Annotated in this window: 47 protein-coding genes and 2 tRNA genes (1 of these 49 running past the window's edge); 12 read left to right on the top strand and 37 right to left on the bottom strand. The window is 64.2% G+C overall.

The window, feature by feature from the left end:
* From phnN to phnC, 12 genes are all read right to left on the bottom strand, one after another.
* On the bottom strand, positions 1 to 158 hold the start of the coding sequence (gene phnN / locus R3355_RS07600; RefSeq protein ID WP_318960715.1) for a phosphonate metabolism protein/1,5-bisphosphokinase (PRPP-forming) PhnN. It extends 496 nt beyond the left edge of the window; the window shows 158 of its 654 coding nt (coding positions 1-158); its start codon is at positions 156 to 158; the stop codon falls past the left edge of the window.
* The gene (locus tag R3355_RS07595; RefSeq protein WP_318960714.1) at positions 158 to 1,303 is read right to left on the bottom strand and encodes an alpha-D-ribose 1-methylphosphonate 5-triphosphate diphosphatase; all 1,146 of its coding nucleotides are present in this window, start codon (positions 1,301 to 1,303) and stop codon (positions 158 to 160) included. The genes phnN and R3355_RS07595 overlap by 1 nt, the downstream gene beginning before the upstream one ends.
* Entirely contained in the window at positions 1,293 to 2,018 is a 726-nt protein-coding gene (gene phnL, locus R3355_RS07590; RefSeq protein WP_318960713.1) for a phosphonate C-P lyase system protein PhnL, read from the bottom strand. The genes R3355_RS07595 and phnL overlap by 11 nt, the downstream gene beginning before the upstream one ends.
* Before the next feature lie 142 nt (positions 2,019 to 2,160).
* The gene (gene phnK, locus R3355_RS07585; protein ID WP_318960712.1) at positions 2,161 to 2,970 is read right to left on the bottom strand and encodes a phosphonate C-P lyase system protein PhnK; all 810 of its coding nucleotides are present in this window, start codon (positions 2,968 to 2,970) and stop codon (positions 2,161 to 2,163) included.
* Positions 2,967 to 3,860, bottom strand: coding sequence for an alpha-D-ribose 1-methylphosphonate 5-phosphate C-P-lyase PhnJ (locus R3355_RS07580; protein WP_318960711.1), 894 nt, complete (start codon positions 3,858 to 3,860; stop codon positions 2,967 to 2,969). The genes phnK and R3355_RS07580 overlap by 4 nt, the downstream gene beginning before the upstream one ends.
* Positions 3,857 to 4,960, bottom strand: a complete 1,104-nt coding sequence (locus tag R3355_RS07575) for a carbon-phosphorus lyase complex subunit PhnI (RefSeq protein WP_318960710.1) — start codon at positions 4,958 to 4,960, stop codon at positions 3,857 to 3,859. Before R3355_RS07575 ends, R3355_RS07580 begins: the two co-directional genes overlap by 4 nt.
* Positions 4,960 to 5,571, bottom strand: a complete 612-nt coding sequence (phnH, locus tag R3355_RS07570) for a phosphonate C-P lyase system protein PhnH (RefSeq protein WP_318951096.1) — start codon at positions 5,569 to 5,571, stop codon at positions 4,960 to 4,962. Before phnH ends, R3355_RS07575 begins: the two co-directional genes overlap by 1 nt.
* A complete protein-coding gene (phnG, locus tag R3355_RS07565) occupies positions 5,571 to 6,047 on the bottom strand; it encodes a phosphonate C-P lyase system protein PhnG (RefSeq protein WP_413243489.1) in 477 nt (158 codons plus the stop codon). The genes phnH and phnG overlap by 1 nt, the downstream gene beginning before the upstream one ends.
* 13 nt (positions 6,048 to 6,060) lie before the next feature.
* Positions 6,061 to 6,765: a phosphonate metabolism transcriptional regulator PhnF gene (gene phnF, locus R3355_RS07560; RefSeq protein ID WP_318951097.1), complete on the bottom strand. Its 705-nt coding sequence runs from the start codon at positions 6,763 to 6,765 to the stop codon at positions 6,061 to 6,063.
* A gap of 36 nt (positions 6,766 to 6,801) precedes the next feature.
* Complete coding sequence (phnE, locus tag R3355_RS07555) at positions 6,802 to 7,596, bottom strand: phosphonate ABC transporter, permease protein PhnE (protein ID WP_318960709.1); 795 nt, start codon at positions 7,594 to 7,596, stop codon at positions 6,802 to 6,804.
* Between the two features lie 66 nt (positions 7,597 to 7,662).
* Positions 7,663 to 8,667, bottom strand: coding sequence for a phosphonate ABC transporter substrate-binding protein (gene phnD, locus R3355_RS07550; protein ID WP_318960708.1), 1,005 nt, complete (start codon positions 8,665 to 8,667; stop codon positions 7,663 to 7,665).
* A gap of 50 nt (positions 8,668 to 8,717) precedes the next feature.
* On the bottom strand, positions 8,718 to 9,554 hold the full coding sequence (phnC, locus tag R3355_RS07545; RefSeq protein WP_318960707.1) for a phosphonate ABC transporter ATP-binding protein: 837 nt from the start codon (positions 9,552 to 9,554) through the stop codon (positions 8,718 to 8,720).
* 553 nt (positions 9,555 to 10,107) lie between these two features.
* Here phnC and R3355_RS07540 point away from each other — a divergent pair.
* Entirely contained in the window at positions 10,108 to 10,434 is a 327-nt protein-coding gene (locus R3355_RS07540; RefSeq protein WP_318960877.1) for an Arc family DNA-binding protein, read from the top strand.
* A 92-nt stretch (positions 10,435 to 10,526) separates the two neighbouring features.
* Here the strand turns inward: R3355_RS07540 and R3355_RS07535 are convergent, their stop codons facing one another.
* The 4 genes from R3355_RS07535 to mgtE form a co-directional block, all read right to left on the bottom strand.
* Complete coding sequence (locus R3355_RS07535) at positions 10,527 to 11,663, bottom strand: sodium ion-translocating decarboxylase subunit beta (protein ID WP_318960706.1); 1,137 nt, start codon at positions 11,661 to 11,663, stop codon at positions 10,527 to 10,529.
* A gap of 10 nt (positions 11,664 to 11,673) precedes the next feature.
* Positions 11,674 to 13,455 carry a sodium-extruding oxaloacetate decarboxylase subunit alpha gene (gene oadA / locus R3355_RS07530; RefSeq protein WP_318948801.1) on the bottom strand — a complete coding sequence of 594 codons (1,782 nt, stop codon included), beginning with the start codon at positions 13,453 to 13,455 and terminating at the stop codon, positions 11,674 to 11,676.
* A gap of 25 nt (positions 13,456 to 13,480) precedes the next feature.
* Complete coding sequence (locus R3355_RS07525; protein WP_318948802.1) at positions 13,481 to 13,732, bottom strand: OadG family protein; 252 nt, start codon at positions 13,730 to 13,732, stop codon at positions 13,481 to 13,483.
* Between the two features lie 187 nt (positions 13,733 to 13,919).
* A complete protein-coding gene (gene mgtE / locus R3355_RS07520; protein WP_318960705.1) occupies positions 13,920 to 15,362 on the bottom strand; it encodes a magnesium transporter in 1,443 nt (480 codons plus the stop codon).
* Between the two features lie 324 nt (positions 15,363 to 15,686).
* Here mgtE and R3355_RS07515 point away from each other — a divergent pair, with 324 nt between their 5' ends.
* Complete coding sequence (locus R3355_RS07515; RefSeq protein WP_318960704.1) at positions 15,687 to 16,184, top strand: DUF4124 domain-containing protein; 498 nt, start codon at positions 15,687 to 15,689, stop codon at positions 16,182 to 16,184.
* 152 nt (positions 16,185 to 16,336) lie between these two features.
* Here the strand turns inward: R3355_RS07515 and R3355_RS07510 are convergent.
* The 15 genes from R3355_RS07510 to R3355_RS07440 all read right to left on the bottom strand — a co-directional run bounded on the left by R3355_RS07510 (position 16,337) and on the right by R3355_RS07440 (position 33,367).
* Positions 16,337 to 16,413: transfer RNA gene (locus tag R3355_RS07510), tRNA-Arg, on the bottom strand.
* 108 nt (positions 16,414 to 16,521) lie between these two features.
* Positions 16,522 to 16,612: transfer RNA gene (locus R3355_RS07505), tRNA-Ser, on the bottom strand.
* A gap of 62 nt (positions 16,613 to 16,674) precedes the next feature.
* Positions 16,675 to 16,860, bottom strand: coding sequence for a carbon storage regulator CsrA (gene csrA / locus R3355_RS07500; protein WP_010490393.1), 186 nt, complete (start codon positions 16,858 to 16,860; stop codon positions 16,675 to 16,677).
* A 183-nt stretch (positions 16,861 to 17,043) separates the two neighbouring features.
* The gene (locus R3355_RS07495; protein WP_318960703.1) at positions 17,044 to 18,282 is read right to left on the bottom strand and encodes an aspartate kinase; all 1,239 of its coding nucleotides are present in this window, start codon (positions 18,280 to 18,282) and stop codon (positions 17,044 to 17,046) included.
* Between the two features lie 136 nt (positions 18,283 to 18,418).
* On the bottom strand, positions 18,419 to 21,043 hold the full coding sequence (gene alaS / locus R3355_RS07490; protein ID WP_318960702.1) for an alanine--tRNA ligase: 2,625 nt from the start codon (positions 21,041 to 21,043) through the stop codon (positions 18,419 to 18,421).
* 625 nt (positions 21,044 to 21,668) lie between these two features.
* The gene (gene ltaE, locus R3355_RS07485) at positions 21,669 to 22,673 is read right to left on the bottom strand and encodes a low-specificity L-threonine aldolase (RefSeq protein WP_318960701.1); all 1,005 of its coding nucleotides are present in this window, start codon (positions 22,671 to 22,673) and stop codon (positions 21,669 to 21,671) included.
* A 248-nt stretch (positions 22,674 to 22,921) separates the two neighbouring features.
* On the bottom strand, positions 22,922 to 23,938 hold the full coding sequence (gene astE / locus R3355_RS07480; protein WP_318948812.1) for a succinylglutamate desuccinylase: 1,017 nt from the start codon (positions 23,936 to 23,938) through the stop codon (positions 22,922 to 22,924).
* Between the two features lie 10 nt (positions 23,939 to 23,948).
* Positions 23,949 to 24,233 carry a topoisomerase II gene (locus R3355_RS07475; protein ID WP_318948813.1) on the bottom strand — a complete coding sequence of 95 codons (285 nt, stop codon included), beginning with the start codon at positions 24,231 to 24,233 and terminating at the stop codon, positions 23,949 to 23,951.
* 80 nt (positions 24,234 to 24,313) lie between these two features.
* Positions 24,314 to 25,660 carry an N-succinylarginine dihydrolase gene (gene astB, locus R3355_RS07470; protein ID WP_318960700.1) on the bottom strand — a complete coding sequence of 449 codons (1,347 nt, stop codon included), beginning with the start codon at positions 25,658 to 25,660 and terminating at the stop codon, positions 24,314 to 24,316.
* Entirely contained in the window at positions 25,660 to 27,123 is a 1,464-nt protein-coding gene (gene astD, locus R3355_RS07465) for a succinylglutamate-semialdehyde dehydrogenase (RefSeq protein WP_318960699.1), read from the bottom strand. The genes astB and astD overlap by 1 nt, the downstream gene beginning before the upstream one ends.
* A gap of 95 nt (positions 27,124 to 27,218) precedes the next feature.
* Positions 27,219 to 28,235, bottom strand: a complete 1,017-nt coding sequence (gene astA / locus R3355_RS07460) for an arginine N-succinyltransferase (RefSeq protein WP_318960698.1) — start codon at positions 28,233 to 28,235, stop codon at positions 27,219 to 27,221.
* Between the two features lie 11 nt (positions 28,236 to 28,246).
* The gene (aruF, locus tag R3355_RS07455) at positions 28,247 to 29,263 is read right to left on the bottom strand and encodes an arginine/ornithine succinyltransferase subunit alpha (protein WP_318960697.1); all 1,017 of its coding nucleotides are present in this window, start codon (positions 29,261 to 29,263) and stop codon (positions 28,247 to 28,249) included.
* A 182-nt stretch (positions 29,264 to 29,445) separates the two neighbouring features.
* Positions 29,446 to 30,666, bottom strand: a complete 1,221-nt coding sequence (locus R3355_RS07450; RefSeq protein ID WP_318960696.1) for an aspartate aminotransferase family protein — start codon at positions 30,664 to 30,666, stop codon at positions 29,446 to 29,448.
* Between the two features lie 316 nt (positions 30,667 to 30,982).
* Positions 30,983 to 32,185 carry a patatin-like phospholipase family protein gene (locus tag R3355_RS07445; RefSeq protein WP_318960695.1) on the bottom strand — a complete coding sequence of 401 codons (1,203 nt, stop codon included), beginning with the start codon at positions 32,183 to 32,185 and terminating at the stop codon, positions 30,983 to 30,985.
* A gap of 252 nt (positions 32,186 to 32,437) precedes the next feature.
* Positions 32,438 to 33,367, bottom strand: coding sequence for a lipid A biosynthesis lauroyl acyltransferase (locus R3355_RS07440; protein WP_318950753.1), 930 nt, complete (start codon positions 33,365 to 33,367; stop codon positions 32,438 to 32,440).
* 260 nt (positions 33,368 to 33,627) lie between these two features.
* On the opposite strand from R3355_RS07440, the gene minC reads away from it, so the two are divergent.
* From minC to fhuB, 10 genes are all read left to right on the top strand, one after another.
* Positions 33,628 to 34,368, top strand: coding sequence for a septum site-determining protein MinC (gene minC, locus R3355_RS07435; RefSeq protein ID WP_318960694.1), 741 nt, complete (start codon positions 33,628 to 33,630; stop codon positions 34,366 to 34,368).
* A 100-nt stretch (positions 34,369 to 34,468) separates the two neighbouring features.
* On the top strand, positions 34,469 to 35,281 hold the full coding sequence (gene minD, locus R3355_RS07430; protein WP_318950757.1) for a septum site-determining protein MinD: 813 nt from the start codon (positions 34,469 to 34,471) through the stop codon (positions 35,279 to 35,281).
* Positions 35,281 to 35,535, top strand: a complete 255-nt coding sequence (minE, locus tag R3355_RS07425) for a cell division topological specificity factor MinE (RefSeq protein WP_271349308.1) — start codon at positions 35,281 to 35,283, stop codon at positions 35,533 to 35,535. The genes minD and minE overlap by 1 nt, the downstream gene beginning before the upstream one ends.
* Positions 35,536 to 35,634: 99 nt before the next feature.
* A complete protein-coding gene (locus R3355_RS07420; protein WP_318960693.1) occupies positions 35,635 to 36,270 on the top strand; it encodes an RluA family pseudouridine synthase in 636 nt (211 codons plus the stop codon).
* A 291-nt stretch (positions 36,271 to 36,561) separates the two neighbouring features.
* On the top strand, positions 36,562 to 37,014 hold the full coding sequence (locus R3355_RS07415) for an Hsp20/alpha crystallin family protein (protein ID WP_318960692.1): 453 nt from the start codon (positions 36,562 to 36,564) through the stop codon (positions 37,012 to 37,014).
* A gap of 24 nt (positions 37,015 to 37,038) precedes the next feature.
* Positions 37,039 to 37,416, top strand: coding sequence for an Hsp20/alpha crystallin family protein (locus R3355_RS07410; RefSeq protein ID WP_318960690.1), 378 nt, complete (start codon positions 37,039 to 37,041; stop codon positions 37,414 to 37,416).
* A gap of 59 nt (positions 37,417 to 37,475) precedes the next feature.
* Complete coding sequence (locus tag R3355_RS07405; protein WP_318960689.1) at positions 37,476 to 38,003, top strand: Hsp20/alpha crystallin family protein; 528 nt, start codon at positions 37,476 to 37,478, stop codon at positions 38,001 to 38,003.
* Positions 38,004 to 38,439: 436 nt separating this feature from the next.
* The gene (locus R3355_RS07400) at positions 38,440 to 39,201 is read left to right on the top strand and encodes an ATP-binding cassette domain-containing protein (RefSeq protein WP_318960688.1); all 762 of its coding nucleotides are present in this window, start codon (positions 38,440 to 38,442) and stop codon (positions 39,199 to 39,201) included.
* On the top strand, positions 39,201 to 40,061 hold the full coding sequence (locus R3355_RS07395; RefSeq protein ID WP_318960687.1) for an ABC transporter substrate-binding protein: 861 nt from the start codon (positions 39,201 to 39,203) through the stop codon (positions 40,059 to 40,061). Before R3355_RS07400 ends, R3355_RS07395 begins: the two co-directional genes overlap by 1 nt.
* Complete coding sequence (gene fhuB / locus R3355_RS07390) at positions 40,054 to 42,063, top strand: Fe(3+)-hydroxamate ABC transporter permease FhuB (RefSeq protein ID WP_318960686.1); 2,010 nt, start codon at positions 40,054 to 40,056, stop codon at positions 42,061 to 42,063. Before R3355_RS07395 ends, fhuB begins: the two co-directional genes overlap by 8 nt.
* Before the next feature lie 114 nt (positions 42,064 to 42,177).
* On the opposite strand, the gene fhuF is transcribed toward fhuB, so the two are convergent.
* The 6 genes from fhuF to R3355_RS07360 form a co-directional block, all read right to left on the bottom strand.
* Positions 42,178 to 42,924 (bottom strand): siderophore-iron reductase FhuF, encoded by a 747-nt coding sequence (gene fhuF / locus R3355_RS07385; RefSeq protein WP_318960685.1) that lies wholly within the window; start codon positions 42,922 to 42,924, stop codon positions 42,178 to 42,180.
* 13 nt (positions 42,925 to 42,937) lie between these two features.
* Positions 42,938 to 44,248: a lysine N(6)-hydroxylase/L-ornithine N(5)-oxygenase family protein gene (locus R3355_RS07380; protein WP_318960684.1), complete on the bottom strand. Its 1,311-nt coding sequence runs from the start codon at positions 44,246 to 44,248 to the stop codon at positions 42,938 to 42,940.
* A gap of 111 nt (positions 44,249 to 44,359) precedes the next feature.
* Positions 44,360 to 45,376: a GNAT family N-acetyltransferase gene (locus tag R3355_RS07375; RefSeq protein WP_318960683.1), complete on the bottom strand. Its 1,017-nt coding sequence runs from the start codon at positions 45,374 to 45,376 to the stop codon at positions 44,360 to 44,362.
* Positions 45,366 to 47,600, bottom strand: coding sequence for a TonB-dependent siderophore receptor (locus R3355_RS07370; RefSeq protein WP_318960682.1), 2,235 nt, complete (start codon positions 47,598 to 47,600; stop codon positions 45,366 to 45,368). Before R3355_RS07370 ends, R3355_RS07375 begins: the two co-directional genes overlap by 11 nt.
* 120 nt (positions 47,601 to 47,720) lie before the next feature.
* Positions 47,721 to 53,105: a non-ribosomal peptide synthetase gene (locus R3355_RS07365; protein WP_318960681.1), complete on the bottom strand. Its 5,385-nt coding sequence runs from the start codon at positions 53,103 to 53,105 to the stop codon at positions 47,721 to 47,723.
* The coding region (locus R3355_RS07360) for a non-ribosomal peptide synthetase (protein ID WP_318960680.1) at positions 53,102 to 57,671 on the bottom strand (4,570 nt) is incomplete at its 5' end. The genes R3355_RS07365 and R3355_RS07360, both read right to left, overlap by 4 nt.

Here is a 57,671-nt window from a genome sequence, read left to right as displayed (position 1 = left end):
ACACCAATGGCATCCTCGCCAACCGCTTCGGCCGAACGGGTAATCACCCGCCGGGCGATCACACAACCGCGTTCGGCCAGGCGCGCACGCGCGGCATTCAACAGGCTGTCCTTGCCCGAGCCCGAAGGCCCCATCAGATAGATCAACCGGCCGTTCATCAGAATACCCTTTTCGCTTGTCGCCAGACCTGCTGGATCACCGCCTGGCCCGCATGCACCCGTGCCTGCACCAGGTCGGCACGCAGGCCGAGGCGGATTTCGCCGCGATCATCCAGGCCCGCCGCCTGTGCAGGTACGCGGCTGACGCTGGCAATCGCCTGCGGCAGATCATAGCCGTTATCCTGCCCGGCCAGCAGCAAAGCGGCTTGCAACAGGCTGGCCGGGTAATAGTCGCTGGAGAGAATATCCAGCACGCCCTGCCGGGCCAGCTCGGCGGCGGCGATATTGCCCGAGTGCGAGCCGCCGCGAACGATATTCGGTGCGCCCATCAGCACCTTCAGGCCCTGTTCGTGGCTGGCCTTGGCCGCCTCCAGGGTGGTGGGGAATTCGGCGATGGACATGCCGAAGCCCGCCGACTCCTGCACATGGGCCAGGGTCGCGTCGTCATGACTGGCCAGGGACAGGCCGCGGGCGTGACAGTCCTCGACGATCGCCCGGCGATGGCGATCGCTGAACTCGATGGAGTTGGCCTGTTGCTCGCGCACAAAGGCGTCCATCTCCGCCTCGCTGAGGTGGTACTTGCCCATGTAGTACTCGCGGTATTTGTCTTCCCTGGCGAACTGGCGCTGGCCCGGCGAGTGGTCCATCACCGAGACCAGTTGCACCAGCGAGTGCTCGACCAGATCGCGGAACACCGCCAGGGTATCGGGATGGCACAGCTCGCAGCGCAGGTGCAGGCGGTGATCGGCGCGCAGATGCCCGGCCGCAGCGGCCTCGGCGATGGCTTCGAGCATGGCCGGCAGTTGCTGCATGCGCTTGCCGCGCGGGTTGACGTCGCCAATCGCCAGGGCATCGAACACCGTGGTGATGCCGGCCGAGGCGATCTGCGCATCATGGGTCAGCACCGCCGAGGCCGATGGCCAATCCACCCCCGGCCGTGGGCTCATGTACTTTTCCAGGTTGTCGGTGTGCAGCTCGACCAGGCCGGGCAGCAGGTAATCGCCGCCCAGGTTCTGCGCCTGGGGCAAGCCGCTGACGCCCTCCTCCACCTGGGCAATCAGGCCGTCGCGCAGCACCAGGGTGCCGACAAACTCCTGCTCGGCGGTGACGATCCGCGCGTTGCTAAGAATCTGTTCAACCGGCATAGATGTACTCCTGCTGCGCCGCAGCGCTCATGTCCAGGCTCATGTCAAGAAAGCGGTCGGCCACCGCCTCGCGGGCGGCACGGTCGTGGAAGATGCCGATCAGCGCACTGCCTGCTGCCTTGGCTTCATCGATCAGTTCGAGCACCACCTGGCGATTGGCGTCATCCAGCGAGGCGGTGGGTTCGTCCAGCAGCATCAGCGGCCAGGCGACCATAAAGCCGCGGGCGATATTCACCCGCTGCTGCTCGCCGCCGGAGAAGGTGCCGGGGGCCAGCTGCCACAGGGCTTGGGGGATATTCAGACGACTGAGCAGGCTTTTCGCCCGCGCCTCGGCATCGGCCTTGCTCCAGCCTCGGGCCAGCGCCGGCTCCATGACCACATCCAGGGTCGATACACGGGGAATCACCCGCAGAAACTGGCTGACGTAGCCCAGGGTCTGCCGCCGTACCGCCAGCACCTGGCGCGGCTCGGCGCCGACCAGCTCGACCCATTCGGCGTTGTGCAACACGCGAATACTGCCGCCGGCGGCCAGATAATTGCCATACAGGGTGCGCAGCAAGGTCGATTTGCCGGCACCGGATTGGCCGTGCAGCACCAGGCATTCGCCGGCGCGCACGCTGAAATGCAACCCGTTCAATACATTCAGCACCACGCCGTGCTGCTGATGCAGGGTGAAGGTCTTGCTGAGGCCGGAGACCTCGATAAGCGTATTCATATAAACCTCGAGCTTCATGCGTACGGATGTAATCCGGCGCGAGAGTCGTTTCGTAGGGTGGATGGCGCTTTATCCATCCACCGATGGCACACGCTGGTGGATGAAAAGAGCGTCATCCACCCTACCCAGCCACATGCCTGAACTAAGGCTGCAGGACGGACGACACCAGCAACTGCGAATAGGGATGCTGCGGGTCGTCGAGTATCTGGTCGGTCAGGCCGGCCTCGACCACATGGGAGCGGCGCATCACCATCAGCCGATCCGCCAGCAAACGCGCCACCGCCAGGTCGTGGGTGACGATCACCACCGCCAGGTCCAGCTCGCGCACCAGGCCGCGCAGCAGGTCGAGCAAACGCGCCTGCACCGACACATCGAGGCCACCGGTGGGTTCGTCCATAAAGATCAGCCGCGGGCTGGAAACCAGGTTGCGGGCGATCTGCAAGCGCTGCTGCATGCCGCCGGAAAAGGTGCGCGGCAGATCGTCGATGCGCAGCGGGTCGATCTCCACCTGTTTCAACCAGTCGATGCCCGCCGCACGCAATTCGCCGTAATGGCGCACGCCCTGAGCCATCAGCCGCTCGCCGATATTGGCGCCGGCCGACACGCCCATGCGCAGGCCGTCACGCGGGTTCTGCTCGACAAAGCCCCACTCGGTACGCAGCAGGGTGCGCCGTTGCGCTTCGCTGGCGCTGTACAGATCGAGCCAGTTGCCGGCCGTGTCGCGATAACTGACCGCACCACGATCCGGCGGGCAGCGCCCGGAGAGCAGGCTGAGCAGGGTCGACTTGCCCGAACCGGACTCGCCGACGATGCCCAGCACCTCACCCGGATACAGGTCGAACGACACGCCCTGGCAGCCCTTCTCCGGGCCGTACAGGCGGGTCAGGTCGCGCACGCTGAACAGCGGCTGCGCCGTTTCGCTGTGCAGGTGCAGCTTCTCGGCAGCACTCATTGCGCGCCCTCCTCTAGCTCTTCAGGACATGAGCCGTCACGCCGCTGCATGCAGTAATCGGTATCGGAACAGACGAAACGCTTGGTCCCGGCGTCGTCGACGATCAGCTCGTCCAGGTAGGAGTCCTGGCTGCCGCAGAAGGCGCAGCACTCATCCCAGCGCTGGATCTCGAACGGGTGATCTTCAAAGTCCAGGCTCACCACCCGGGTGAATGGCGGCACGGCATACAGGCGCTTCTCGCGGCCGGCGCCGAAGAGCATCAGCGCCGGGCTCATATGCAGCTTGGGGTTGTCGAATTTGGGGATCGGCGATGGGTCCATCACATAGCGCTCATCCACCGTCACCGGGTAGGCGTAGCTGGTGGCGATATGGCCGAAGGTGGCGATGTCCTCGTACAGTTTCACGTGCATCACGCCGTAATCTTCCAGCGCATGCATGGTGCGGGTCTCGGTTTCCGAGGGTTCGATAAAGCGCAGCGGCTCGGGGATCGGCACCTGGTAGACCATGATCTGATCGCCGCTGAGCGGCGTTTCCGGGATGCGATGGCGAGTCTGGATCACCGTTGCCTCGGGTGTACGGGTGGTGGTTCGGACCCCGGCCGTGCGGGCAAAGAAGCGGCGGATCGACACCGCGTTGGTGGTGTCGTCCGCGCCCTGATCGATCACCTTGAGCACATCATCGGCACCGAGAATCGCTGCCGTTAGCTGCATGCCGCCGGTGCCCCAGCCATAGGGCAGCGGCATCTCGCGGCCGCCGAAAGGCACCTGGTAACCGGGAATCGCGACGGCCTTGAGCAGGCCACGGCGGATCATGCGTTTGGTCTGTTCGTCCAGATAGGCAAAGTTGTACCCGACTTCCAGCGTACGGGTGATCTGGCTTTGGGCATTCATGCGCGTTGCTCCTCGGTGGCCGGCTGCTCCTGCTCCTGCTCCTGCTCCTGCTTGCGCAGCTTGCGGATCAGCTCCAGCTCGGATTGGAAGTCGACGTAGTGCGGCAATTTCAGGTGCGAGACGAAGCCTGCGGCCTCGACGTTGTCGCAGTGCATCAGCACGAACTCTTCCTGCTGCGCCGGGCCTTGCACTTCTTCGGCGTACTCGCTGGCGCGCAGCGAACGGTCGACCAGGGCCATGCCCATGGCCTTGCGCTCGGCATAGCCAAAGGCCAGGCCGTAACCCCGGGTGAACTGCGCATCGATGCCCTTGCCGCCGACGAACTGGTTGACCATCTCGCACTCGGTCACCTCGATATCGCCCAGGGGCACGGCAAAACCAAGCTCTTCCGGCTCCAGCCAGACCTCGACCTCGCCAATGCGGATCTCCCCGGCAAAGGGATGGTTGCGTCCGTAGCCGCGCTGGGTGGAATAACCCAGCGCCAGGAGGAAGCCTTCGTCACCTCGAGCCAGGGCCTGCAAGCGCTGGGCGCGGCTGGCGGGAAAATCCAGCGGCTCGCGGGTGATGTCCGACACCGCTGCGCCCTGGTCCGTTTCGCGGGCCATCAGGCCTTCGTCGGCGAGGAACTCCAGCACCCGTGGGCATGGGGCCAGTTCGGCCTGGGGATCGACTCTCGGGCCCGGCTGCTCGCCCTCCGCCAGCAGGGCGAAATCCAGCAGGCGGTGGCTGTAATCGAAGGTCGGGCCGAGCAACTGGCCGCCGGGCAGGTCCTTGAAGGTGGCCGAGATGCGCCGACTCAGCTGCATCTGCGTGGTTTCCAGCGCGGCACTGGCGCCGAAGCGCGGCAGCGTGGTGCGGTAGGCGCGCAGCAGAAAGATCGCCTCCATCAGGTCGCCGGCCGCCTGCTTGATCGCCAGGGCCGCCAGTTGCGGGTCATACAGCGAGCCTTCGCTCATCACCCGGGCCACAGCCAGGGGCATCTGCTCGCGCACCTGGTCGACGCTGAGTTCGGGAATGGCCGTATCACCACGGCGCTTCTTGGCCAGCAGCAGGTGGGCATTGTCGATGGCGCGCTCGCCACCTTTGACCGCGACGTACATCAGGCAGCCTCCTCGGCATTCAGCAGCACATGGGTGCTGCGCGGCAGGCCGATCACCTGCTCGCCCGCGGCGAAGAAGGCATCCAGGCCACGGGGAAAGGCGCTGCGCGCCTGCCGCTGCTGCCAGAACGCCACCGGCAGCGGCAGTTCGACGCTGCGCACGTCCTTGATGCCCGGCCCGCGCCAGCGCAGGGCCGAACCATTGCTGAGGGCATCCAGCTGGATCAGCAGGGTGCAGGACTGATCCGGATAGCGCTCGCTGCCATTGTCGAAGGCTGACAGGTCCGTCAGCTCGGTTTCATCGAGCAGGGCAAACAGCGCCAGTTCGCGCTCGGCGACAATCGGGCAGCCACAGTGGAACGCCAGGTTGGCGCGGATCGCCAGGGTGTCGAAACGCGGCGCCAGCCACAGCGGCGTATCGCCATCGAGGAAGGCCAGGCACAAGGCGTAGGTCGCCGGATGCAGATTTTCCAGGGCCAGGGCGCGGTTCAGCGGTTGCGCCAGGCCGGGCTCGGCCAGGGCCTTGAGGGCACTGCGGAAGCTGGTCTGCGCGTCCAGCACCGGGTCGTTGAAGGCCGGTTGCAGCCAGTGCGAGCTATTCGCCGCGTTCATCAGTCTTCTCCTCTGACCAGGGTGAAGAATTCCACCTGGGTGGTTGCGGTTTCGGCGGACTTGGCCGCCTGTTGGGCGCGCTGGGCGGCGGCCAGGGGGTCGATCAGCCGGCTCAGCCAGTGCAGCTGCTCGGCGCCCTGCAAGTGTGCGTCGGCCAAGGCCGCCAGTTCGGCATGCTGTTTGTCGCGGCCAGCCACGTAGCTGTAACCGGTGCGACCGTCGGCCAGGCGCACCACGCAGCGGGTCACGCTCATCTCGCCGAGGTTGAAGGGGCTGCCGGTGCCGCCCATGCGCCCGCGCACCAGGCTCATGCCGATTTCCGGGGCGCGGATCAGGCGGTACTCGGTGTCGCGCAACAACGCCTCGTAAGCTGCCAAGCTGGTGCCAGCGCGGGCGAGTACGCCCATCCAGCGCTGGCGGGTGGCGATCTGCGGGTCGCTGTGCAGCACGTTGCTTTGCGATAAATCGCGGTTCATCAACAAGCCTCCATCAAAGGACGAGCTGGTACTGGAAACGGTCGGCGCGGCTGGTCGATAACGACAGCTCCACCGGCCGTCCGGCCAGATCGCGGGAAAGGGTTTGCACGCTGAGCAGCGGCGCGTGTCGGGGCATCAGCAGCCGCGCGGCTTCCTCACGACTGGGCAGGCGCGCGCCGATCAGGCTGAAGGTGCGCGTCAGGACCAGGCCGCGCTGGCTCAGGTAGTGGCGCAACGAGCCGCCCTGGTAGTCGGCGAGCAGCTCGGCATGTTCGCTGCTGAAGGCGTGACGAATCAGGCTGACGGGCTGGCCCTCGATCAGGCGCAAAGTGCTCAGTTCCAGCAACTGCGCACTACTGGCCAGTTGCAGGTACTCGCGTTCCTCGCAGCTGGCCGGACGCAGGCGGCTTTCCAGCAACTGCGCCTCGACCCGATGACCGAGCGCCGAGAGCGAGGCGCTGTAGGCACTGCCGGCCTGCATCGGGTAGATCAGCGGCTTGGCCAGCACCCGCGTGCCCTTGCCCTGCTGGCGCAACAGACGGCCTTCGAGCACCAGCTCGTCCACCGCGCGGCGCAGGGTATGGCGGTTGACCGCAAAGCGCGCAGCCAGCTGCACCTCGGCCGGCAGGTAATCGCCGGGGCTCATGCGCTGCAGCTCATCGCGTAGCACGGCAGCCAGTTCGCGGTACAGCGGTTCGGGTTGTCTAGACAAGTGCATGGTTTAAAACGGGCACCCGCAGGCACCCGGTCTCCGTCAGATAAACTGCTTGCGCAGGCGCTGCGAGATGATGTCCAGTAGGCTTACTACCAGGATGATCACGATCAGCAGGGCGCAGGTCTGGGCGAACTGGAAACCGCGAATCGCCTCCCAGAGAATCACCCCGATACCGCCGGCGCCGACCATGCCAACCACCGTGGCCGAGCGCACGTTGGCCTCGAAGCGGTACAGCGAGTAGGAAATCCACAGTGGCAGGACCTGCGGAATCACCCCGTAGATGACCTCCTGCAGCGCACTGGCACCGGTGGCGCGCACCCCCTCCACCGGCCCCGGCTCGATGGCCTCGACCGCCTCGGCGAACAGCTTGGCCAGCACCCCGGTGGTGCCGATAAACAGCGCCAGCACCCCGGCGAATGGACCCAGACCGACCGCCACCACGAAGAGCATGGCGAAGACCATTTCGTTGATCGAACGGCAGGCATCCATCACCCGCCGGATCGGCTGATAGACCCACCAGGGCACGATGTTTTCAGAGCAGAGAATGCCTAGGGGAATAGCCAGAATAATCGCCAATATCGTGCCCCACAGGCCGATCTGTACGGTGACGATCATCTCCTTGAGGTACAGCTCCCAGTTGTTGAAATCCGGCGGAAAGAAGTCCGCGGCAAAGGTCGCCATATTGCTGGAGTCGCGGATCAGGCCCAGCGGATTCATTTCCGCGCCCTGCCAGGACCAGGCCAGCACTGCGAAGCACACACCCCAGCCGATCAGCCGTGTCCAGGAACGCCTGGCGGTCAGATCGGGCGCGGGATTGGTGGTCAAAGTGGTCATAACAACATCTCGAATCAAGCGGCAGAAAGAACCTGCCCGGCACGCGTGCCGGGCAGGGAGCAGTGCTTAACCAGCGCTGGCAGGGCTCTGCTTGGCGATTTCCGCCATGCGCTTTTCCAGCTTGGCCAGCTCGGCATCCAGCGCCTTGAGCTGAGTCTGCTTGTCGGCGTCATTGAGCTTGGCGTTGTTGGCCACTTCGGTGCGTTTCTTGAACAGATCCAACTGACGGATCGGCAGCAGCTGATCGTCAGTGGAAGCCTTGAACTTGCCCCACTGCAGGCCTTCCAGGACTTTCAGCTCGGCCGGGGCGTCACCGTAGGTCATAAAGAACTCGCGCAGCTTGGCCTTGGTCGCGTCATCCAGGTTCTTGCGCCACACCATCGGATCGGACGGGATCAGCGGCGAGGTCCAGATCACTTTCAGCTTCGCGGCCTTGTCCGGAGCGGTCACTTCCAGGCGCTGCATGCCTTCGCTGTTGAAGGTGCCGATATCGACCTGCTTGTTGGCCACCGACAAGGCGTTGACTTCATGGCTGCCATTGAGCGAGCGCTTGAAGATCTTGTTGGCGTCGGCGTTGTTCTGCGCGAACACGTAATAGCCCGGCACCAGATAGCCCGAAGTGGAATTCGGGTCGCCGTTGGCGAAGGTCAGGGTCTTGGCATTCTTCAGCATGTCCTCGATCGAATTGATCGGGCTGTCCTGGTGCGCAACCATCAGGCTGTAGTAACCCTGGGAGCCATCAAATGCCACTGTCTGGGCGAAGATCTCACCACCGGCACGGTCCACCGCTTCCATGGCCGACTTGTTGCCGTACCAGGCCACATCGACCTTGTCGAAGCGCATGCCCTGGATGATTCCGGCGTAGTCCGGGGCGAAGAAGGCATTGATCTTGGCGCCGGTCTGCTGGCCCATGTCGGCCAGGAAGGGATCCCACATGCTTCTCAGGTTCTGCGAGGACTCGGTGGAGATGATGCCGAAATTGATTTCCTGCTCGGCGGCCTGGGCGGCGCCCAGGACGGAACCGGTAAGCAGCGCGGACGCGGCGAGGACACGACTGATACGTTTGAACATGCGGAGACTCCTGTTGTGGGTCGGCTAAACGTTGAGACGTAAGCGTCTGTTCAGGCCTTGGCAAGGCTCATGGGCGCTGTTTGCGGACGCTGCCGACGCGGCTTGTCAGCCGGCAGCACGTCAACCTGCAGCTCGGCGCCGTACAGATCGTTGAGAAAATTCGGATTGAGGCCTGCGGTTGATCCGTCGAAATGGATGTGCCCGGCCTTGAGCGCCACGGCACGCTGGCAATAACGCATGGCGTAGTCGACCTGATGCAGGGTGACCACCACGGTGGTGCCGTCTTCGCGGTTGATGTCGGCGAGAATCTGCATGACCTTGCGCGCCGACTCGGGATCCAGCGAGGCAATCGGTTCGTCGGCGAGAATCACCTTGGCGCGCTGGCACAGGGCACGGGCAATCGCCACGCGCTGCTGCTGGCCGCCGGACAGGGTCGAGGCGCGCTGCATGGCCAGATCGGCCAGGCCAACCCGTTGCAATGCCTGCATGGCTCGCTGCTTTTCTTCGACGCTGAACAGGCCGAGGGTGCCACGCCAGCGAGGCATTCGCCCAAGACAGCCAAGCAGGACGTTTTGCACTACGCTTAGACGAGCAACCAGATTGAACTGCTGGAAGATGTAGCCTATGTCAGCGCGCAGTCGCCGTACCTCGCCATTCAGGCGACCTTGCGCCTGAACCTGACGGCCGAGCACCTCGATGCTGCCGCCAGCCGCGCGGTCGCCGCAGGCCAAGCCGGCGAGGTGGCGCAGCAAGGTTGATTTACCGGAACCAGACGCGCCAATCAGCGCGACCATTTCACCTGGCTGCACGGACAAAGCCAGAGAGTAGAGGGCCTGTTTACCGCCAAACGTTTTGTTCAGGCTCTCAACGCGGATCGCTGCGTTCATGGACTAGCCTCTTGAGTTAACGGTTTGACGACTCAGGGCCGCCGCTTGGTGTAGACCAAGGTAGGCAAACCCTGTGACAGCCCCGTTAACGAGCCATGACGCTTAAGTGACTGCTAGTTTAATTTTGCTGATGAGTAATGATGCTCAGCGGCTACCGTCAGCGGTTCTTCACCAACGTGACCGTGAGGCGAAAGTGACGGGTTTCCCACAATTGTTTGCCACGCCGAGGCGGAAAATCGCCGTACCCTGACCCCGGCCGGCCAGCAATGACAAGGACTGAGGCTCGTTGCTGACCCTGATTAATTTTTGTGCTGCAGCAACAAATGCTTTGCTTATGTTGAATGGCTCGCATTTCTGACAACCGGTACTGGCAATGAGCCTTCATGCCAAGCACAATGCGACACAAGATTGGCGTCAAATAATCGCTTACCTGTACAATCACATCGATGCAAATGATGATTGCGATTGAACAGCTAGTGCTAACGGTGGTCAAAACGGTGACAATCACGTGCTAACTGCCAGCATCGCTTCCCTGAACTTACCGGTTAAATGTATGCGACCTATGAAACAGGCTATTTATTCCAGCCGCACGGCTGACAAATTCGTCGTTCGTTTGCCTGATGGCATGCGCGAGCGCATCGCTGATGTCGCGCGCAATCATCATCGCAGCATGAACTCGGAAATCATCGCCCGCCTCGAGCAGAGCATGCTTCAGGAAAGCAGTCTGGGTGATGAACTCAATGTGAACCTGGACAGTCCCGAACTGTCCTTGCACGAACGCGAATTGCTGCAGCGCTTCCGCCAGCTGTCACGGCGCCAGCAAAATGCCCTGGTGGCATTGATCGCCCATGACGCCGAGATGGCCGCTGAAGAAGCGTAAGTTGCGACGATAAAAAACCGGCTCCCGGCCGGTTTTTTTGTTGGCCAAAGAAAAGCCGCCCTGATCAGGCGGCTTTTCTTTGTTTACAGCGGCTACCCCACGAAGTTGAGCAGCACCCCGGCCGCCACCGCCGAGCCGATCACACCGGCAACGTTCGGCCCCATGGCGTGCATCAGCAGGAAGTTCTGCGGATTGGCCTCCAGCCCGACCTTGTTCGACACTCGCGCAGCCATCGGCACCGCCGATACCCCGGCCGAACCGATCAAGGGGTTGACCTTGTGCGTGCTGAACATGTTCATCAGCTTGGCCATCAACACCCCCGACGCCGTACCTGCACAGAAAGCCAGCATGCCCAGCAGCAGGATCGCCAGAGTCTTGATCTGCAGGAAGGAATCGGCCGACAACTTGGAGCCCACGGTCAGACCGAGGAAGATGGTGACGATGTTGATCAACGCGTTACGCGAGGTATCGGCCAGACGCTCGACCACACCGGCTTCGCGCAACAGGTTGCCGAGGGCGAACATGCCCACCAGCGGCGCCGCATCCGGCAGCAGCAAGCCGACCAGCAGGCACAGCATCAGCGGGAAGATGATCTTCTCGGTCTGCCCAACCGGGCGCAATTGCTCCATGACGATGGCGCGCTCGGCCTTGGTGGTCAGCGCCCGCATGATCGGCGGCTGAATCAAGGGTACCAGCGCCATATAGGCATAGGCCGCCACGGCAATCGGCCCGAGCAGATGGGGCGCCAGCTTGGAGGTGACGAAGATCGAGGTCGGACCGTCCGCGCCGCCGATGATGGCGATCGAAGCGGCTTCCTTGAGGGTGAATTCCAGCCCAGGAATCCCCAGGGAGGCCAGGGCCAGGGCGCCGAGCAGGGTACCGAAGATACCGAACTGCGCCGCCGCCCCCAACAGCAGGGTCTTGGGATTGGCCAGCATCGGCCCGAAGTCGGTCATCGACCCGACACCCATGAAAATCAACAGCGGAAACACGCTGGTGGGCAGGCCGACCTCGTAGATCATGTGCAGGAAGCCGGCGCCCTCGGCCATGTTGGCCACCGGGATGTTCGACAGCAGGCCACCGAAGCCGATCGGGATCAACAGCAGCGGCTCGAAGCCTTTCTTGATCGCCAGGTAGATCAGCAGCAGGCAGATCGCGATCATGAAAACCTGACCCGGCTCTACATGATAGAGACCCGTGCTCTGCCACAGCTTGAGGAGCTTATCCATGATCTGCCCCTTAGCCGATGGTCAGCAGGCTGTCGCCCACCGCCACTGCATCGCCGACCTTGATGTTGACGGCACCGATGACACCCGCCTTGAACGCGCGAATCTCGGTTTCCATCTTCATCGCTTCGAGGATGATCAGCAGCTGGCCGTCCTCGACTGTCTGCCCAGGCTGCACCAGCACCTTGAAGATATTGCCGGCCAGGGGTGCGCTCTGCGGCTCGCCGCCACCCACCGGGGCCGCCGCGGCAGCAGGCGCAGCACCGGCTGCGGCGCCGCCGACAGGCTTGAGACCTTCGATATCGCCACCCTCGTTGACCTGCACCACGAAGGACTTGCCGTTGACTTCAACGGTGTAGACCTCGGGCTTGCCGGCTTCACGCGCCGGCAGCTCGTTACCGCTCGGCGCCGGCTCGAAGGCCGCCGGGTTGCCGCGGTTCTCCAGGAACTTCAGGCCGATCTGCGGGAACAGTGCATAGGTCAGCACGTCGTCGATTTCATCTTTGGCCAGCTTGATGCCCTTCTCCTGGGCGATGCCCCTGAGCTCGGCGGTCAGCTTGTCCATTTCCGCTTCCAGCAAATCGGCCGGCCGACAGGTGATGGCTTCGGCACCATCCAGCACCCGCGCCTGCAGCTCTTTATTGAAGGGGGCCGGCGCCGCGCCGTACTCGCCCTTCAACACACCAGCGGTTTCCTTGGTGATCGACTTGTAGCGCTCACCGGTCAATACGTTGATCACCGCCTGGGTGCCAACGATCTGCGAAGTCGGCGTCACCAGCGGGATAAAGCCCAGATCTTCACGCACTCGCGGAATCTCGGCCAACACTTCATCGAACTTGTCCTGGGCGCCCTGCTCCTTGAGCTGGCTTTCCATATTGGTCAGCATGCCACCCGGCACCTGGGCGACCAGGATGCGCGAATCGACCCCCTTGAGGGTGCCCTCGAACTTGGCGTACTTCTTCCGCACTTCGCGGAAGTAGGCGGCGATTTCTTCGAGCAGCAACAGGTCCAGGCCGGTATCGCGCTCGGAACCCTGGAAGATCGCCACCACCGACTCGGTTGGCGAGTGACCGTAGGTCATCGACAGCGAGGAAATCGCGGTATCGACGTTGTCGATGCCGGCCTCCACTGCCTTGACGATGGCCGCGGTCGATAGCCCCGCAGTGGCGTGGCATTGCATGTGAATCGGGATCGACAGGCTGGCCTTGAGGCGCGTCACCAGCTCGAAGGCGATGTACGGGTTGAGAATACCGGCCATATCCTTGATCGCGATCGAGTCGGCACCCATGTCTTCGATCTGCTTGGCCAGGTCGACCCACATTTCCAGGGTGTGCACCGGGCTGGTGGTGTAGGAAATGGTGCCCTGGGCATGTTTGCCCAGTTGTTTGACCGCCCGCAGTGCGGTCTGCAAGTTACGCGGATCGTTCATCGCGTCGAATACGCGGAACACATCGACGCCGTTGATTGCCGCGCGCTCGACAAACTTCTCCACCACGTCATCGGCGTAGTGCCGATAGCCGAGCAGGTTCTGTCCACGCAGGAGCATCTGCTGGCGGGTGTTGGGCATAGCCTTCTTCAGCTCGCGGATGCGCTCCCAGGGGTCTTCGCCCAGGTAACGGATGCAGGAATCGAAAGTAGCACCACCCCAGGACTCCACCGACCAGAAGCCGACCTGATCGAGCTTGGGCGCGATCGGCAACATGTCTTCGAGGCGTACACGCGTCGCCAGAATCGACTGGTGAGCATCGCGCAGCACCACATCGGTAATTCCGAGTGCTTGTTTAACGGCAGTCATACAGGTGCTCCCTTTCGAACCTGACTCAACCGCGGCGAGCGCGGTGCTGATTGATAGCGGATTGAATAGCGGCCAGCACATCGCCATCCGGCTGTTGAATAGCGGGCTTGGCGGGCGCGTGTGCGGCCGCGGAAACTGGCGTGTGGGGGGCAAAAAGCTCGATCAGACGCGACATCACGCGGATCGCCACTACCAACAACATCAGGAAGAGAAATACAAAGCCCAGGCCGAACAGCATGAGCTCGACACCCTCGAGCAGGAGTTGACTGGAGGTCATCTTGACTCCTTTTTGCCAGCAGCATCGAGCTGCATTCAGTATTGATAGGGGCGCCCGAGGAATGCCCCGGGCAAAGCTGGCGCACCTTAGCTTGAAACGGCCGTTTGAAGCAAACCCCAGACTGTATTTAGCGACAAATTCGGACAAAAAAGCGCCATACATTCACCCCATAAATAAGTGCACCGCGCTACAGCAGAAACAACGAGGCCATACCCAGGAAGATGAAGAAACCGCCACTGTCGGTCACCGCGGTAATCATCACGCTGGCGCCCATCGCCGGATCACGCCCCATGCGCACCAGGGTCATTGGAATCAGTACGCCCATCAATGCCGCGAGCAGCAGGTTCAGGGTCATGGCCGCAGTCATCACCACTCCCAGCGACCAGCTGTCGTAGAGCATATAAGCCACCACCCCGATCACCCCGCCCCAGACCAGGCCATTGATCAAGGCAACACTCAATTCCTTGCGAATCAGCCGTGCGGTATTACCGGTACTGACCTGATCCAGCGCCATGGCACGGACGATCATGGTAATGGTCTGGTTGCCCGAGTTACCGCCGATACCGGCAACGATCGGCATCAAGGCAGCCAACGCCACCAGCTTCTCGATGGAGTCCTCAAACAGGCCTATCACCCGCGAGGCAATGAACGCCGTAATCAGGTTGAGGGCCAGCCAGGCCCAGCGGTTGCGCAACGATTTCCACACCGAGGCGAAGATGTCTTCCTCCTCGCGCAGACCGGCCATGTTCAGCACTTCGCTTTCGCTTTCTTCACGAATCAGATCGACCATCTCGTCGATAGTCAGACGGCCGATCAGCTTGCCGTTCTTGTCGACCACAGGCGTTGAGATCAGATCGTAACGTTCGAACGCCTGGGCGGCATCGTAGGCATCCTCGTCCGGATGAAAGCTCACCGGATCGGTCGCCATCACCTCGCTGACCAGCTTGTCCGGGTCGTTGACCAGCAAGCGCTTGACCGGCAGCACCCCCTTGAGCACACCATCGTAATCGACCACGAACAGCTTGTCGGTATGCCCGGGCAGCTCCTTCAGGCGCCGCAGGTAACGCAAAACCACTTCCAGGCTGACGTCTTCGCGGATGGTGACCATCTCGAAGTCCATCAAAGCGCCGACCTGATCCTCCTCATAGGACAACGCCGAACGCACCCGCTCACGCTGCTGCGCATCGAGGGTTTCCATCAACTCATGAACGACATCGCGTGGCAGCTCGGAGGCCAGGTCCGCCAGCTCGTCGGCATCCATCTCCTTGGCCGCCGCGAGGATCTCGTGGTCGTCCATGTCGGCGAGCAGGGTTTCGCGCACCGCATCGGACACTTCGAGGAGGATATCGCCGTCGCGCTCGGCCTTGACCAGCTGCCAGATAGTCAGACGCTCGTCCAACGGCAGCGCTTCGAGGATATGCGCGACGTCGGCGGAGTGCAGCTCGTCGAGCTTGCGCTGCAGCTCGGCCAGGTTCTGCCGGTGCACCAGGTTTTCCACCCGGTCGTGATGCGGGCCTTCCTGACGGTGGGTCAGGTCTTCGACCAGCTTGTGCCGATGCAGCAACTCGACCACCTGGGCAAGGCGGTCCTGCAGGCTTTCTTGCGGCTTCTTGGCTTCTACTTCAGTCATGGCACGCTCCACCCCCAGCGGCGGCGCACGCCAAAGAGGGTCAATCAATCAGTACGCGATTGCACAAACGAGATTCAGAGTAACTACTGGGTAAGTCCATGGTGGTGATCCACAAGCCCCGGCGGGGCTGACGGGCAAAATGATAACACCGCCCGTCGGCTTTGCATGCTACAAAAAGCAGGCTAGAACAAGCCTTTGCAGCACAAACTTCAGCGTTTTTTAACAACCCGTAGTTGCGACGCCGGAGACGCCGCACAAGGCACCACTGGCAAAGCCGATCCGAGCGACTAGGCTTGTCAGACGACCGTCAAGGAGGACGTCACCATGCATGGACTGCACCGCGCAGCATTCTGCGCCATCCTGCTGTGCCCACCACCCCTGCTGGCCTCAACCGTATTCCGCTGCGAAGACGCCAATGGCCACGTCACCTTCACCCTGCAAGGCTGCCCCGCCGAACAGGCGCAATACCTGCAAGACGCCCACAACCCCACGCCCAGCAGCGGCAAAGCCGTACCCCTGGCGAAAACAGCGAAATCCTCACGCAGTAAAACCAAGGAAAAACACGACGCCAGCGAACTGGTGGTGGTCGGCGAATCGCAGGATGGCTGCGGCAACCTGGTCACCGGCAGCGAGCGCCGCACGGCCATAATCAAACAGCAGATACGCAGCGGCATGCACCGCAGCGACGTGGAAAGCAGCCTGGGCACACCGGACAGGATAAGCAGCCAGAACGGCCAGACGCGCTATCACTACCGCGACCAACAAGGTAATAGCCGCCAGGTTAGCTTCGACGAGGCTGGCTGCGTCAAAGGCAAGCGTTAGCACGCCTACCCAGGCCACGGGACGGAATCGAGCGCAGCGACACCCTCCCGCGCCTCAGCTGCACAGCCCGGAGCCGCGGTACGCGCACGGGCCCACAGAGACAAAACAGCAGACAAAGAAAAAGGGCCTGCATCGCTGCAGGCCCTTCTATTTGGTGCACTCAGGAGGATTCGAACCTCCGACCGCTCGGTTCGTAGCCGAGTACTCTATCCAGCTGAGCTATGAGTGCACTGTCCCGCGCATTATAGGGCTTCAAATCATTCAATCAAGCTTAAATCAGATTAATTTCAACAACTTACCGATCAAAGCAGGACCAACACCCTATAACACTAAATAATGGCGGAGAAGGGGGGATTCGAACCCCCGACACCCTTTTGAGATGTACTCCCTTAGCAGGGGAGCGCCTTCGGCCACTCGGCCACCTCTCCGCAACACGGGGCGCATGATACCCATCTTTGCCCCGCTTGCAAAGCCAAAAATCAGATAAAAATTAGTGGCTTGGTTCTTCGTCTTTCTCTTTCTGGATGCGCTGGTAAATCTCCTCACGGTGCACGGCTACTTCCTTCGGCGCGTTAACGCCGATGCGCACCTGATTGCCCTTAACGCCCAACACGGTGACAGTGACCTCGTCACCCACCATCAGGGTCTCACCGACCCGGCGAGTTAGAATCAGCATTCCTTTCTCCTCACGGATTAAATCCAATACAACAGTCTGCAAAAAAGAAAATGGTGGCAGCCCCGATAAATCTCAAGCGAGGCCTTCACCCAAGTATTGACCAGTGTGGGCAGAAAGAAAGTCCATCCACGCCAACCAAAAAGACAAAAGGCGCGCAATAGTGCGCGCCTTTCGGGCAATGCCTCAGTCGCCCTGTCGGGCCGGGGCATCCAGTTCAAAGGCGGTGTGCAGTGCACGCACCGCCAACTCCAGATATTTCTCCTCGATCACCACGGACACTTTGATTTCCGAGGTGGAGATCATCTGGATATTGATATTTTCCTTGGCCAGAGCCTCGAACATGCGGCTGGCAACCCCCGCATGGGAGCGCATGCCGACGCCGACGATCGACACCTTGGCAATCTTGATGTCGCCAATCACTTCGCGAGCGCCCAGCTCACGCGCGGTATTTTCCAGTACCTGCTGCGCGGCCAGATAATCGTTGCGGTGCACGGTGAAGGTGAAATCGGTGGTGTTATCGTGCGCCACGTTCTGCACGATCATGTCGACTTCAATATTGGCGGCACTGACAGGGCCGAGAATCTTGAACGCCACGCCCGGGATGTCCGGCACGCCACGGATGGTCAGCTTGGCTTCGTCGCGATTGAAAGCGATGCCGGAGATGATCGGCTGTTCCATGGATTCCTCTTCATCAAGGGTAATGAGGGTGCCCGGACCCTCTTTGAAGCTGTGCAATACGCGCAGCGGGACGTTGTACTTGCCGGCGAATTCCACCGAACGGATTTGCAGCACCTTTGAGCCCAGACTGGCCATTTCCAGCATTTCTTCGAAGGTGATCTTCTCCAGGCGTCGAGCCTGGGGCACCACACGCGGGTCGGTGGTATAGACACCATCGACATCCGTGTAGATCTGACACTCGTCGGCCTTCAGCGCTGCCGCCAGGGCCACGCCCGTGGTGTCGGAGCCACCACGCCCGAGCGTGGTGATATTGCCGTGCTCGTCCACCCCCTGGAAACCGGCGACCACCACCACACGACCGGCCTTGAGGTCGGCACGCAGCTTCTGATCGTCAATCTGCAGGATACGCGCCTTGTTGTGCGCGCTGTCGGTGAGAATGCGCACCTGATTGCCGGTGTAGGACACCGCCGGCACACCGCGGCGAATCAGCGCCATGGTCAACAGGGCAATGGTCACCTGTTCACCGGTGGACAACATCACGTCGAGCTCACGCGGCACCGGATGATCGTCACTAGCCTGTTTGGCCAGTTCGATCAACCGATTGGTTTCACCGCTCATGGCGGAAACCACGACCACAATGTCATCGCCGTTTTCGCGGAACTTCTTCACCTTCTCGGCCACCTGCTGAATCCGCTCAACAGTGCCGACGGAGGTGCCGCCAAATTTCTGTACGATCAAAGCCATTTCAAAGCCGCCTCAGCCCGTGAAGGGCGCCCATTAAACATTCAACTCAATACGCTGCCAAGGCCTGCCGGGCGCAATGCAATTCCTGGCGTTCGCAGACGCTGAAAATCGCCTGCGGAACGACAACTACTGGTGCTTACAGACCTTGCTCGGCATAGCTTGCGGCCAGCGCCAAGGCGCCATCCAGCGCGCCGGCATCGGTGCCACCGCCCTGCGCCATATCCGGACGACCGCCGCCCTTGCCACCGACTGCCGCCGCGGCCTGCTTCATCAACTCGCCGGCCTTGAGTTTTGCGGTCAGGTTCTGGGTCACACCGGCCACCAGCACGACCTTGTCGTCCTGCACGCCGCCGAGCAGGATCACGGCGCTACCGAGCTTGTTCTTCAACTGGTCGACCATGGCCAGCATGGCCTTGCCGTCCAGGCCGTCGACACGCGCACTCAGCACCTTGATGCCCTTGACGTCGACGGCAGAGCCGGCCAGATCGTTGCCGGCCGAACTGGCGGCCTTGGCCTTGAACTGCTCCAGCTCTTTCTCCAACTGTCGATTGCGCTCCAGCATGGCCGTCAGTTTGTCCAGCAGGTTGTCGCGACTGCCCTTGACCAGTGCAGCAGCTTCTTTCAACTGTTCTTCGGCAGCATTCAGATAGGCAAAAGCAGCGGAACCGGTGACCGCTTCGATACGCCTTACGCCCGCTGCGACACCGCCTTCGCTGGTGATCTTGAACAGGCCGATGTCGCCGGTACGGGCCACGTGAGTACCGCCACAGAGCTCGACGGAAAAATCGCCGCCCATGCTCAGCACCCGCACCTGATCGCCGTACTTCTCGCCGAACAGCGCCATGGCGCCTTTCTGCTTGGCGGTTTCGATATCGGTCTCGAGGGTTTCCACGGCACTGTTGTTGCGCACCTGGGTATTGACGATATCTTCCAGCGCCCTCAACTGCGCCGAGCTAATCGCCTCGAAGTGGCTGAAGTCGAAACGCAGGCGCTGGCTATCGACCAGCGAGCCTTTCTGCTGCACATGCTCGCCGAGCACCTGACGCAACGCGGCGTGCAACAGGTGCGTCGCCGAATGATTGAGCGCGGTGGCCCGACGCACGCTGGCGTCAACCTCGGCCTTGATCGAGGCACCTACGCTCAGGCTGCCCTGGGCGACCATGCCGTGGTGCAGGAAAGCACCGCCGGCCTTGGTGGTATCGCGCACATCGAAACGCACGCCGGCACCTTCGAGGAAGCCGCAGTCACCCACCTGGCCACCGGATTCGGCATAGAACGGCGTCTGATCGAGCACCACCACACCCTCCTCGCCTTCGCTCAGGCGATCGACCGCCTGGTCACCGCGAAACAGCGCGATGATCTGACCGCTGCCGCTGGTGCCCTCGTAGCCGAGGAAGCGTGTATCGCTGTCGACCTTGACCAGGGCGTTGTAATCCATACCGAAGGCGCTGGCGGAACGGGCGCGCTCGCGCTGGGCCTGCATTTCGCGCTCGAAGCCGCTCTCGTCCAGGGTCAGGCCACGCTCGCGGGCGATATCGGCCGTCAGGTCGTAGGGAAAACCAAAGGTGTCATACAGCTTGAACACCGTCTCGCCGGGGATCAGCTTGCCCTTGAGGCCGACCAGATCCTGCTCGAGAATTCTCAGCCCCTGCTCCAGGGTCTTGGCGAACTGCTCTTCTTCGGTTTTCAGCACGCGCTCGATCTGTGCCTGCTGCTGCTTCAGCTCCGGGAAGGCTTCACCCATCTCGGCCACCAGCGCGGCGACGATCTGGTAGAAGAAACTGCCCTTGGCGCCCAGCTTGTTACCGTGACGGCAGGCGCGACGGACGATCCGGCGCAGCACATAGCCACGGCCCTCGTTGGACGGGGTGACGCCGTCGGCGATCAGGAAACTGCAGGAGCGGATATGATCGGCCACCACCTTCAGCGAAGCCTGACCCTCGTTGGCGCAGCCGATGGCCTTGGCCGAGGCATTCAGCAGGCTCTGGAACAGGTCGATCTCGTAGTTCGAGTTGACGTGCTGCAGCACCGCACTGATGCGCTCCAGGCCCATGCCGGTGTCCACGCTCGGCGCCGGCAGCGGATGCAGCACGCCATCTGCGGTGCGGTTGAACTGCATGAACACGTTGTTCCAGATCTCGATGTAGCGATCGCCATCTTCTTCCGGCGAGCCAGGCGGGCCGCCCCAGATGTGCTCGCCGTGATCGAAGAAGATCTCGGTGCAAGGGCCGCACGGGCCGGTATCACCCATGGTCCAGAAGTTGTCGGAGGCATAGGGGGCGCCCTTGTTGTCGCCGACGCGGATCATCCGCTCGGCCGGCACGCCGATTTCCTTGTTCCAGATGTCGTAGGCTTCGTCGTCGTTGGCGTAGACGGTGACCCAGAGCTTGTCCTTGGGCAGGTTCAGCCAACGATCACCGGTGAGAAATTCCCAGGCAAAGTGGATGGCGTCGCGCTTGAAGTAATCGCCGAAACTGAAGTTACCGAGCATTTCGAAGAAGGTGTGATGGCGCGCGGTGTAGCCGACGTTTTCCAGATCGTTGTGCTTGCCGCCGGCACGCACGCACTTCTGGCTGGTCGCGGCACGGGTGTAGGCGCGTTTTTCCAGGCCGAGGAAGCAGTCCTTGAACTGGTTCATCCCGGCGTTGGTGAACAGCAGCGTCGGGTCATTGCCCGGAATCAGGGAGCTGGAAGCGACACGGGTGTGCCCCTTCTCTTCGAAGAAGCTGAGGAAAGCTTCACGGATTTCTGCGCTTTTCATAGGATCATCCACGGAAACAGGCGGCCACGGCAAAGCCGGCAACAAAGACTGCATGAAAGCGTAGCGAGCGAAGGCCAGGCAAGGCAAAAACAGGCGAAAAAGCGCAGTTTACGCGCTGTAAATGAGCATTTGATTCGCTTCGCTCCCCCTTCGGGGCCGCGCTAAAGCGCGTTCAGCCTATGGCTGTGAGCCTGTTTTTAACGCCGCATAGCCGAGCGCAGTAGCTTTCACGCAGTCTGCAAAGGGCCGCATTATATCGGCCCTTTAGCATCGGTACAGCGTGTTTATCAATAGATAACGGCTATAACACCGCACCGCGCGGAAAACGACGCTCCCTTGGGTCGGCGCGTACAGGTTAGCGGCAACAGGCATGTCCTTTGTCACGACAGGATTCAAGCCGCCGCGAGACCCGACAATGGCATCCACGCTGCAGCCATGGCGCTTTCAGCGCTTTCAGGGCCCATCGCAGCTATAAAGCCCCACCCACGGGAATGGCCGCCGGGTTACCGAGGGGCACATGCCTGAATCAAATTCAGACTTGAACCGCCGCGTCAGCCGCTACGGCGACGGCGATGTTTGAACGCTCCGGACCTGGCGCCGATAACCCATCCTGGAGCTGACCGGTTCAAACCCGCGCAAATTCGGCAAAGGCCTCGATCACCCGCTCGATGTCCGCGGCGCTGACATCCAGGTGCGTGACCATGCGCAGGCGTGGCGCGGCCGCCAGCTTGATCCCGCGTTCGGCGCAGAAGGCCTTGAGTGCGTCGGCCTGCTCGCCGAGCTGGGCATAGACCATATTGGTATGCACCGGCTCGACCGCGTAGCCCAAGCCGCGCAGCCCTTCGGCCAGGCGATCGGCATTGGCGTGATCCTCGACCAGGCGCGCCACCTGATGTTCCAGGGCATAGAGCCCGGCAGCGGCCAGGATGCCTGCCTGGCGCATACCGCCGCCAACCATCTTGCGCAGGCGCCGCGCCTTGCCGATCAGTTCGTCGCTGCCACACAGCACCGAGCCCACTGGCGCGCCCAGGCCCTTGGACAAACAGACCGAGACCGAATCGAAGTGCCGGGTGATCTCCCTGGCCGCCACGCCCTGTTTGACCGCTGCGTTGTACAGCCGCGCGCCGTCCAGGTGCAGGGCCAAGCCACGTGTGCGGGTCAACGCGCGGGCAGCGGCCAGATAACTCGATGGCAGGACCTTGCCCTGCATGGTGTTTTCCAGCGCCAGCAGACGAGTGCGGGCGAAGTGGAAGTCATCCTGCTTGATGGCCGCCTCGACCTTGGCCAGGTCGAGCGAGCCATCGGCTTCGCCCTCGATCGGCTGCGGCTGGATCGAGCCCAGCACCGCGGCGCCACCACCTTCATATTTATAGGTGTGCGCCTGCTGACCGACGATGTACTCGTCGCCGCGCTCGCAATGGGCCATCAGGCCGAGCAGGTTGCTCATGGTGCCGGTCGGCACGAACAGCGCGCGGGCAAAACCCAGCTCGGCGGCCAGGTACTGCTCCAGGCGGTTGACCGTGGGATCCTCACCGTAGACGTCATCGCCCACCTCGGCCGCCAGCATGGCTTCGCGCATACCCGGGGTTGGCTGGGTAACGGTGTCGCTGCGCAGGTCGATGACAGTCATGGCCGTTTTTCCTTAACGTGACGAAAACCCCGATGCTAAGGCGCCCCAGGCATGGGAACAAGGTACAGATAGGGCAATAGGACGCAGGACAGATCAGTTCGGAGCTGCGCAGGGTCCTTTCGCGGACAAGTCCGCTGTCACAGAAGCAGTCCTGTAGCCCGGATGAACACACGGCGCACCCTACGACGGTTGAGCGCAGCGAGGCTTGTGCATAAACATTGGATCTACAGATCGCCCCCTGGAACCGATCAGGCCAGCTGCACGTCCGCGGCGGGGACGATGAGGATGGCCGCGCGCAGACCGTTTTTCACCTTGGGGTTGGGGAAGATGATCCGCGCATCCGGCTCCTCCACTATCCAGCGAGTGCCGGCCAGATCCTCGGCCAGCAGGTAGCCGACCGGCAGTTTGCTGAAGTTCTCGATATCCGCCGGCAAGTGCAGCTTGAAGGTGTCGCTGTGCTTGATGATTTCCCGCGCCACGGCGAACAACTGCAGCCCGCGCAATTCGGCGTCCTGCTCTTGTGGCTCTGGCTCACAGCCTTCGATGATGTGCTGCAGGCGCTGTTCGAGTAAATCCAGGTTGACCTGCTGATTCTGGCCAAAGGCACGCGCCTTGCCCAGCTCCAGGGTGAACGACTCGGCGCCCAGCTGTGTGTAGGTGTATGCGCTGAAGGTGATCGAGCTCTTGTTGTGCAGCAACACCGCCTCGATCCCTGCGGCATTCAACCGGGCCAGCTCGCGCAAGCTGCGCGGCCGCCCCTCCTGCCAGGGATAAAGGGCGAATTGCTCGATTTGCGAGGCACGGATCGCGGTGTGCAGGTCGTAGTGCAGGCGCGTGCGCTCGGGCTTGCTGAAAAACGTCGCGGCCAGGTGCTCGAGATCACAGGCGCGCATCGCCTCGACCCCGGCATGTCGCTCGTGCTGGCCGTTGAACAGGCGATTGATGTCCTGGTCGATATAGCGCTCGCCACGACGGATCGCCGGCGGATTACCGAACAGGAAGAGGATGCGTGCGCGCGGCTTCAACTCGCCACGGGCAATGCCGCGCAGCAGGCGATCGAGCAATTCGATGGGAGCGGTTTCGTTGCCGTGGATGCCGGCCGAGAGCAGCAGGTCCAGGCCATTGTCGCTGGCCGCTGGCGGCGTCACTTCCAGCGCGCCTTCGGCCAGCCAGCGCAAGCGTGCGCCCTCGGGCGTCAGCTGGATCTTCGCTGCCGGTTCAAAGCCGGCCAGGGTCAGCTCAAGCAATTTGCCGAGGGCAAGCATAGGAGTTACCTCACTCGTGATTGCAGTCGGGACCATGCACGTGCTCGTCGTCGCCGGGCTCTGCCGCTTCCATCTCCAGTTCCAGGCTGACCAGGTTGGTGGCCAGCGGGCGCAGCAACAGATTGGCGTACTCGCTGTCACCTTCCTCCACGTCCACGCCGATCATCAACTGACCATTGCCCACCTGCTGGAACCAGACTTCCTTGCCCTGCCACATCACCGCAAAGCGGGTGCAGGTCGTTTCCAGCTGGGTGCCATCTTCATCTTCGAGGATCAGTTGCAGGACATCGGACATTATTCAAAGCTCCACGCTATACGCCACAAGCAGCAAGTTTAGAACGCCAAGCGGGTGCTTGAGGCTGTTGCCTTGCTTGCTCAGTTCAATTGGAAAGGATAAACCGTGCCCAGTTTAAGGATCTGGGTCAATTCATCCAATGCCGTGCGACATTCAATCAGCAATTGCGGGTCGGCCAATTCGTTCTCGCTGAGGCGATCGCGGTAGTGCTTGTCGACCCAGACATTGAGCGTGTCATACAGCTGCGGGGTCATGATCACCCCCGGATTCACTGCCGCCAGCTCATTATCCTTGAGTGCCACGCGCAAACGCAGGCAGGCCGGGCCACCGCCGTTCTGCATGCTTTGCTTGAGATCGAACACCTTGACCTCGCGAATCGGCCCACTGCCGCTGGTGAGCTGCTGCAGGTAATTCCACACATTGGCGTTGTTGCGGCACTCCTCCGGCACGATCAGCAACATGCCGCCAGCGGCGCGTGACAACAGCTGGCTGTTAAACAGGTAGGACTTCACCGCATCCTCGACCGTGACCGCATCGCGCGGCACGCACACCGCCTGCAGGTTACCGCCACGACGAGCGAGCTTGTCCGCCAGCTCGGCCAGCACCTTGTCGGTATCGAGGAAGGCGTCCTGGTGATAGAACAGCACCTCGCCGTTACCCACCGCAATCACGTCGTTGTGGAATACCCCCTGATCGATCACCGCAGGGTTCTGCTGAGCATAGACCACCCCGGCCTCGCTCAGCCCATGCAGGCGCACCACGGCCTGGGAAGCTTCCAGGGTCTGCCGCGCCGGGTAGCGTTGCGGCGCCGGGAAACGGCCGTCGAAGGCGCTGCGGCCGAACACGAAGAACTCCACCCCGGCATCGCCATAGTCTTTGCAGAAACGCGTGTGGTTGGCCGCGCCCTCGTCGCCGAACTGCGCCACCGCGGGCAAGGCAGCGTGGTGAGCGAAGTGCTGCTCGTTGGCGAACATGGCGCCGAGTACGCGGCTGGTGGTCGGGTGCTCGATGGAGCGGTGAAACTTGCAGTTGAGGTTGGCGGCGGTGAAGTGCACCCGGCCATCGGCCGTATCGGCGCTGGGGCTGACGGTGCAGGCGTTGGCCGTCCACATGCTCGAGGCCGAGCAGCTGGCGACCAGCAGCGGCATGGCCTCCTTTGCCGCCCGCTCGATCACCCGGGCATCGCTGCCGGTAAAGCCGAGGCGGCGCAGCACCGCGACATCCGGGCGTTCCTGCGGGGCCAGTACGCCCTGTTTGAGGCCCATATCCATCAGCGCCTTCATCTTCGCCAGGCCCTGCTTGGCGGCCTCTTTCGGGCTGGAGCCGGCCTGGCTGTTGCTCTGCGAAGCGACGTTGCCGTAGGACAGGCCGCCGTAGTTGTGGGTCGGGCCGACCAGGCCGTCGAAATTCATTTCATAGCCGGACATTACAGGCTTACTCCCGGGGTCAGGGTGGCGGGCAGGCTCAGGCGTTCACTTTCCAGCGAGGCCACCGGATAGGCGCAGTAGTCCGCCGCGTAGTAAGCACTGGCGCGGTGGTTGCCGGAAGCGCCGACGCCACCGAACGGGGCCGTGCTGGCGGCGCCGGTGAGTTGCTTGTTCCAGTTGACGATGCCGGCGCGGCTGTGCAGCCAGAACTGCTGGTAGCGCGCGGCGGAATCCGACAGCAAACCGGCGGCCAGGCCGAACCGGGTGTTGTTGGCCTCGGCGATCGCTTCCTCGAAATCGGCATAACGGATGACCTGCAGCAGCGGGCCGAAGAACTCTTCGTCCGGTCGCCCGGCCACCGCACTGACATCGATGATGCCCGGGGTCAGCAAGGCGGCACCTTTGAGCGGCTGGGTCATCGCCAGTAACGCCGTGGCGCCCTTGTCGAGCAGCTGCTGCTGGGCCTGCAGCAGGTGCTGGGCCGCCGCCAGGGAAATCACCGAGCCCATGAAGGGCGCCGGAGTTTCGTCGAAAGCGCCGACCTTGATCTGCCCGGCGACCTGGACCAGGCGCGCCAGCAGGCTGTCGCCCCACTCGCCCTGCGGCACCAGCAGACGCCGCGCGCAGGTGCAGCGCTGGCCGGCGGAGATGAAGGCCGACTGCACGATGCAGTACACCGCTGCCTCGACATCGGCGAGCTGATCGACGACCAGCGGGTTGTTGCCGCCCATTTCCAGGGCGAGGATCTTCTCCGGGCGACCGGCGAACTGGCTGTGCAGCAGGCTGCCGGTGCTGCTCGAACCGGTGAAGAACAGCCCGTCGATGCCGGGGTTGCCGGCCAGGGCTACGCCGGTGTCGCGCGCGCCCTGCAGCAGATTGAGCACGCCGTCCGGCAGACCGGCTTCGATCCAGCACTTGAGCGTCAGCTCGGCGACTTTCGGCGTCAGTTCGCTGGGCTTGAACAGCACGCAGTTGCCCGCCAGCAACGCCGGCACTATGTGGCCGTTGGGCAGGTGGCCGGGGAAGTTGTAGGGGCCGAACACCGCCACCACGCCATGCGGCTTGTGCCGCAGCACCGCGGTGGCATCGGCCAGCGGGGCACTCTTCTCGCCGGTCCGTTCGCGATAGCTCTGCACCGAGATGGCGACCTTGTTGACCATGCTGGTCACCTCGGTGGCCGACTCCCACAGCGGCTTGCCGGTTTCCTCGCCAATCGCCCGGGCCAGCTCGTCGGCATGTGCCTTGAGGGCCACGGCGAAGCGCTCCAGCACGGCGATGCGCCCGTCCAGGGAGCACGAGGCCCAGCCCGGGAATGCCGCGCGGGCGGCCGCCACGGCGGCCTCGACCTGAGCGACGGAGGCCGCCTGGCCACGCCAGACCACGGCCTGAGTGACGGGATTCAACGATTCCAGGGCTTCGCCCTGACCAAGCTGCCAGCTACCGGCGATGTAATGAGTGCTCATATTGTTTTATCACTCCCAGCAATTTCATCACCCGGCGTTGCGCCGGGTGGGTTATTCGATCGAACGGCCCGGATCGTCTCCAGGCGGCTCGGTATTCAGCCACGGGCCGACAGCGGCACCGCTCTTACCTGGTCGCCGACCGACAAACGCAGGCGCTTGGCGGTCAACGGATCGACCACCAGGGTGCCGGCGGCCAGGCGTGCGGCACCGACGGTGATCCGGCAGTCTTCGCGCTTGCGGTTGTGGATCAGGAAAGCCGTAGCGTCATCGCCCGGCGTACCTATGGCCAGCACCAGCGCCTGGCTATCGCGCACGGCACGGATTTTCGCGGTTTCCGCCTCGATGGCTGGGCCAGCGTCGAAGATGTCGACATAGCCCTGATAACTGAAGCCTTCACCCTTGAGCATGGCCAGCGCCGGCTCGGTATCCGGGTGGACGCGGCCGATGATGCTGCGCGCATCTTCGGAGAGGAAGCAGGTATAGAGCGGGAACTTGGGCATCAACTCGGCGATGAAGGCCTTGTTGCCGACCCCGGTCAGGTAGTCCGCCTGGCTGAACTCCATCTTGAAGAAGTGCCGGCCCAGGCTCTCCCAGAACGGCGAGCGCCCCTGCTCATCGGACATGCCGCGCATCTCGGCGATCACCTTGTCGCCGAACAACTCGCGGAACTCGGCGATAAACAGCAAGCGCGCCTTGGACAGCAGGCGACCATTGAGCCCCGTACGGTGGTCGCTGCGCAGAAACAGCGAACACAGCTCGGAGTTGCCGGTCAGGTCGTTGGCCAGAAACAGGGTGGGAATCTGCCGATGGATATTCAACTCCTGCGAAGCGCTGACGGTCAGGCCCAGGCGGTAGTTGTACCAGGGCTCACGCAGACCGACCGCACCGGCCACGGCGGAAATCCCTACTACCTGGCCGGCGTCGTTTTCCAGCACGAACAGGTAGTCGGTATCGGCGCGCTCGGCTTCGCCCTTGAAGGTCTTTTCTGCCCAGCCGACGCGGTGCGCCAGGCGCTCCTCGTTGGCTGGCAGGGTGGTCAGGCCGGCGCCGGTGGTGCGCGCCAGATCAATCAGGGCCGGAAGATCGGCGGTACGGACGGGACGAACGATCATGCGCTAACTCCTTAAACCGCAACCAGGCGCACGCTGGCACCCTCGCCGACGCCGAGTGCTTCGGCAGCTTCAAGACTGAGGGTGACCGGCTTGCCAGGCACCCAATCCAGGTCCGCGACAATCGCGCGAAAATCCTGCAGCAGGCCATTGCTCACCATATATGGACGCCCACCCTTGATCGGCTCGCCGATCCTGACCGGCACCACGCGACTCTGGGCGATCGAGCGAATCCCCGAGGTGCGCGCATGCAGGGTCGGCCCGCCGTCGAAAATATCGATGTAATGATCGGTCTCGAAGCCTTCGCGCATCAGGATGTCGAAGGTCACCTGGGCCCGCGGGTGCACCTGACCCATGGCTTCCTGCGCCGCATCCGGCAGCAGCGGCACATAGATCGGGTAATGCGGCATCAGCTCGGCCAGAAAGGTCCGGCTCTTCAGCCCGCACAGGCGCTCGGCCTCGGCGTAGGTCATGTCGAAGAAATTGCGCCCCACGGCATCCCAGAACGGCGAATCGCCGTGCTCGTCGCTGTGACCGACGATCTCCACCACCACGGCATCGGCAAAGCGCTCCGGATGATTGGCGACAAACAACAGGCGCGCACGCGAGTTCAGCTCGGACCAGACACTGCCCACCAACGACCGCTCGACGTAGAAGCTGGTCAGCAGGCTGTTGCCGGTCAGGTCGTGGCACAGCGAGAGCACATGGATCTTGTTGTGGATCTTCAGCTCACGCGAGTTGTGCACGAAGGTTTCGTTGCGAAAGCTGTAGAACGGCTCGGAATAGCCGGCCGAGGCGACAATCCCGGAGCAACCGAGCAGGTGGCCGCTGTCGCTGTCTTCGAGGACGAAGAAGTAGCTTTCTTCGCCATTGAAGCTCACCTCGGCGGCCAGCGAGGCATCCGAGGCCGCGATCTTGTCGCGCAGGCGACCGGCATCGTCCGGCAACGAAGTCACACCAACCGGGCTGTCCGCGGCGAGACGCTGCACTTCACTCAGGTCAGCCATTTGCGCGGGGCGCATCACCAGCATGGTGTCACTCCTTTCTCAATAAAAATCCCAGGCCGCTCAGCGCGAACCGCCTGGAAAAACCGTAACCCGAAGGCCACAGCACACACGGAGACAGTCATCCCTGGAAAGTAGCTCGGCTTATCCATAAGCCGAGCAAGCGCAGCCCGTGGCGAGCGCAAGTGGCTCGCCGCCGGACTGTCGGCTCAGGCTTGCGTCAGCTGGACCAGCGCACGTTCGAAACGCGCCAGGCCCTCATCGATATCGACCTCTTCCACCACCAGGCTCGGGGCGAAACGCACCACATCCGGGCCGGCTTGCAGCACCATCACGCCTTGCGCCGCGGCGGCATCGAGAATCGCCTTGGCCTTGCCTTTCCAGGCGTCGCTGAGCACCGCGCCGATCAACAGACCGAGGCCGCGCACCTGACTGAACACGCCGTACTGCTCACCGAACCGCTCCAGGGTGGTCGTGAAGCGCTGCTGCTTGGCCTTCACCCCAGCCAGCACCTGCGGGGTGTTGATCACATCGATCACCGCCTCGGCCACCGCACAGGCCAGCGGGTTGCCGCCGTAGGTGGTGCCATGGGTGCCAACCACCAGGTGTTTGGCCAGCGCTTCGCTGGTGAGCATGGCGCCGATCGGGAAACCACCGCCCAGGCTCTTGGCGCTGGAGAGGATGTCCGGTGTCACCCCGTAATGCTGGTAGGCGAACAGCGAACCGCTGCGGCCCATGCCGGTCTGCACCTCGTCGAAGATCAGCAGCGCGTCGTGCTGGTCGCACAGCTCGCGGGCCGCCTGCAGGTAGGCCAGGTCGGCCGGCAGGACGCCGCCCTCACCCTGGATCGGCTCCAGCACCACGGCGCAGGTCTTGGCGGAAACCGCGGCGCGCAGCGCCTCGATATCGTTGTACGGCACATGGCTGATGCCCTGGATCTTCGGCCCGAAGCCATCGGAATACTTGGGTTGACCGCCGACACTGACGGTAAACAGGGTGCGGCCGTGGAAGCTGTTGGTCGCCGCGATGATTTCGTACTTGTCTTCGCCGAACCTGTCGAAGGCCACCCGACGGGCCAGCTTGAAGGCGGCCTCGTTGGCTTCGGCGCCGGAATTACAGAAGAACACCCGCTCGGCGAAGGTGGCGTCGATCAGCTTGTGCGCCAGGCGCAGGGCCGGCTCGTTGGTGAACACGTTGGAAATGTGCCACAGCGTATTGGCCTGCTCGGTCAAGGCGGCGACCAGGGCCGGATGGCAATGACCCAGGGCATTCACGGCGATGCCGCCAGTGAAGTCGATCAGCTCACGACCGCTTTGATCCCAGACTCGGGAGCCCGCGCCGCGCACCGGAATAAAGCCGGCCGGGGCATAGTTGGGAACCATCACTTGGTCGAAATCGGCGCGTTGCACCGGATCGTGCTGAACGGACATCGGGACTCTCCTGACGAGTAACACCTGCATGGGGTGGCAGGCGATGGGAAGGATTGTAGGGATTGATTCGGGGCTGGCATTGCCGCCATGCGACAACTTCTTACAGCGCCACCCCGAGGAAAACCGCCGCTTTCGCAAATGCGACAGAAAGCGTCGGGAAGGCGCAGTTTAAACGCTGATCGGCACATTCGCGCACGGTGCGCGGCAATTATCCACAAGCTGACCGGCAGGTTTCGCGGCCTACGCGAGTAGGGTGCGCCGTGCGCACCACTCACAGGGACCCTAGGTGCGCACGGCCCAGGCGGCCCCGCGCAGCCTACGCCGTGATCGGCTGCCCCTGCACCATCGGCGGGCCGGCCAGGCCGAGGAACTCGCTCAAGGCGGCTTTCTGCGTCATCGCATCCTGATAGCCCAGTTCGATCAGCTCGTTGCAATAGCCGGCCTCGAACAACAGATAGCTGAGCACCCCCGCGCCGCTGGCCTTGGTCGCCCCCGGCCCACGCAGAAACAGGCGCAGCACCGCCGACAGCTCGTGGCGATGGCGGGCGGCGATCTCGTCCAGCGGCTGGCTCGGCGAAATCACCAGCACCTCCACCGGATTGAGTCCCAGGCCACGCGGACGCTGCTCCGGCGGGATCAGCTTGCTCATCAGGTTGAGCCGCTCGAGCAGTTCGATATCACCCTCCAGGCTGTCGATAAAGGTGCTGTTGAGCATATGCCCGCCGATTTGCGCCAGGCTCGGCGGTTTTACCGCCTGCACCGCGGTGGTGACCGCGCTACCCGACTCGGCCTGCGGGTTGCCACTGACGCCGACCACCAGCACCCGGGTCGCGCCCAGGTGCAGCGCCGGGCTGATAGGCGCGGACTGGCGCACGGCGCCGTCGCCGAAATACTCGCGGTTGATCTTCACCGGCGGGAACAGCAGCGGAATCGAAGAACTGGCCAGCAGATGCTCGACGCACAGCCGGGTCGGCACCCCGACCCGGCGATGGCGCATCCAGGGGTCGATGGTGGCGCGCCCCTGATAGAAGGTCACCGCATGCCCGGACTCGTAACCGAACGCCGTCACCGCCACCGCCCGCAACTGGCGCTGGCGAACCGCAGCGGCGATCCCGGAAAAATCCAGCTCGCGCTTGAGCAACTCGCGCAGCGGCGAACTGTCGAGCAGCGCCACCGGCACTTCCCCCCCCAGGCCCAGCAGGCTGTGGCCGATGAAGCGACTGGCCTGGCGCAACACCCCCGGCCAGTCGCTGCGATACACCTGGGCGGTATGAAAACCCTGCCAAACGCTGGTCAGGCGGCGCACCGCCTCGCCAAAATGCAAGGCCCCGCACGCCAGGCCGACCGCGTTGATGGCCCCGGCCGAGGTGCCGACGATCACCGGAAAGGGATTCTGCGCCGCATCCGGCAGCAAATCGGCAATCGCCGCCAACACCCCGACCTGATAAGCCGCCCGCGCGCCGCCGCCGGAAAGAATCAACCCGGTGACCGGCTGGCTGGAAGGTGTGCTGGGTGTCATAGAGGCTTCCTAGTCCTTAACTTGCAGCCTGCAGGAGGGCCGCCCGGCCGAGCCTACCGCCGGTCTTATCAAAAAATAAATAAGTCATTGTTTTATATGGATAAGTTAAAGAATAACAAAGACCTGTAGGAGCGGGGGGACGCCCAGTTCCTACAGGTACCCACAAGCCAATAAACGCAATTGCCTCCAGTTTGCTGAGCGGTAGCGCCCCGTCGTAGATGGCGAGCGAACTCCGCGCCAACAGCGCAGCCACTAGCTGCGGCGCTTCTTGTAGATCTTTTCCTCACCGGCCGGGCGCGTCTTGAAGCGCCGGTGGGCCCACAGGTACTGCTCGGGCTGCTGGCGAATCGCCGCCTCGATCCACTGATTGACCCGCAAACAGTCGGCCTCCTCGCTCTCCCCGGGGAAATCCGCCAGCGGCGGGTGCACCACCACCCTGTAGCCGGAGCCGTCGGCCAGCCGCGTCTGGGTGAAGGGAATCACCCGCGCCCGGCCCAGACGGGCGAACTTGCTGGTCGCCGTCACAGTCGCTGCCGGCACACCGAACAGCGGCACGAAAATACTGCGCTGCGCGCCATAGTCCTGATCCGGCGCGTACCAGATCACCTTGCCGGCGCGCAGCAGCTTGAGCATGCCGCGCACGTCGTCGCGCCCGATCACACCCTGCAGACGCTGCTCGCGGCCACGGCGCTGGACATAGTCGAACAGTGGATTCTTGTGCGGCCGGTACATGCCGTACATGTCCTGGCGCATGCCCAGCAGGCCGCCGCCCATCTCCAGGGTGGTGAAATGCAAAGCCATCAACAGCACGCCCTGCCCATCGGCCTCGGCCGCGCGCAGGTGCTCGAGCCCCTCGACCTGCCCCAGCCTGGCCAGTCGCGCCGCCGGCCACCACCAACTGATCGCCATCTCGAAGAAGGTCATGCCGGTCGAGGCGAAATTTTCCCGCAACAAGGCACCGCGCTCATCGGCCGACAGCTCGGGGAAACACAGCTTCAGGTTGCGCGCGGCAATCTGCCGGCGCGAACGCGCCAGATGAAACATCAAGCCGCCAAGCCGACGCCCCAGCCACATCAGTAGCGGATAAGGCAGAAGCGCGACCAGCCACAGCAGGCCAAGCCCCAGCCACAGCGGCCAGAAGCGTGGACGCAGGAAACAGGCACGAAAGACTGGACGATCCATCAACGATCCCGAGCAAGGCATAAAGCCCGGCATTCTAGCAGGCCGTTGAAAAATGTAGCGAGCGATGCCCGGGGGCCTGTTGCTCCGCTTCGCTGCGTTGCAACGCGGCCTCGCCTGGCGCAGTCGTTTTCAACGGCCTGCCAGCACCGGCGTTCTGGCGGGAATCACGCAAAGGCTCGACCCGGCTTGCAGCCCAGCGGGGTTATCGCTATAAGTCCGGGCTACTTTCGTCACGACCGACAAGGCGTATCAGGCAGACCATGAGCCAAGCCGATCTACTCGAGCAAGACCCCGTATTCCAGCTCAAGGGCAGCATGCTGGCCATCACCGTGCTGGAACTGGCGCACAACGACCTCGAGCGCCTCGACCAGCAACTGGCGGCCAAAGTCGCCCAGGCGCCGAATTTCTTCAGCAATACCCCGCTGGTATTGGCCCTGGACAAGCTGCCGGAAGGCGAAGGCAGCCTCGACCTGGGCGCACTGATGGCCGTATGCCGCAACCATGGCCTGCGCACCCTGGCCGTGCGCGCCAACCGCGAAGACGACATCGCCGCCGCTGGCGCCCTGGATTTGCCGGTGCTGCCGCCCTCCGGCGCCCGCGAGCGCGCGGTCGATCCGACCGACGGTAACGCCCCGGAGAAACAAGCGGAAAAGCCCGCAGAGCCCGAGATCAGGCCGAGCAAGATCATCACCAGCCCGGTGCGCGGCGGCCAGCAGGTCTATGCCCAGGGCGGCGACCTGATTGTCCTGGCACCGGTCAGCTCCGGCGCGGAACTTCTCGCCGATGGCAACATCCATGTTTACGCGCCCATGCGCGGTCGCGCCCTGGCCGGTATTCAGGGCAACACCAAGGCATACATTTTCTGCCAGCAGATGGGCGCGGAGCTGCTGTCCATCGCCGGCCACTACAAGGTTGCCGAAGACCTGCGCCGCGACCCGTTATGGGGCGAGGCGGTACAAGTCAGCTTGTCGGGTGACGTGTTGAACATCACCCGCCTTTAACGGATACTGCCGCCAATTTTCAGGGACATAAAAAAGGCATCTGGAAGCCCCGCACGGCTGTCGGATTCCCGTCTTTCTTCACATTTTGGGGTGAATCACCTTGGCCAAGATCCTAGTAATCACTTCCGGCAAGGGTGGCGTGGGTAAAACCACCACCAGCGCCGCCATCGGTACCGGCCTCGCCCTGCGCGGGCACAAGACCGTCATCGTCGACTTCGACGTCGGCTTGCGCAATCTCGACCTGATCATGGGCTGTGAGCGTCGCGTGGTGTATGACTTCGTCAACGTGGTCAACGGCGAAGCCACGCTGAAGCAGGCGCTGATCAAGGACAAGCGCCTGGAAAACCTCTACGTGCTGGCCGCCAGCCAGACCCGCGACAAAGACGCGCTGACCGAGGAAGGCGTGGAAAAAGTCATCAACGAACTGCGCGAGAACTTCGAGTACGTGGTCTGCGACTCGCCGGCCGGTATCGAAAAAGGCGCGCACCTGGCGATGTACTTCGCCGATGAAGCGATTGTCGTGACCAACCCCGAGGTTTCCTCGGTACGCGACTCCGACCGCATGCTCGGCCTGCTGGCGAGCAAATCGCGGCGCGCCGTGAAAGGCGAAGAGCCGATCAAGGAACACCTGCTGCTGACCCGCTACAACCCGGAGCGGGTAACCCGTGGCGAAATGCTCGGCGTGGAAGACGTCGAGGAAATCCTCGCCATCCGCCTGCTCGGCGTGATCCCCGAATCGCAAGCCGTGTTGAAAGCCTCCAACCAGGGCGTACCGGTCATCCTCGACGACCAAAGCGACGCCGGCCAGGCCTACAGCGATGCCGTCGACCGTCTGCTCGGCAAGGAAGTTGCCCATCGCTTTCTCGATGTGCAGAAGAAAGGACTCATGCAACGCTTGTTTGGAGCTCGCTAATGAATATTTTTGACTTCTTTCGTGAACGCAAAAAGGAGCCCACTGCGTCCATTGCGAAAGAGCGTCTGCAGATCATCGTCGCCCACGAGCGCGGCCAGCGCAGCCAGCCGGACTACCTGCCGGCCCTGCAGCAAGAGCTGGTCGAGGTGATTCGCAAGTACGTCAACATCGACTCGGACCAGGTGCAAGTCGCCCTGGAAAACCAGGGCAGCTGCTCGATCCTGGAACTCAACATCACCCTGCCGGATCGCTAATTCGTTTCCGGCGGCGAAACCTGACTAGATGGCGGCCTCAAGGGCCGCCATTTTATTCCAGCCACACACAGCCCCCCAACACCGCCAGCCAAGAAGCCCATGCCGCTCAGCCAAGTAGAAATTCTCCACCAGGACGCCGCCCTGCTGGTGATCAACAAGCCCACCCTGCTGCTCTCGGTGCCCGGCCGCGCCGAGGACAACAAGGACTGCCTGGTCACCCGCCTGCAGGATAACGGCTTCCCGGAGGCGCGCATCGTCCATCGCCTGGACTGGGAGACCTCGGGCATCATCGTCCTGGCCCGCGACGTCGACAGCCACCGCGAACTGTCGCGCCAGTTCCACGACCGCGAGACGGAAAAAGCCTACATCGCCCTGTGCTGGGGCCAGCCCGAGCAGGACAGCGGCAGCATCGACCTGCCACTGCGCTACGACCCGCCGACCAAGCCGCGGCATGTGGTCGACCATGAGGTCGGCAAACACGCCCTGACCCACTGGCGCGTGCTCGAACGCTGCGGCGACTACAGCCGGGTCGAACTGACCCCGATCACCGGCCGTTCGCACCAGCTGCGCGTGCACATGCTGTCGATCGGCCACCCGCTGCTCGGCGACGCCCTCTACGCCCCGCCCCTGGCCCTGGCCGCCTACCCGCGCCTGTGCCTGCACGCCTGCATGCTCGCCCTGAGCCACCCGCAAAGCGGCGAACGCCTGCGCTTCGACTGCCCCGCACCGTTTTAGCCTCACGTAGGTGCGCCGCGCGCACCAATACCCCCGCACCATAGTCTCGAACGCCGGTGCGCACGGCGCACCCTACCCGACTGGCGTAGGCCGATGATCGTTGCCAGGCACCACATCGCCGTACTTATGCCCGCAACCTGGATGCTGCGCCTACCTATCATTCGATAATGTTCTTAAAACCGCCCTTGAAGCCGTACTTGGCCGCCAACATATTTTTTTCGACGGGGCCTGAAGCCTCGGCCTCGAGCCCCGCAAACATGTCTCTGGTCAACTCACCACAGGAGGTTTGCGATGTACGAATCCCTGTTTAACTTCCCGGGCGGCCTGCTCGCCGAGTTCGAACGGCTGCAGCAGGATTTGCAGCAAGAGTTTGCCAATCTCGGCCGACCGGGCAGCATTCGGGCGCTTGCCAGTGGTGCCTTCCCGAACATCAACGTCGGCAGCACCCCTGGGACGATCGAGGTCTACGCCTTCGCCCCGGGCCTCGACCCGGCCAAACTGGATATCCAGATCGACCACGGCCTGCTGTCGATCAGCGGCGAGCGCGTCAGCGCCGAGCCGCAAGACAACGGCACCCTGTCGGTCTATTCCAACGAGCGGTTCAGCGGGCACTTCAAGCGCACCGTAAACCTGTCCAAGGATGCCGATCCGGACAAGGTCGAGGCGCACTACCGCAATGGCGTGCTGCACATCAAGGTGGCGCGTCAGGAGTCGGCCCAACCCAAGCGCATCACTATCCAATGACATTTCGCTAAGGAGGAAACTGCGATGACCGAGAAACAAGTAGTCCGCCGCGGCGACTCCGCGGAAGAACTGCAGACGCTGTCGCCGCGGGTCGATGTGTTCGAGAACAAGGACGGCATTCTGCTGGTCGCCGACATGCCGGGCGTGCCCAAGGACAAGCTCGAGTTGCGGGTCGAAAACGACACCCTGCTGATCGAAGGCGAGATAGCCCCCGATACCCCGGAAAACATGGAACCGGTGTATGCCGAGGTGCGCCTGTCGCGTTATCGCCGGGCCTTCAGCCTGAGCTCGGAACTGGATACCTCGCGGATCGACGCCCAGCTGCGCGATGGCGTGCTCAACCTGCGCATTCCCAAGCAGGCCCACGCGCAACCGCGCAAGATCGAGGTAAATGTCGCCTGAACTGCCTCAGCGGCCGGGCCCAAGCCTGGCCCGGCCGCCCGCACTCTGGAGGTCAACCGATGGAAAAGCTTACCGATCTGAAACACGGCCTGGAGGAAACCTGGCACTCGCTCGGCGAGGGCTGGCGGAGCTTGCGCGAACGCACCAGCGGCGCCCTGACCCGCTTCACCCCATCGACCAGGAACAAGGCCTCGACCGAGGTAGCGGCCGAGGCCCCGGCGGCGTCAGCGGCTCACACCGACTTCCCCTCGGCGAACTGGGCCCTGCTGGCCGGCGATGTGTTCGAGGACAGCGACAAGTTCGTCGTGCGCCTGGAAGTCCCCGGCCTGGACAAGCAGGACCTGGATATAGAAGTGCGCAATGACGTGCTGATCGTGCGCGGCGAGAAACGTTACGAGCAGGAATCCGGCAGCGGCCAGTATCGCGTGCGCCAGTGCGCCTTCGGCAGCTTCCATCGCAGCATCCCGCTGCCCTTGCCGGTGCTTGCCGAGAAGACCTCGGCCAGCTACCGCAACGGCGTGCTGCGCATCGAATTGCCCAAGGCCGAACATGCCCGCGGCCGGCGCATCGAAGTCCGCGGCGAATAAGCAAGACAGGCGCCGTTCGGTAACCCAATGCAATCCGGAGCATCGGCGGTGACCACAAGACCGCTCCCGGATTGCATCCGGGCTAGGGTTTTCAGGTGCTTCGCAGGAGAGCGGGCCATGCCCGCGATGCTTTTTGTCAGCGAGTTCTATCGTGGCCAGGGACTGGCCCCCCGCCAGTTCCTTCGTCCTGCGAGGCTTGCACATGACCATAGGATCTACGGGACAACCAGTCCCGTAGATCCTGCCTTGGTCGTGATAGCCCGCAGGCTCACCTCTGCCAATGTGTCCAGAGCGGCGCTCCCTGGCGCGCCCTCGAAGCCGCGCGCGATTCAGCGCACGGCCCGCAAGCCAATAACAATTGATAAGTATTAGCATTATGAATTAAGGTTCGCGTTTTCCCTGTGCGCCGCCACAGGAGCGTTTTTGGGAGCCTTGTATGTTCTACCTGCAGAGCGTCAGCTTCAGTTTGTCCGATCGAACCCTGTTGCACCCACTCAACCTGAGCATCGCCCACGGCCAGATGGTCGGCCTGATCGGGCACAACGGTTCCGGCAAATCCACCCTGCTGAAACTGCTTGCCCGCCAGCAGGCACCGAGCCATGGCAACCTGAGCCTGGACGGCAAACCCCTCGCCGACTGGCAGGAACGCGCCTTTGCCCGTGAAGTGGCCTACCTGCCGCAACAATTGCCGGCGGCTTCCAGCCTGACGGTACGCGAGCTGGTGGGTTTCGGCCGCTACCCCTGGCACGGCCTGCTCGGTCGCTTCAGCCAAAATGATCATGAAAAAGTGGCCCAGGCCCTGAGCCTGACCGATACCGAGCGCTTCGCCGAGCGTCTGGTCGACAGCCTGTCCGGCGGCGAGCGCCAGCGCGTCTGGCTGGCCATGCTGCTGGCCCAGGACAGCCGCTACCTGCTGCTCGACGAACCGACCTCGGCCCTCGATATCGCCCATCAGGTGGAGGTACTGGCCCTGGTGCGCGACCTTAGCCAGCGCCTGGACCTGGGCGTGGTGGTGGTACTGCACGACATCAATATGGCCAGCCGTTATTGCGACCGCCTGATCGCGCTGCACAGCGGCCGCCTGCTGACCCAGGGCACGCCGCAGGAACTGATGACCGACAGCACCCTGGAAGCCATCTACGGCATCCCCATGAATGTGCTGCAGCATGCCGGCCAACCCATCGCCGTGGTGAACTGATGCGCACCTGGCTTGCGCTCTGCCTGCTGCTGATCGGCTCCGTTGCCCAGGCTGCGCCGCCGCAACGCATCGCGGTGATCGACTGGGGCATCGCCGAAACCCTGCTGGGCCTGGGCGTCAGCCCCATCGCCGTGGCGCAGACCGAAGGCTATCGACGCTGGGTCGGCACACCTGCATTGCCAGCGGATGTGGTCGATCTCGGTCTGCGGGTCGAGCCCAATCTGGAATTGCTCAGCCAGCTCGAACCCGACCTGATCCTGATCACCCCGCAGTTCGCGGCCAGCCGCGCGCAGCTCGAACGCATCGCCCCGGTGCATTCTCTGGCCATCTATACCCGCGAAGCGGAAGGCTATGTCGGCGCACAACAAGTCACCCGCGAGCTGGCCGCCCTGCTCGAGCGGGAGACCGAAGGCGAAGCGCTGATCGAGCGGATCGACGCCAGGCTGCTGCAGGTACGCCAACGCCTGAGCCAGTACCCGTTGCCGGCGTTCTATATCACCACCTTTCTCGATGCCCGGCATGTACGCCTGTTCGGCAAGCAGAGCCTGTACCAGGGCGTGCTGGATCGCGTCGGCCTGCGCAACGCCTGGCAGGGTCCGACCAACTACTGGGGCTTTACCCAGGTGGGGATCGAGCGCCTGGCCGAACAGCCGGCGGCCGCGCTGATCTATCTCGAACCCCTGCCGCCCGGCACCGCCCAAGGCCTGGCCAACAGTGCCCTGTGGCAACGCCTGCCCATGGTCCGCGAACAGCGGGTCCATGGCCTGGCGCCGGTATGGAGTTTCAACGGGTTGCTGGCGGCCGAGCGCTTCGCCGGCCTGCTCGAGCAGCGTCTGAGCGAGGAGTACGGTCATGACTGAATCGGTGGCCCACCTGCCGCTCGGCCCACGCCGGGGCTTCAATGCCAGCCCCTTCTGGCTGTGCGCCCTGCTCCTGCTCGGCGTAGCGGCGCTAGCGATCAACGATTTGACCCTGCGCCTGCCCGGCACCCTCTGGCTGCAGGCGCTCTGGCAACCGGACGACGGCGATATCCGCCAACTGGTGCTGCATTACAGCTGGCTGCCACGCCTGTGCATGGCTGCATTGTGTGGCGCGACCCTGGCCCTGGCCGGTACGGTGATGCAGCAGGTGCTGCGCAACCCCCTGGCCTCGCCCACCACCCTGGGCGTGGCCAGCGGCGCGCAACTGGCCCTGGTGGTCGCCACCCTGTGGGCCCCCGGCCTGCTGCTGATCGGCCGTGAGTGGGTGGCCATGGCCGGTGGCGCTGCCGCTGCGTTGCTGGTGTTCAGCCTGGCCTGGAAACGCGGCCTGGCACCCTTGACCCTGATCCTCGCCGGCCTGGTGGTCAGCCTGTACCTGAGCGCGCTGAACACCAGCCTGATGCTGATTCAGCAGCAGGACATGAACGCGGTATTTATCTGGGGCTCGGGCTCACTGAGCCAGAACAGCTGGAACGGCGTGGACTTCCTGCTGCCGCGCCTGGGCCTCGGCCTGCTTCTGCTGCTGCCGTTGCTGCGCCCCCTGGGCCTGCTCGAACTCGACGACAATGGCGCGAAAAGCCTCGGCGTGCCGATTCAGTTCCTGCGTTTCTTCAGCCTCACCCTGGCGGTGTTCCTCAGTGCCTGCGTGGTCAGCGTGGTCGGGGTGATCGGTTTCATCGGCCTGGCCGCACCGGCTCTGGTACGCCTGCTCGGTGCACGCACGCTGCGCGCCCGGCTGATCTGGGCACCGACCCTGGGCGCACTGCTGCTGTGCGTCACCGACCTGGGCATCCAGTATCTGGCCGGCAGCCTGGCCGAGCTGATCCCCACCGGTGCCGCCACCGCATTGCTCGGCGCGCCGCTACTGCTCTGGCTGCTGCCGCGGTTAAAACTGAGCGGCGGCCAACCCCAGGGCGAAAGCGCCGCGGCAACCCTGCGTTATCCGCGCCCGACGCTGCGTTTGCTGCAACTGGGCGGTGTGCTGGTCGCCAGCCTGTTGCTGGCCCTGGCCATCGGCAAGGGGCTCGAAGGCTGGCAATGGCAGCTCGGCGATCTGCAACTGCTCGACTGGCGCTTGCCGCGGGTCACGGCTGCCGCGGCGGCCGGCTTGATGCTGGCCATCGCCGGCACGCTGATCCAGCGCCTGACCGGCAACCCCATGGCCAGCCCGGAAGTCCTGGGCATCAGCGCCGGCGCCGCGCTGGGGTTGATCGCCGTGCTGTTTCTGCTGCCCTACTCCGGGCTGCCGGCGCAGCTCGCCCTCGGCGGCCTGGGCGCGCTGCTGACCTTGCTGTTGCTGCTGGGTATGAGCCGACGCAGTGGCTTCGCCGCGGAACGGGTGCTGCTGATCGGCATCGCCATCAGCGCGTTTTTCGATGCGCTGCAGGTGATCATCCTCGCCGGCGGCGACCCGCGCGGACAGAACCTGCTGAGCTGGCTGTCCGGCTCGACCTACTTCGTGACAGGGCAAACGGCCCTCGGCGTGCTGCTGTGCGCCGCCCTTCTGCTGCTGGCGGCCCTGCCCTGCGCGCGCTGGCTGGAACTGCTGCCCCTGGGCGACAGCAGCGCCAAGGCCCTGGGCGTGCACCTGGGCAAGAGCCGTTTCTATCTGCTGCTGCTGGCGGCGCTGCTGACCGCCGGCGCGACCCTGATCGTCGGCCCGCTGAGCTTTATCGGCCTGCTCGCCTCGCACCTGGCGCGCCTGCTCGGGCTGACCCGCGCCCTGCCGCAACTGCTGGGCGCGGCGCTGCTGGGGGCGACCGTGATGGTGCTGGCCGACTGGCTGGGGCGCAACCTGCTGTTCCCGATCCAGCTACCGGCCGGCCTGCTCGCCTCGCTGGTCGGCGGTGCCTACTTTATGCTGTGCCTGCGTAAGCGTTGATCCAGTCGTAGGGTGGATGACGCCTTTTTCATCCACCATCGCAGTTGGTGGATGGGTGAAGCGTCATCCACCCTACGCAGTTCTCTTGGCTCGGATGAAATCCGGAGGCTGACCTCAATCCAGCGCAACGCCTTCTGCCGGCGGGCAATCGAGGTGCGGGCAGTTGTCGCACATTTCCATGGCCAACTGGTTGCGGATGCAGCAGGTGCGGCGCTGCCGCCAGGGCGTCTGGCCTTGGCCCTGCTCGATATAGCGCACCGGCTCGAACAGCGGGTTGCGCGAGCCGTCCGGGCGTAGCCGGGTTTCCAGCAGCGCATGGCCATGGGCCAGGGTCGCGGCGGGAAACGGCAAACGGCCCAGGGTGCTCATAAACCATTCGACATAGTTGCCGGCATTGCTCCACAGCACCCGTGGCGCCACCTTGCGGTAGCGGTTGAGGGCGGCGATAAAGGGCGCGAGGTTGTCGTCCAGCAAGCCGGAAAAACGCTCGAAACCATCGCTCGGCGGATTGCTCCAGCGCTCGCCCTCGCCAGGCAGCTTGAAGGCTTCGGGCAAGCCATCGGCTCCCACCACCACCTCGATCGCATCGAAATCCAGCGGCAGCCGCCAGTTGAGAATCAGGCCTGCCGCCAAAACAGGCGGTATCAGGCGCAAAAAGTAGTACTTCGACCAGAGCGACAGCAGCGCGCGGCGGTCGCCATCGGCATGCTCGGGGCCGAAACGCAGCAGCCATTCCTCCAGCCGCTGCGGCTCGACAAAGTCCCGCGCCGGCACGGCCGGGCGGGGATCGTCGCTCAGGGTCAGCACGTCGCGATAGTGGGCGAACTGGCCCTGAAACAGCGGAGCAATGGCTGGGATCAACGGCAGTCTCTCGTCATGCGCAGGCACTGGCAGGGGTATGCGGTCGGCGGCCCTGTTCCAGCAGCGCGTCCACCACTTCCTGGGAGCGTACCGAAAGCACCGACAACAGGGTATCGCTCAGGCCGTGGCTGGCCTCGCAGCAGCCTTGCAGGTAGATATTGGGGAAGAACCCGGCCTGGGTCGGCAAGCGGTAGTGGCGCTCGACTTCGCCTGCGGCCAGGTAGCGGCTGACACCTTCGAGCAGGCGTTGATGGCCGTCGCGGCGGTAACCGGTGGCGAGCACCACGCCGTCGAACTCACGCACCTCGTTGTGCCCGCGGTGACTGTCGCTGAGGTTCAGACGAATGCCCTCGGCGCCGACCTCGACCCCATGGATATGCCGGTTGGCGAGCAGCCGCTGAGTGCTGCGTCCGGTGATGGACTGCTGATACAAGCCCTGGTAGATGCGCTCGATCAGGTCCAGATTGACCACCGAATAGTTGGTATGGGCGTGGGCGCGGATCAGCTCCTGGCGCACGGCATGGGGTTGCTGGTAGATCAGGTCGGTGTACGAGGGGTCGAAAATCTCGTTGACGAAGGGGCTGTCGTCCGCCGGACGCAACGCCTGGCTACGCATGATCAGGGAAACCTCGGCCTGCGGGAAGCGCCCGGTAAGGTCGCTGAAGATCTCCGCCGCGCTCTGCCCGGAACCGATCACCGCCAGGCGCTGGGGCTGCTCGCGATCGCCATGGAGGCTATCGATACGTTCCTGATACTGCGAGGAATGGATCACCCGCGGCTCGTCGCGCAATGGCCGAAACGCCTCGGGAATCGCCGGCATGCCGCCGATGCCGACCACCAGGTTGCGGGTAATCCGCGCGCGGGTACGGCCGTCGGCGTAGCGGGAAATCACTCGCAGGCGCTGTACCTCGCCCTGCTCCTCGATCGCCTCGACGGCTATCACTTCCTCGCCGTAATGCACGCGCTCGGCGAAGTGGCCGGCGGCCCAGCCCAGGTAGTCGTTGTACTCGACGCGCGAGGGATTGAAGCTGCCGATATTGATAAAGGGCTCCAGGCGGCGCTTCTGGTGCAGGTAATTGATAAAGGTGAAGCGGCTCGCCGGGTTGCGCAGGGTCGCCAGATCCTTGAGGAAGGAGATCTGCATGCGGCTGTCTTCCAGCAGCATGCCGCCGTGCCATTCGAAGGCCGGCTTCTTTTCCAGGAAGCAGTAGCGCAGGCCGCCTTCGCGCACCCGTCGGTCCTCTTCCAGGGCTACGGCAATGGCCAGGTTGGCCGGGCCGAAACCCAGGCCGATTACGTCGTATTCCAGTGTTTCAATACTCATGTCTGGCACCGATTCTGTGGTCTGTGGCTGGTAATGGGACGCCGTGCGTCCCGCCTAACCTCATCAGTGGCCGCGTTATGCGCGGCTCGTGTTATTGCGGCACGCCTCAGCTCAGCAGAGCGGGCAGCGCGCAAAAAAAGTCTCCCGCTCCAGCACCATCAGCGCGGCGCGTTTATGCGGAAAGTCGAACTCCTTGTGCTTGGCGAAACCCAGCGCCTGCAGGTGCTGGATCATCCGTGCGTTGTCAGCGCGCGGCTCACAGACGATGCGCTGAGTGCGCGGCTCGTCGAGAAACAGGTAATGCACCAGGGCGCCGAGCCAGGCGGCGACCTTGTGCGGGCCGCGGTGGGCATCCTCGCCGACCAGCATATGGATGCCGCGGTCGTAGTCCTCGGCCGGGTAGAAGGGCGCGATGCGATCCTCCTTGGTCCAATAGGCTTCGTAATAGGCGAAGGGCTGCTCGTCGAAGGCACCGACCAGGGTCAACACCCGCGGGTCGGCGGCCAGGCTTTCGAGGTAAGCGCGATGCTGCTCGAGATCGCCCTGCTCCTGCCAGAATGCCGCCACCCGCGGGTGGTTCTGCCAGCGATTGAAGCGCTGCAGATCGCCCTCGACATCCAGGCTGCGCAGGGAAATCCACGAGCCGATACAGGCATCGAAACGTCGATAGACTTCGCCGGCCGGCTTAGGCGCGCGCCGCGGATGACGCCGCCCGCTCGGATGCATGACCAGGCTCTGCGGATAACCGGCGCTGGCCGGCGCGCGCAGAAAGCGCCCCGACAGTTGCCAGAACATGCTGCGCTCGATCAGCCACAGACCTTCTGCGTCGCCTGCCACCAGCAAGCCGCGCGCCAGCAGCGCCGGGTCGACTGCGTCGAGCATCAACACCACGGTCTGGCAGGCGGCATCGCCGGCGAAGCAAGCGTATGCCAGCAGTTCGAGGGCTGCGGCCTGGGCCTGCAAGGGCAGTTCCACAGGTTGCAGCACTTGCCGGGCACCGTGCTGCAGGCGGCGGGCCCGCAGCAGCGGCTGCTCGTCCAGGCGCAGGGCCAGGCAATCGCCATCGTCGGCCAGGCTCAGGCGCTGCCCATCGGGCAACGGCAGGCTGCGGGGCGGCTTACCAGGCATAGCTGGCACTGGCGATAACATTGCGACGGTTGCCGTACCAGCAGTAGTAGTCGCAGGCGGTGATGTATTCCTTGTCGGTCAGGTTGTTGGCATTGAGCTGAACCCGGAAGTTGTCCCAGTCGTAACTGACCATGCCATCGAGGATGGTGTAGGACGGCACTTCCAGGGTTTCGCTGTTATCCCCATAGCTGGAGCTGGTGTGCCGGGCGCCTGCGCCGAAGGCCAAGCCATCGAGCGCGCCGCCACGAACCCGGTAACGCGCCCAGATCGAGGCCATCTCGTCGGCGACGTTGGCCGGGGTCTTGCCTTTTTCCGCCGCGCGGGTGGTTTTGGTGGTCTCCGGGTCGAGCTTGGTATAGCTGGCCACCAGGCTCAGGCTCTCGGTCACGTTGGCTTGGGCTTCCAGTTCGATGCCGCGGCTGCGCACCTCGCCCAGCTGGGTCTGAATCCCTCCGGTCAGGGTTTTGCGGACGTTTTCCTGGGTCAGCTCAAACAGTGCAACGTTGAACGAGCCATCGAACCCTGGCGGCTGATACTTCAAGCCCAACTCTTTCTGCTCGCCCTGCTCCGGCTCGAACGGCTCGCCAGTGCTGGTATTCAGATCGGTAACCGGCAGGAAGAATTCGGAATAGCTGGCATAGGGCGTCAGGCCGTTGTCGAAGATATAGGCAACACCGGTGCTCCAGGTGAAATCCTCGTCGCGGACATTGAAGCCGACACCGGTGCTGTCATTGTCGAAATCGGTGCGCGACTTGTCGTAACGCCCTCCCAACAGGAAGACCCAACGGTCATCGAGCTTGAGCTGCTCCTGGAAGTAAAAACCGATCTGATCGGCGCGGGTCTGTTTGCGCTGCAATGCGCCGGGATCGATCGCCTGACCATAGGTCGGGGTAATGGTGCCGACGATGGGCAAGGTCACTGGGCCGGCATGCTTGGGGTTGTAGATGTCCAGCAACGGCACGCTGGGGAAACCGGCGTCGCTGGCCGGGCTGCGATCGTCGATCTTCAGCTGCTGGTAGTCGACGCCGAGCAGCAGGCTGTTCTCCCAGCCATTGCCGATCCAGTTGCCGAGCAGGCGGTTGTCCACCGAAACGTTGTCCGCCTGGCCGTCGCGGTAGGTCAGGCCACGGGCGATCAGGCGCTGGCTCGGGTCGAGACCGGGGAAGGAATCGTTGACATAGCCGAGGCTGTAGAGCTGACGCAGCTCCAGATCCATATGGCCGTAGCGCAGGTTCTGCTGGAAATCCCAGGCATCGCTAAGGCGATGGTTGAATTCGTAGCCCAGGGTGTACTGGGTGCGGTTGAACTTCTCGTAGCCGGGGTCGCCGACCGCGGTATCGCTATCGATCTTGCCGTTCGGGTTAGGGGCGATGGTGCCGCTGGAAGGGAGAAACTGCAGCTGCGGGTCCGAGTTGTCCTTCTGGAAGCTGGCCAGCAGAGTCAGGGAAGTATCGGCATCGAAGTTCATGGTCAGCGACGGGGCCAGCAGCAGGCGTTCGGCGTCCACATCGTCGACCTGGGTGCCGGTGTCGCGGCTCAGGGCCACCACGCGATAGAGCAGGTCGCCCTGCTCGTCGAGCTTGCCGCCCACATCCAGACTCAGCTGCTTGCGCTCGTAGCTGCCGTATTGAACGCCAATTTCATTCTTATGCTCGGCGCTCGGGCGCTTGCTCTGCAGATTGATCAGGCCGCCAGGCGGGGTCTGGCCGTAGAGCACCGAGGACGCGCCCTTGAGCACCTCGATACGTTCGAGCATAAAGGGGTCGATCTGCCAGCTGTAGAAGGCGCTGGAGTAGATGCGCGAGCCGTCCATAAACAAGCCGTTGTTGGCCTGCTTGAAGCCGCGGATGATAAACCAGTCCTGCTTGTTGTCCTCGCCATAGAAGCCCGCCTGAACGCCCGGCACATAACGCAGCGCATCGCTGACGGTCTGTACGTTGCGGTCGTCCATCTGCTCCTGGGTGACCACCGAAACCGAGCGCGGGGTTTCGTTGAGCGGGGTGTTGATCTTGGTCGCGCTGCGGCTGTTCTTCGCCACATAGCCCTGGTCTTCGCCGACCGGGCTGTCCAGCTCGCCGGTGATGCGCATGCTCTCCAGTTCGACGGGCTCATCCGCCGCCTGCAGCGGGCTGGCCAATAATGCCAGGGCATAGCCCATGGCCAGCGGCAGCTGCGCCTTGTTGAATGGGCACTTTGACAACCGGTACTTCGCTAAGCGCTGCATCAAACACTCCCCAGATAAAATACTAATCAGAATTGTTCTCATTAACTAGAACTTCCACCACTAAGACGAATGCCGGCGCAGAAAATTTAGCGATTCGTCGATATATTTTCCCCCAGGCCCTCAGCTCAGCGCCGCCAGGTAGCGGCTTACCTGCTCCAGGGTCTGCGGCGAGCGCACTATGCCCAGGTGGTCGGCCTCGATCAGGCTATGGCTGGCGGCGCCGCCGAGCGCCCGTTCCAGGCCCTGCTGCAGCAGCGCGGCGCGTCCTTCCGGCCGGCTCGCCCACCAGCAATGCGGACGCACCTTGACCGTCGGCAAGGCATAACCGGCGCATAGGCGGCGCATCTGCTGCTCGACCGACCAGGCGAACAGCAGCTCCTGCAGACTCTGGCTGGCCACGGCATCCAGCCCCTGCCCCAGCAGCCACTGCTTGCAGGCCAGGGGCCAATCCAGCGGTGGCAGCGGCTCGAGCCGCGCCAGCAGATCGTCCAGCGCCCCTGCCGAGAGTTCCGGCACCAGCAACCTCAGGTGCTCGCCGAGACGTGCGCGGGCCTGGGGATGGCGGCTGTCGTCCTCGGGAATTTCCGTGCCGGGCACATAGCAATCCAGCAGGCCGAGAAAGGCCACGGTCTGGCCGCGGGCTTCCAGGCGCGCGGCCAGTTCCAGCGCCAGGCTGCCGCCCAGGGACCAGCCCAGCAGGTGATAGGGTCCCTCGGGCTGCTGGCGCAGCAAGGCGGCGAGATAAGCATCGGCCATCTCGCCCAGGCTCGCGTCGCGCCATTCGGAGTCGACAAAGCTGCGGCACTGCAAACCGAATACCGCGCGCTGGCCTTCCAGCCTGGCCGTCAGCGGCTGGTAGCCGGTGACCCGGCCGGTGACCGGGTGCGGGCAGAACAAGGGCGCGGCCGACGGGCTCTGTCGCGACAGTTGCAGCAATGGCGCCGGGCCTGCCCCTGCTGCCGTCCCGGCCAGGTCGAGCAGCGCCAGCAGCTCGGCGCGATAGGCCGCGGCCAGCGCCTGCACCGTGCTTTCGTGCAATTGGCTGGGCGCGTACTCCCAGACCAGGCTGAGTTCGCCGTCGAACACCTGGCCATTGACCGTGAGCAAGCTGCCCAGGGGGTTGCCGGCCGCCTGTTGCGCGCCACCGCCCGCCAGCGGGCGGAACCAGCCGGTGGCTTCACCGCCGGCATATTGGCCGAGGTAGTTGAAGGTCACCTGTGCCTGCGGCAAGGCCGCCAGGGCGGCTTGTGCGGCCGGCTCGCCGAGCCAGCGCAGCGCGCCGTAACCGACGCCGCCGTTGGCGACTTGCTGCAGGTGCGCCTGCACGCCGGACAACTGCTCGCGCAGGTCGCCGACATGGGGCAGACGCAACGGGTAGAGGCTGGTGAACCAGCCCAGGGTGCGACTCGGGTCGAGCCCGGCGGCCAGCGGTTCGCGGCCATGCCCTTCCAGATTGACCCGCAGCGCACCCTGCCCGCTCCAGGCGCAGAGCGTGCGGGTCAGGGCAGTCAACAGCAGGTCGTTGATCCGCACGCCCAGGGCGCTCGGCACTTGGGTCAACAGGCGTTTGCTGCTGGCGCGATCCAAGCCGATGCGCACCTCGCGTTTTTCACCGAAGGTCGCCGTGGCCGCCGGCAGATCCTGGGGCAACGGCTGGTCGGGACCAGACAGGCGCGTGCACCAGTCGTCCAGTTCGGCGGCGGCCTGCTCGCTGCGTGCCCAGCTTTGCAGATGCTCGGCCCAGTCCTGGTAGGAACAGGTCTTGGCCGGCAATACTAGCGGCTGACCGGCGGCGAGGTGCTGGTAGGTGCGCGGCAGATCCTCCAGCAGCACACGCCAGGACACGCCGTCCACGGCCAGGTGATGAATCACCAGCAACAGCCGATCCGCCTGACCGGCCTGGCGCAGATAGAGCGCACGCAGCAGTGGACCGTCGGCCAGATTCAGGCTGTGCTGCACTTCGTTGCACAACATCTCGGCCTCAGCGTCGCAGCCAACCTCACAGCTGAGCAATAACGGCGTGGTCAAGGCATCGTGGGCGGCATACCACTGGCGGCCCTCGGCGAAGCGCAGGCGCAAGGCGTCGTGATGCAGCACCAGCGCCTGCAATGTCTGCTCAAGCAGCGCTGGGTCGAGTGGGCGCTGCACCTCGAGGTACAGCGACTGGTTCCAGTGCGCCGGTTCGGCCTGGCTCAGGGCGAAGAAATGCGCCTGGATCGGCGTCAGCGGCAACTCGCCGCTGACCGGCCCCTGGGCCTGGGTCGACTCGCTCGCCGGCCGCGCAACCGCTGCCAACTCGGCCAGGGTTTGTTGCTGGAACAGATCCCGCGGGGCCAGCGCCAGGCCCTGCTGGCGCGACCGGCTAACCACCTGCAGCGCAACGATAGAATCGCCGCCCAATTCGAAGAAGTGATCCGTGCGCCCTACCCGCTCCACACCCAGTACCTGCTGCCAGATCGCCGCGAGAGTGCGTTCGTTGTCGCTGTGCGGTGCCTGGTAGTCCGCGCTTTGCCACTGCGGCTCCGGCAATGCGGCGCGGTCCAGTTTGCGCGCCGGGGTCAGCGGCAGGCTGTCCAGCTGCATCAGCTGCGCCGGCAGCATATAGTCCGGCAACTGCGCGGCCAGCTGCTGTTTGATCTCGCTCAGGTCCAGCTCGCCGCGGCCAACCAGATAGCCGACCAGCTGCTTGCCGCTCGGCGTATCGCGGGCCACCACCGCCGCTTCGGCGACCTGTGGCAGGGCCAGCAGCTGGCTTTCGATCTCGCCCAGTTCGATACGGAAACCGCGGATCTTTACCTGATGGTCGACCCGACCCAGGTAGTCCAGCGCGCCGTCTTCACGCCAGCGCACCAGATCGCCGGTGCGGTACATCCGCTCACCCGGCGCGCCAAAGGGATCGGGCAAAAAGCGCTCGGCGGTGAGATCCGGACACTGGTGATAACCACGGGCCAGGCCGACTTCACCACCGATATACAGCTCGCCAGCCACCCCAATCGGCAGCAGATTAAGTTCGCTATCCAGCACATAACAACGCCGCGGCCCGACCGGGGTGCCGATGGGGGCGTAAGCAGCCTCCAGCTGGTCGCCGGCAAAGGCTTCCCAGATCAACGGCGTGACCACGGTTTCGGTGGGGCCGTAGCCGTTGACGATGCGAGTGGGCTTTAGCACCCGCTGCATACGCTCGTAGGTCTCGCGGGTAAAGGCTTCGCCGCCCAGGGTCCAGGAACGAACATTAAGCGTAAGTGACTGCGACTCGATCCAGTCCAGCAACTGCAGCGCATAGCTGGGCGGGAAGATGGCGATGGTCACGCCTTCGTCCTGCAGCACCTGGCAGGTCTGCTCGGCGCTCCAAAGCTGCTGATCGCGAATCACCAGGCGGCTGCCAAAGGCCAGCGGCACGGTCCAGCGCTCCACCGCGCCGTCGAAGCTGATGGAGGCGAAATGCAGTTCCACATCCTCCGGGGTCATGCCGTAACGCTGGCCGATGGTTTGTACGTGCATAGTCAGGCCGGCGTGATTGACCGCCACACCCTTGGGCTGGCCGGTGGAGCCGGAGGTGTAGATCAGGTAGGCCAGATTGAGCGGATGCACTTCAACAGCCGGCGCTTCGCTGCTGTAGGCGGACAGGTCGAGCCTATCCAGACATAGCGTGTCCACGTCCGGCAAACGACCAACCAGATCGCTGCTGGTAATCAGCCACTTCAGGCCCGAGTCCTCGACCATATAGGCCAGGCGTTCGCGCGGATAACCAGGGTCCAGCGGCACAAAGGCACCGCCGGCTTTAAGAATGGCCAGCAGGCCGACGATCATCGAATTACCGCGCTCAAGCGACAGGCCGCCCCGCGCTTCCGGACTTACGCCGCGCTCGATCAGCAGATGGGCCAGGCGGTTGGCCTGGGCTTCCAGCTCGGCATAACTCAGACGCTCGCCGCCATGCACCAGGGCGATGGCCTCGGGGCGCAGACGGGCCTGCTCGGCGATCAGTTCGGGCAGCAGGCGCGCTGGGTTATGGGCTTGCTGGCACTGGTTCCACGCGGTCAGGCGTTGCTGGTCTTCGTCGTCGAGCAGCGGCAGGCGCGCCAGGGGCAGGTCCGCGGCCTGACACAGCTGCTCGAGCAGGCCGATAAAGTGGCTGGCCATACGCGCCACCAGGGCAGCGTCCAGGCGTTCGCGGGCATGGGTGAAGACCAGACGCAGCTCGCCATCGGCGTCTTCCTCGCTGTCCAGGGCCAGGTCGAAAATCGCGTGCGGCACATCCTGGGCCAGGGGCGTCAGGCGCAGGCCGGGCAGCCGGGCCAGGGCACCGAGGTCGCGCTTTTGGTGGTTGAACAGCACCTGAAACAGCGGCGTCTGGCCGAGGCTGCGTTCGGGGGCCAGGGCCTCGACCAGCTGATCGAATGGCAGGTCCTGATGCTCCTGGGCTTCCAGGGCGCGCTGGCGCACCTGGGCGAGCAAGGTGCGAAACGACTGCTGCGGGCTCAGTTCGGCGCGCAGCACCTGGGTGTTGACGAAAAAGCCGATCAGCGGCGCGATCTCGCCGCGCTGCCGGTTGGCCACCGGCACCCCGACGCGGATATCGCGCTGGCCGCTGTAACGCGCCAATAAGAGTTGAAAAGCCGCCAGCAACAGCTGAAACAGGGTCGCCCCTTCGCTCTGGGCCAGGGCGCGCAGCCGCGCCGACAGCCCAGCCGGCAAGGCTTGGCCCAGGCGCACTGCATGACGCATCTGCCCGGCCGCCTGGCGATAGGGCAAGGTCAGCACCGGCTGCTCACCGCCCAGGCGCTCGCGCCAGTAGTGCAACTGCCGCGCGCCCTCGCCCGCCTCCAGCCAGGCGCGCTGCCAGATGGCGAAATCGGCGTACTGCACCGGCAGCTCGGCCAGGTTCGCCGGCTGGCCCTGGCACAGCGCCGCATAGGCCTGGGCCAGCTCGGCGCTGAATACGCCAATCGACCAGCCATCGGAGACGATATGGTGGGTGACCACCTGCAAGCGCCATTGCTGGTCGTCCAGGCGCAGCAACTGCACCCGCAGCAGCGGCCCGCGGGCCAGGTCGAAGGCGCGCGCGGCCTGCTCGCGGGCCACGGCCTCAAGCTGCTGCGGCTCGCCACGCAGGTCGCGCTCCTCCAGCGCCAATGCGCCGGGCGGATCGATCACCTGACAGGGCTGACCGTCGCTTTCGACAAAGCGCGTACGCAGCGCCTCGTGCCGCGCCAGGATCAGCTCCAGCGCGCCGATCAGCGCCGCGCGGTCCAGCTCGCCCTCCAGGCTGAATGCGCCAACCATGTGATAAGCGCTGCTGTCGGGCTCCAGCTGGCCGATCAGCCACATGCGCTGCTGGGCGAAGGACAGCGGCAGGCGCTCGCCCCGCGGTGCCGGCACCAGCGGCAGCAGCTCGAAGCGGATGCCCTTGGCCTGCAGCAGTTCGAGAAAGCGCCGTTGCTCGGCCGCGCCCAGGGCCAGAAAGCGCCGCGCCAGGGCGGCCTTGTCGATCAGGGGATTGCTCACAGCGACTCCAATTCATCCAGTAGTGCGGCCATTTCGCGCAGCGCATCGTCGTCCTGCCCGGCGCTTTGCGGGGCCTGTTGCTGCAGCGATTCCGCCAGGGCGGCGAGGTTGTCCAACTCGAAGAAGGCCCGCAGCGGCACTTCCAGGCCGAGCTGCTGACGGATCTGCGCCACCGCCTGGGTGGCCAGCAACGAGTGCCCACCTAGCTCGAAGAAGTTGTCGTCGAGACCGACCCGCGGCACTTCCAGCAGGGTCTGCCAGATCGCTGCCAGAGCTACGTGCAGTTCGCCGACCGGTGCCCGATACTCGCGCACCTGCCACTGCGGCTCGGGTAGTGCGCGGCGCTCCAGCTTGCCGTTGGGCGACAGCGGCATATGCGCCAGGCGCACCAGGGCGGCCGGCACCATATGCTCGGGCAGCTGGGTTTTCAGCGCGGCCTTGAGCTCGGCCAGCCAGGTGGCGTCATCGGCCTCGGCCGACACCGCGTCCGCCACCAGATAGGCCACCAGCTGCTTGCCGAGCTGGGTATCGCGCGCCACCACCACCGCTTCGGCGACGCCGGGTTGGGCCAGCAGCAGCGCCTCGATTTCACCCAGTTCGACGCGGAAACCGCGGATCTTCACCTGATGGTCGATGCGCCCCAGGTAGTCGATGGCACCGTCCTCGCGCCAGCGCACCAGGTCGCCGCTGCGGTACATACGCGCGCCCGGCGGGCCGAAGGGATCGGGCACAAAGCGTTCGGCAGTCAGCTCGGGGCGGCCGTGATAACCGCGGGCCAGGCCGATACCGGCCAGGTACAGCTCACCCGGCACGCCCACCGGCACCCGGCTCAGTTGCGGGTCGAGCACATGCAGACGCAGGTTGGCGATAGGCCGGCCAATGGGCACCGCGTGGCGACCTTCGTCGACGCAGGTCCAGTGGCTGACATCGATGGCCGCCTCGGTCGGCCCATACAGGTTGTACAGCTGAACCTGCGGCAGGCGCTGGAACACCCGCGCCTGCAACTCGGCCGGCAGCGCCTCGCCACTGCAGACGATCTGCCGCAGGCTGCTGCAGGCCTCGAGCTGCGGATGGCCGACAAAGGCCTGCAGCATCGAGGGGACAAAATGCAGGGTGGTCACCTTATGGCGCTGGATCAGCTCGAGCAGACGCTGCGGGTCACGATGGTCACCCGGCGCGGCGACGGCCAGGCGCGCGCCGCTCATCAGCGGCCAGAAGAACTCCCACACCGAAACGTCGAAACTGAACGGGGTTTTCTGCAACACCGTATCGCCGCCATCCAGCCGGTAGGCCTCCTGCATCCACAGCAGGCGGTTGGCCAGGGCAGCGTGACTGTTGCCCGCGCCCTTGGGTTTGCCGGTGGAGCCGGAGGTGTAGATCACATAGGCCAGGTCGTCGGGGTGCAGCTTCAGCGCAGGAACCTGGGCCGATTCGTCGCTGCAATCCTCGCGGTCCAGACACAGGGTGCGCACCTGCGCCGGCAGCGGCAGCTCGGCCAGCAGCAGGCTGTGGCTAAGCAGCAGCTCGACGCCGGCATCCTCCAGCAGATAAGCCAGGCGCTCGACCGGGTACTCCGGGTCCAGCGGCACATAGGCGGCCCCGGCACGAACGATGGCGTGCAGGCCGATCACCAGCTCCAGCGAGCGCTCCAGGCTGATGCCGACCAGGCTGCCCTTGGCCACCCCGCGCCGGCGCAGGCGGTTGGCCAGGCGGTTGATTCGCGCCTCCAGCTCGGCGTAGCTCAGGCGCTGTTCGGCCATCAGCAGCGCTGTGGCGTCCGGGGTGCGCGCCGCCTGCTGGCTGATCAGCTCGGTGACCGGCACGAAGGCACCGTAATCGCGCTCGCTATGGTTCCAGGCGGCGATGCGCGCCTCCTCTTCCTGCTCCAGCAGCGGCAGCAGGCCGATGGCCTGATCCGGCGCGGCGCACAGGCCTTCGAGCAGACGCTGGAAGTGCCGCGCCATGCGCGCAATGCTGCGCGGTTCGAACAGCTCGCAGGCGTAGCTGATAAAGCCGCCAAGGCTGCCGTCGACGCCCTCCTCGGTGTCCAGGGCCAGGTCGAACTGGGCACCGGCCGCGCCCGGGTCGAAAGGTTCGACGCGCAGGCCGGGCCAGTTGCCGAGGGCACTGAAGTCGAGCTGCTGATGGTTGAAAGACACCTGGAACAGCGGGTGATGGCTAAGGCTGCGCTGCGGCTGCAGGGCCTCGACCAGTTGCTCGAACGGCAGCTCCTGATGGCTCAGGGCGTCGCGGCTGGCCTGCTGCAATTCGCCGAGCAACTGGCGGAACGGCTTGTTACCGGCCGGCGCGCCGCGCAGCACCAGGGTGTTGACGAAGCAGCCGAGCACGCCTTCGGTTTCCAGCAGGCTGCGCCCAGCCACCGGCACGCCGACGCGGATATCGTCCTGGCCGCTGTAGCGGTGCAGCAGGCTTTGCCAGGCCGCCAGCAACAGGGCGAACAGCGTGGCGTTTTCCCGCTGGGCCAGGGCGCGCAGTTGGCGGGTCAGGCCTTGCGGCAGGCTAAAGCGCAGACGCGCACCGCGCAGTCCGGTGCGCGCTGGGCGTGGGTGATCGGTGGGCAGTTCGAGCAGGGGCTGATGCTCGCCCAGAGCCTCGCGCCAGTACGCCAACTGCCGCTCGCGCTCGCCGCTGGCCAGCCACTGGCGTTGCCAATGGGCATAGTCGGCGTATTGCACCGGCAGGGCCGCGAACGTCGGTTGCGAGCCTTCGACAAAGGCCGCGTAGGCCGCGCTGAACTCGGCGATAAAGCGCTGCATCGACCAGCCATCGGAGACGATATGGTGCTGCACCAGCAGCAGCCGGTGTTCCTGATCGCCGAGGCGCAGCAGAGCCACGCGCAATAGCGCATCGCGGGCCAGATCGAAGGGCTGGGCCAGCAGTTGCCGGCCGATTGCCTTGGCCATCGCGTCGCGCTTGTGGGCCGCCAGTTCGCGCAGATCGTGCCGCACGATTATCTGCGGCTGTGCCGGCAGGATGTGCTGCAGCGCCTCGCCCTGGACCTCGACAAAACGCGTGCGCAGCGCTTCGTGACGGGCCACCAGCACATCGAAACTGGCTTGCAGCGCGCCTCGGTCGAGGCGGCCGTACAGCGCCAGCCCGGCCGGCATATGGTAGGCGGTGTTGTCCGGCTGCAGGCGGGCGAGGAACCACAAGCGGCGCTGGGCGTAGGACAACGGCAGATCCGCACCCCGCGGCAACGCGCGGATGCTCGGCAACTGCGGGTTTGGCTGGCCAAGCTGAGCAGCACAAGCCACCAGCAGCGGTGCCTCGAACAGCGCCTTGAGCGGCAGCGCCAGGCCGTGCTCGGCGCGCAGGCGCGAGACCACCTGGGTGGCCAGCAGCGAATGACCGCCCAGCTCGAAGAAGTGATCGCTGCGCCCTACCCGCTCCACGCCCAGCACCTGCTGCCAGATGGCGGCGAGCAGGCGTTCGTTGTCGCCCTGCGGTGCCTGGTAGTCCGCGCTCTGCCATTGCGGCTCCGGCAGTGCGGCGCGGTCCAGTTTGCGCGCGGGGGTCAGCGGCAGGCTGTCCAGCTGCAGCAGTTGTGCCGGCAGCATATAGTCCGGCAGCTGCGCCGCCAGCTGCTGTTTGATTGCGTTCAGGTCCAGCTCGCCGCGGCCGACCAGATAACCCACCAGCTGCTTGCCGCTCGGCGTATCGCGGGCCACCACCGCCGCTTCGGCGACGTGCGGATGGGCCAGCAACTGGCTTTCGATTTCGCCCAGTTCGATACGGAAGCCGCGGATCTTCACCTGATGGTCGACCCGGCCGAGGTAATCCAGGGCACCGTCTTCACGCCAGCGCACCAGGTCGCCGCTGCGGTACATCCGCTCGCCGGGCTCACCGAAGGGATCGGGCAAAAAGCGCTCGGCGGTCAGGTCCGGGCGCTGGTGATAACCGCGGGCCAGGCCCACTTCGCCGCCGATATACAGCTCGCCGGCCACGCCGATCGGCAGCAGGTTGAGTTCGCTATCCAGTACATAGCAGCGCCGTGGACCGACCGGGGTACCGATGGGGGCGTAGGCAGCCTCCAGCTCATCGCCGGCGAAGGCCTCCCAGATCAGCGGCGTGACCACGGTTTCGGTCGGGCCATAGCCGTTGACGATGCGGGTGGGTTTCAACACCCGCTGCATCCGCTCGTAGGTTTCCCGGGTAAAGGCTTCGCCACCCAAAGTCCAGGAACGAACATTGAGCGTCAGCGCCTGCGACTCGATCCAGTCGAGCAGCTGCACCGCATAGCTGGGCGGGAAGATGGCGATGGTGACGCCTTCGTCCTGCAGCACCTGGCAGGTCTGCTCGGCGCTCCACAGTTGTTGATCGCGAATCACCAGGCGGCTGCCAAAGGCCAGCGGCACCGTCCAGCGCTCCACCGCGCCGTCGAAGCTGATCGAGGCGAAATGCAGTTCCACATCCTCCGGGGTCATGCCGTAGCGCTGGCCGATGCACTGCACATGCATGCTCAGGCCGGCGTGATTGACCGCCACACCCTTGGGCTGGCCGGTGGAGCCTGAGGTGTAGATCAGATAGGCCAGATTAAGCGGATGC

This window comes from Pseudomonas sp. (assembly GCF_033723075.1).
Taxonomy (GTDB): Bacteria; Pseudomonadota; Gammaproteobacteria; order Pseudomonadales; family Pseudomonadaceae; genus Aquipseudomonas.
The sequence above is the reverse complement of the archived record's forward strand: the minus strand, read 5'-3'. Positions and strand labels throughout refer to the sequence as shown.

Coding starts and splice junctions, on each gene's coding strand:
- R3355_RS07595 (WP_318960714.1), bottom strand. CDS start 1,303: ATGCCGGTTGAACAGATTCTTAGCAACGCGCGGATCGTCACCGCCGAG.
- phnL (WP_318960713.1), bottom strand. CDS start 2,018: ATGAATACGCTTATCGAGGTCTCCGGCCTCAGCAAGACCTTCACCCTG.
- phnK (WP_318960712.1), bottom strand. CDS start 2,970: ATGAGTGCTGCCGAGAAGCTGCACCTGCACAGCGAAACGGCGCAGCCG.
- R3355_RS07580 (WP_318960711.1), bottom strand. CDS start 3,860: ATGAATGCCCAAAGCCAGATCACCCGTACGCTGGAAGTCGGGTACAAC.
- R3355_RS07575 (WP_318960710.1), bottom strand. CDS start 4,960: ATGTACGTCGCGGTCAAAGGTGGCGAGCGCGCCATCGACAATGCCCAC.
- phnH (WP_318951096.1), bottom strand. CDS start 5,571: ATGAACGCGGCGAATAGCTCGCACTGGCTGCAACCGGCCTTCAACGAC.
- phnG (WP_413243489.1), bottom strand. CDS start 6,047: ATGAACCGCGATTTATCGCAAAGCAACGTGCTGCACAGCGACCCGCAG.
- phnF (WP_318951097.1), bottom strand. CDS start 6,765: ATGCACTTGTCTAGACAACCCGAACCGCTGTACCGCGAACTGGCTGCC.
- phnE (WP_318960709.1), bottom strand. CDS start 7,596: ATGACCACTTTGACCACCAATCCCGCGCCCGATCTGACCGCCAGGCGT.
- phnD (WP_318960708.1), bottom strand. CDS start 8,667: ATGTTCAAACGTATCAGTCGTGTCCTCGCCGCGTCCGCGCTGCTTACC.
- phnC (WP_318960707.1), bottom strand. CDS start 9,554: ATGAACGCAGCGATCCGCGTTGAGAGCCTGAACAAAACGTTTGGCGGT.
- R3355_RS07540 (WP_318960877.1), top strand. CDS start 10,108: ATGCGACCTATGAAACAGGCTATTTATTCCAGCCGCACGGCTGACAAA.
- R3355_RS07535 (WP_318960706.1), bottom strand. CDS start 11,663: ATGGATAAGCTCCTCAAGCTGTGGCAGAGCACGGGTCTCTATCATGTA.
- oadA (WP_318948801.1), bottom strand. CDS start 13,455: ATGACTGCCGTTAAACAAGCACTCGGAATTACCGATGTGGTGCTGCGC.
- R3355_RS07525 (WP_318948802.1), bottom strand. CDS start 13,732: ATGACCTCCAGTCAACTCCTGCTCGAGGGTGTCGAGCTCATGCTGTTC.
- mgtE (WP_318960705.1), bottom strand. CDS start 15,362: ATGACTGAAGTAGAAGCCAAGAAGCCGCAAGAAAGCCTGCAGGACCGC.
- R3355_RS07515 (WP_318960704.1), top strand. CDS start 15,687: ATGCATGGACTGCACCGCGCAGCATTCTGCGCCATCCTGCTGTGCCCA.
- csrA (WP_010490393.1), bottom strand. CDS start 16,860: ATGCTGATTCTAACTCGCCGGGTCGGTGAGACCCTGATGGTGGGTGAC.
- R3355_RS07495 (WP_318960703.1), bottom strand. CDS start 18,282: ATGGCTTTGATCGTACAGAAATTTGGCGGCACCTCCGTCGGCACTGTT.
- alaS (WP_318960702.1), bottom strand. CDS start 21,043: ATGAAAAGCGCAGAAATCCGTGAAGCTTTCCTCAGCTTCTTCGAAGAG.
- ltaE (WP_318960701.1), bottom strand. CDS start 22,673: ATGACTGTCATCGACCTGCGCAGCGACACCGTTACCCAGCCAACCCCG.
- astE (WP_318948812.1), bottom strand. CDS start 23,938: ATGCTTGCCCTCGGCAAATTGCTTGAGCTGACCCTGGCCGGCTTTGAA.
- R3355_RS07475 (WP_318948813.1), bottom strand. CDS start 24,233: ATGTCCGATGTCCTGCAACTGATCCTCGAAGATGAAGATGGCACCCAG.
- astB (WP_318960700.1), bottom strand. CDS start 25,660: ATGTCCGGCTATGAAATGAATTTCGACGGCCTGGTCGGCCCGACCCAC.
- astD (WP_318960699.1), bottom strand. CDS start 27,123: ATGAGCACTCATTACATCGCCGGTAGCTGGCAGCTTGGTCAGGGCGAA.
- astA (WP_318960698.1), bottom strand. CDS start 28,235: ATGATCGTTCGTCCCGTCCGTACCGCCGATCTTCCGGCCCTGATTGAT.
- aruF (WP_318960697.1), bottom strand. CDS start 29,263: ATGCTGGTGATGCGCCCCGCGCAAATGGCTGACCTGAGTGAAGTGCAG.
- R3355_RS07450 (WP_318960696.1), bottom strand. CDS start 30,666: ATGTCCGTTCAGCACGATCCGGTGCAACGCGCCGATTTCGACCAAGTG.
- R3355_RS07445 (WP_318960695.1), bottom strand. CDS start 32,185: ATGACACCCAGCACACCTTCCAGCCAGCCGGTCACCGGGTTGATTCTT.
- R3355_RS07440 (WP_318950753.1), bottom strand. CDS start 33,367: ATGGATCGTCCAGTCTTTCGTGCCTGTTTCCTGCGTCCACGCTTCTGG.
- minC (WP_318960694.1), top strand. CDS start 33,628: ATGAGCCAAGCCGATCTACTCGAGCAAGACCCCGTATTCCAGCTCAAG.
- minE (WP_271349308.1), top strand. CDS start 35,281: ATGAATATTTTTGACTTCTTTCGTGAACGCAAAAAGGAGCCCACTGCG.
- R3355_RS07420 (WP_318960693.1), top strand. CDS start 35,635: ATGCCGCTCAGCCAAGTAGAAATTCTCCACCAGGACGCCGCCCTGCTG.
- R3355_RS07415 (WP_318960692.1), top strand. CDS start 36,562: ATGTACGAATCCCTGTTTAACTTCCCGGGCGGCCTGCTCGCCGAGTTC.
- R3355_RS07410 (WP_318960690.1), top strand. CDS start 37,039: ATGACCGAGAAACAAGTAGTCCGCCGCGGCGACTCCGCGGAAGAACTG.
- R3355_RS07405 (WP_318960689.1), top strand. CDS start 37,476: ATGGAAAAGCTTACCGATCTGAAACACGGCCTGGAGGAAACCTGGCAC.
- R3355_RS07400 (WP_318960688.1), top strand. CDS start 38,440: ATGTTCTACCTGCAGAGCGTCAGCTTCAGTTTGTCCGATCGAACCCTG.
- R3355_RS07395 (WP_318960687.1), top strand. CDS start 39,201: ATGCGCACCTGGCTTGCGCTCTGCCTGCTGCTGATCGGCTCCGTTGCC.
- fhuB (WP_318960686.1), top strand. CDS start 40,054: ATGACTGAATCGGTGGCCCACCTGCCGCTCGGCCCACGCCGGGGCTTC.
- R3355_RS07380 (WP_318960684.1), bottom strand. CDS start 44,248: ATGAGTATTGAAACACTGGAATACGACGTAATCGGCCTGGGTTTCGGC.
- R3355_RS07375 (WP_318960683.1), bottom strand. CDS start 45,376: ATGCCTGGTAAGCCGCCCCGCAGCCTGCCGTTGCCCGATGGGCAGCGC.
- R3355_RS07370 (WP_318960682.1), bottom strand. CDS start 47,600: ATGCAGCGCTTAGCGAAGTACCGGTTGTCAAAGTGCCCATTCAACAAG.